Origin of the sequence: Photobacterium gaetbulicola (genome assembly GCF_003025515.1) — a bacterium.
Classification (GTDB): domain Bacteria; phylum Pseudomonadota; class Gammaproteobacteria; order Enterobacterales; family Vibrionaceae; genus Photobacterium; species Photobacterium gaetbulicola.
Map to the genome: position 1 here is coordinate 57,672 of NZ_PYME01000007.1, position 57,671 is coordinate 115,342.

Sequence of the window (57,671 nt, forward strand, 5' to 3'; positions counted from 1 at the left end):
CATCCGCCATTTTTGCCAGAGTTGCAATGCTTGAGTGAATGGCTGTCTGTGGCGAGGCAAGGATAACTTCAGCGACTTTGCGTTCTGACTTACTGAAGTTATCAAGATTCTTTTGAATTTTCTCTAGGGTATTCATGGCGGTTACCGCTCGTTACTGAATTTCGTTACTGGCTTACTTATCATATAAAGTGCTTAAAGCCATTTTGATGAAACTATACTACTTTTCATGGATCTGCTCCTAGTAAATCCATGAATATCGCTTTCTCTTTTTATTATAGTTTGACAGGGATCGAGTTTTTTCTTTCAGAACTGAAAAGATTTTTACTCAAAATTACGGTTTGGAGGGCTAATATCGTATTTTTCTGTAGCTAATTTTCAAATGGCAGGAATTAATTTACAGGTTGAAATAAATCCAGCGACGGATTTGTGCTGCCAAGTGAAAATGGTTTTCATGCAGCGGTAACGAAGGGAGAGGTTATGACACAGAGCAAAATGAGTAAGGTCAGCATATGTGGTTGTGGGTGGCTCGGTCTGCCCTTGGCCAAGCACTTCGTCCAGTTGGGGATAGAAACATGGGGAAGCAAGCAGGCGGTAGGGCCAGCGTTGGAGCTGGCGGAGTACGGAATCCACGGTGTGGCACTCTCTCTTCCCCTGTCATTGGAGTTGCCAGCCCTTTCTCCGCCTATCACATCATTTTTTGATACCGATTTGCTCGTCATCAATATTCCGCCCGGTCGTTACGCAGGAGCTGTGGAGGAGTGGGTCGCTAAAGTGAAGCGGTTATCCGCGATGGCTAAGCAGGTTGGCTGTCGCAAGGTCATTTTTATCAGCACCACGGCGGTTTATGGTGAATGTCAGGGAACCGTTGATGAATGGACGGAACCTCGCCCTAATACGCTGTCGGGAAAGGCCCATTTAGCTGTCGAACAATATTTGCGAACTGAATGGGGGAATGAGGTGGTGATCCTGCGGCTTGCAGGGCTTATTGGTCCAAGACGGCATCCGGTTCGGTATCTATCGGGCCGCCAAGGGATCGAAAACGGTAAAGACAGAGTGAACCTCATTCACCAAGAGGACTGTATCGCTGCCATTTCGCAGATGGCTGTCCGCTGGCCCCATCATCCGGTCATGCATTTAGCCGCTCCGCAGCATCCAAGCCGAGAAGACTATTACCAACAGATGGCCCAATTGGCAGGTTTGCCGCTGCCGGAGTTCATTAATTCGCCGGAGCGTAACAGTAAGGTCATTGATGCTGGCAAAACCTGCGAATGGTTGTCGTTGCGAATCCGGCATGCCGATTTGCTTTCTGAGAGGCCTGACATATAGCGCGTACAGCCCGTGCAGGGGAGGTGGGTGAGTTGGTGGTCGAGCTGTTAATTTAAATAATAGTCAACGCTGTATGGTATTTTGGGCTAGGGCTTGTTTATTGCCCATAATTATATGATTACGAATAAAAAAAAGCCCACTAAAAATCAGTGGGCGAAGCTCTATATACAATTAGGAGTTAAGCAGCAGTGGCATTACATATTAAAGAAGGGATATACCCATTGTTTTTCATGAACCGCGTCATGAACCACATCTTTAATCTGAATCATGTATAGTCAGACTGGTAAGTTTTCGAATAGTTCAAAAAAAATTAATTTTCTTCAGATAAAAAAAACCCACTGATAGTCAGTGGGCGAAAGCTCTATATACACAATTAGGAGTTTAGCAGCAGTGGCATCATAAATTAAAGCAGCGGAATGAGTAGGAAATTAATCTGCTTACCGCGGCTTTAATGTGAATGTCACTATATATGACTGGCCCAAATTCAAATGGTTCAAAAAATTATTCTTTTTTTTTGAAAAAAGAAGTGCGGTTGGAAAATGGGCTATGGGCTATGGGCTATGGGCTATGGGCTATGGGCTATGGGCTAAAGAAAGTCATGGTGGAGCTTAAGCAGGAAGTACCGGGCGACCACTGAGCGAGAAGAGATCTCAGGGGAATGCTTTGCGGAAAAAAAAAGCCCACTTCAATTGAGTGGGCAACACATCATAAAACAATTAGGAGTTTAGCAGCAGTGGCATTGTGGGATTAAAGAGTAAATGCAAGTTGCGGCCAGCAATTTGTGAAAAGTCTTTAATCTGAATGTCATTATATATGACTGGCTATTTTCAAGATGGTTCAAGAAAAATGAAAAAAAAGTACTTTTTTTCTAACTGTTTGATTTTAGGCTTTAGTAAAGGAAAGTGGATTAAGCGGGAAATAAAGAAAACCCGTCTCCAGTGGCGGGGACGGGTTTCGAAGAATGTCTTCTAAGAAAAAGCAGTGGCAATAGTTATGACCCACAGATGTCGACTTTGTTCCAATTTTTTTTCACTTTCTCAGGTTTTTTTTGTTTGGTTAAATCTCAAGCCGTTTTCACGAGACAGGATTGAGACGTTTTTCACCCGGTTGGAGTTACGAGAGCTGCGAAGGAAAGATTGATCATCTTCACGACTTTTATATTAAACAGCGAAAATATCAATATGTTACAACATGGGGTATATTTGTGACTTGTTAAAAATGTTTCTTGAATGTAAAGTTTAAACAAGTGTTTAATACGGGTGAATGAATATGGCTGGAAAGGGAGAAACCAAGGCACGTATCCTGGATGCTGCCGAGCTACTCTTTGCCGAACACGGCTTCAAAGACACATCACTGCGCACCATCACCAGCAAAGCTGGGGTGAACTTGGCGTCCGTCAATTATCACTATGGCGACAAGAAAACCTTGGTCAGGGCAGTGCTTGGTCGCTATCTCGAGGCATTCATGCCCTCCCTACAATCAGAACTGGAAGTGCTGCTGACGCGCGACGATTTTTCCATGGAAGATGTCTTTCGCTGTCTTAAAGATCCGCTGTTATCACTTAATGAATACCGTGCCAACGGGGCAACCGTGTTCATGTCGCTGATTGGCAGGGGGTATACCGATGTTCAGGGGCATTTGCGTTGGTTCATCATGACTCGCTATGAGCAAGTATTAACTCTATTTACCACCGCGGTATGCCGTGCCAATCCATCTTTAGATCCTGAAACCTTATTTTGGCGCTTGCATTTCACGCTTGGGGCATCGGTTTTCACCATGGCCTCGTCTACCGCGCTGTGTGAGATTGCGGCGAATGACTTCTCCCGCCAGGTTAAACCTGAAGATTTGATCGAACGTTTGGTGCCTTATTTGGCAGCGGGCGTTGCTGCACCGATAGAACAATCGCTTTCGCTAATTAGCGAACAGTCAACAGGAACAAGATAGATATACCCAAAAAACCAATAACGATAAAAGTGACAAAAGGACCTGAAACATGAGTACGTTAACCAAACTAAGAAAACGCTATCTCAGTGATCCCGCATTCAAAATGTTCAAGAAAGTGCTGCCGCCACTTTCCGACACCGAGCGAGAGGCCATGGAGGCCGGCAGTGTCTGGTGGGATGGTGAGCTGTTCGGCGGGAACCCTAACTGGAATACCTTGTTGACCTACCCGCAGCCTAAATTGAGTGACGAGGAGCAGGCGTTCATCGACAACAAGCTAGAGCCGCTGTTGGATATGCTGAACGACTATCAGATTGTCCAGGAAGATAAAGATCTGTCGCCGGAGGTGTGGGAGTATCTGCGCAAAGAGAAATTCTTCTCGCTGATTATCGGTAAAGAGTATGGCGGTTTGGACTTTTCCGCCCACGCCAATTCAACCATCGTTACCCGGATTGCCACCAAGAGTCTGAGTGCCGCGGTATCGGTCATGGTGCCAAACTCGCTGGGCCCGGGTGAGCTTCTGACTCACTATGGTACCCAGGAGCAGAAAGATTATTGGCTGCCGCGCTTGGCCCACGGTGAAGATATTCCTTGTTTCGCCCTTACCGGCCCTGAAGCGGGGTCGGATGCCGGTGGTATCCCTGATTTGGGCGTGGTGTGCTACGACGAGTACCAAGGCGAGCAAGTGCTGGGGATCCGCGTGAGCTGGAACAAGCGTTATATCACCCTGGCACCGGTAGCCACCGTGCTGGGGTTGGCCTTCAAACTGCATGATCCTGATGGTTTGATTGGCGACAACAAAGAGCTCGGCATTACTTGTGCCTTGATCCCGGCAGATCACCCGGGCGTTGAAATTGGTGAGCGCCATGATCCGCTGAACCTTGCCTTCATGAACGGCCCGACCCGCGGTAACGATGTCTTTATCCCGATGGATTGGGTGATTGGTGGTCAGGATTATGTCGGCCGTGGCTGGCGTATGCTGGTGGAATGTTTGTCGGCAGGCCGTGGTATTTCCCTTCCGGCACTGGGGACTGCCGTTGGTCATTTAACGGCAAGAACCACAGGCGCTTATGCCTATGTCCGAAAGCAGTTCGGGATGTCTATCGGTAACTTCGAAGGTGTTGCGCAGGCGATGGGGCGTATTGGTGGTTTCACTTATATGTTAGAAGCATCACGAACTCTGACGACGACGTCTCTTGATATGGATGAAACTCCGGGGATCGTCACGGCCATTGCCAAATACCATATGACAGAAATGGCTCGGACCATCCTCAATGATGCGATGGATGTCCACGCCGGGCGCGCGATTCAGCTCGGGCCAATGAACTATATCGGCCACCATTATTTCGGCATGCCGGTCGCCATTACGGTAGAAGGGGCGAATATCCTAACCCGAAATCTGATGATTTTCGGTCAGGGGGCCACGCGTTGCCACCCGTACGTGCTTAGCGAGATGGAGGCGGCGGCAAACCCAGACAGTCGCGAAGGGGCGAAAGCGTTCGATAAGTTGCTGGCTAGCCACATCAGTTTTGCGGTAGGGAATGTAAGCAAATCTTTGCTCAACGCCTTCAGTGGCTCGTACTTCAACAGCTCGCCGGTCAGTGGAGAAACGGCTAAATACTACAAGCAGTTGTCTCGTATGAGTCGTGCGTTGGCTGTGGCCGCTGATTTTGCCATGCTGAGTCTTGGCGGTGAGCTGAAACGTCGTGAAATGGTTTCTGCCCGCTTGGGCGATATACTAAGCCATTTGTACCTGGCTTCTGCGGTACTCAAACGTTACGAGGACGAGGGGCGCCAGCAGCAAGACCTGCCATTTGTCCATTACGGTTTGCAGCATTGTTTGCACCAGTGTGGGGTTGCGTTCGATGAAGTGTTAGCCAATTTCCCACGCAAGGGGGTTGGTCGTTTGCTACGTACCTTGTTGTTCCCGCTCGGCATTCACTATGCAGCACCAAAAGATGAGGTGGCGGTGAAGATTGCCGAGCTTCTGATGCGGCCGGGCAAGCAGCGTGATAGGCTGACCCACCTTTGCTATGTCGGTAAACAAGAGGACGATCCGGTTGGGTTGATGGAACGCGCGTTTATTGCCATGTACGAAGTAAAAGATCTCGAGCGTAAAATTGCCAAGGCGGTTAAAGCGGGTACGATCCCACGCAAGGCTTCTTTAACAGAAAAGCTACAAATTGCTCTTGATGAGGGGATCGTCACAGACGCCGACGTGAAAAAAATGCAAAATGCCGATCAGTTAAGACAGAGGGCGATTCAGGTGGATCACTTCTCTGCTGCCCACTTCAAAAAAGGCGGCTTGCAACCGGGGAAAGCAGCCTAAGGCGTACGCCTTGTGAACAATAAACCTGGTGTCTCCCATGTGCCACGCAATTGCGTGGCACTTTTTTGCGCTAAATCTGTGATTTTCCGCGCGGAACACCTCCAACCACTGCCAAATTTAGCGTTTTCGCTCATAAATTTAATGCGAATTTGTCATTTACCTTTTATCCTACTGTCAATTGTGTAAGGGAAGTTGAAAATGATCATCAAACCTAGAATTCGTGGATTTATTTGTACTACGACTCACCCTGTGGGTTGTGAGGAAAACGTCAAAGAGCAGATTGCATACACTAAGGCACAGGGTCCTATTGCCAATGCCCCTAAGCGTGTACTGGTTGTTGGTTCATCAAGCGGTTACGGTCTGTCTTCGCGTATTGCCGCTGCATTTGGTGGCGGTGCTGCAACTATTGGTGTGTTCTTCGAAAAGCCGGGTACTGAAAAGAAACCGGGTACAGCAGGCTGGTACAACTCTGCCGCATTCGACAAGTTTGCCAAAGAAGAAGGCCTATACTCCAAGAGCTTGAATGGTGATGCTTTCTCTCACGAAGCAAAACAGAAAGTGATTGACCTGATCAAAGAAGATCTGGGTCAGGTAGACATGGTGGTGTACTCGCTGGCCTCTCCAGTGCGTAAAATGCCAGATACAGGCGAAGTGGTTCGCTCGACGCTTAAGCCAATGGGCGAAACCTACACCGCAACCGCAGTTGATACCAACAAAGACGTATTGATTGAGGCAAGCATTGAGCCGGCTACTGAGCAAGAAGTGGCTGATACTGTTACCGTTATGGGTGGACAGGATTGGGAACTGTGGATCAATGCGCTGTCTGAGGCTGGTGTGCTGGCTGATGGCTGCAAGACCGTTGCTTACAGCTACATCGGTACCGAGATCACTTGGCCAATCTACTGGCACGGTGCTCTGGGCCAGGCGAAAATGGACCTTGACCGCGCAGCTACTGAGCTGAACGAGAAACTGGTTGCGACGGGTGGCTCGGCCAACGTTGCCGTACTGAAGAGTGTGGTTACTCAGGCGAGCTCGGCCATTCCGGTTATGCCTCTATACATCGCCATGGTGTTCAAGAAGATGCGTGAGGAAGGGGTTCACGAAGGGTGTATGGAGCAAATCCACCGCATGTTCACCCAGCGCCTGTTCAAAGAGGACGGCAGTGCACCTGAGGTAGACAGCAAAAACCGTCTGCGTCTTGATGACTGGGAACTACGTGAAGATATCCAGAAGCACTGTCGTGATCTATGGCCGAACGTAACCAACGAGAACCTGTTTGAAGTGGCTGACTACCAGCAGTACAAAGATGAGTTCTTGAAACTGTTTGGTTTTGGTATCGAATCGGTGGACTACGACGCAGATGTGAACCCAGCTGTTGAGTTTGATGTTCAAGATATCTAACTTCACGCAGAAAGCGTAAATAAAAAAACCGCCGGCTACGGCGGTTTTTTTGTGCTAGTGGTTTTTGTAATTGCTGAAGGCCGGGTTTAATGCTTCGGCAATTCAATCACAAAGGCCGCGCCTTCAATCGATGCCGACTCAACATGAATTGTGCCCTTGTAACTCATCACTATCTCGTGGCAAACCGACAGGCCAATCCCTTGTCCAGGGTTGAGCTGATCTGCTCGGACGCCGCGTTGGAATATCGCTTCACGCATCTCTTCCGGCACGCCTGGGCCATCATCCTCAATAACGATGATAAACCGGTCAGGTTTTTCCTTTACAGTGACCCGAACCTCGGTAATACAGAACCGGTAGGCGTTTTCCAGCAGGTTACCGAGTAGCTCCATTAAGTCACTTCGGTTGACCGGCAGCGTCAGTTTGTCGTTGAAGAAGCAACGCAGTGAGACGTTTTTCTCTGTATACACTTTACTTAGCAAGCGGCTGAAGCTGTCCGTCAGTGGCTTTAGCTCGGTTTTGTCTTTCTGCAGCCCCTGCTGACCCATCATGGCACGCTTTAGTTGGTATTGGACAAGTTCGTCCATTTGGCTGATCTGCTCCATCACCCGCTGGTTCAATTCGAAGCGGGGAATGTCCTTGTCATCCAGCAGCGCGTTGGTTGCAGCCAAGCGTGTTTTCAGGCTATGCGCCAAGTCATCCATAGCATGGCGGTATCGGCCTTTCTGGGCGTTGCTGATTTCAATCAGGCGGTTGAGTGCCAAGGTCACATCTTGCAGCTCCATAGGGAAATCATCATCAAGCTTGTCACGCTTTGAATCGGTCATCTGATCCAACTGCGATGCCATCTTGCGCAGTGGCTGGAAACTCCAGTGGAATGCGGCAATCAAGAATGCAATTGCGATAAGGACAAACAGACCGAGATAGAAAGTGGTCCGTTTGTGCAGCTGATTGAGCGAGGACACATAGGAATCACCGGAACGGAGTACCACCAACTGGTAGACACTTCCTCCTTCCCGTTCCTGGCTCATGTTATAGGCGATATAATTCTCACCCTCCTGGGTTTCAACAAGGGTAGGCACAGGGATACTGTCGGGGAGCTCGCTACATATATTGCCAATATTGGCTTCCTTGGCTTCTTCGGAAAGCCAAATAGTGTGGTCGGTTTTGTCACAGACCACCGACATGTAGTCAGTATCAGACGGGTCGACCGAGTCTATCCATTTGTCGACATCTTTGATCAGGCCGGCACGGTTGAGCTGGGCAACGACCATCGGCATTTGGGCGACTAGTTCGGAAGAGTACGCGGCCATATAGCTTTGGCTATAAAGCTGGTTAATCACCCCAGCCAGTGCTGAGGTGATCAGAACAATGATCGCGACGGAGGTGACAAGAACTCGGCGGCGCAGCCGCGGTTGGATAATTCTCTTCATTACTGGGCTTGAAGTTCGAAAATATAGCCTTGACCGCGGATGGTGGAGATTGGGTTTTCCTGGCCATTATTGGTGAACTTCTTGCGCAGCCGGCTGATCATCACTTCGATTGTGTTCGGATCGCCTTCCTGATCTTCGTACAGCACATCCAGCAGGCGCTGTTTAGAGACGACCTGACGGCTGTGGCGCATCAGGTATTCCAGTAAGTCGTACTCAAACGCGGTAAGCTCGAGCAGGTTATCCTGAATAAACACTTGCTTGGCCAGCAGATCGACACGGATGTCTCCGGCCGTCATCTCGGGTTTGACAAAGCCAGCACTGCGGCGGACCAACGCACTGAGTCGTGCCACCATTTCTTCTTTTTGGAACGGCTTGACCAGATAGTCATCGGCGCCCGCCTCAAGCCCGGTGACCTTGTCTTGCCAGTTGGAACGGGCTGTCAAAATCAGGATAGGCAAGCGCAGTCCTTTTTCGCGCATATCTTTGATCAGGCTGATGCCATCACGATCAGGCAGGCCGATATCAACGATTGCCACATCGTTAGGGTAATCCTGAGCAAAGAATAGGCCCTCTTCTGCTGTGCCCGCGCACTGAACCTGGTGGCCCATTTCACTTAGCTGGGATTTTAGGTGGTGACTGAGGATCGGATCGTCTTCAACAATAAGGATACGCATAGTTTTGATTACCAATAGTTTTTCTACCTATTCAGTCAATATACTGAATAGCGTGTGAAGTGGCGAATATTTCCTAGCAATTTGTGGTGCTAATCAGGGATATACGGTGAATTTTAACTCTTTATAGCTTAGATGAAATGGACTGAATCTGTGCTGACTCGACAGTGCTGTGTTAAGCAAAAAAATGCCCCCTGTTTATCTAGGGGGCATGTGGTTGAGTCGGGTAGGCTTGCTGCCGTTAGCTGAGGATCACATACAGGGTGCCGGCAATTGTCAGCAGCACGTTGGCAATGGCATAGGTACCGGCGTAACCCAGGGCTGGGATCGTACTGCGGGCGTGTTCGTTGATCATATCCATCGCCGGCGCGCAAGTACGGGCGCCGATGATGGCCCCGAACAGCAGGGCACGGTTCATTTTCAGGACGTAGGCTCCGAACAGGTAGGCCAGCACTACAGGGATCACGCTTACCATTAAACTTGCCGAGAACACGGCCAGGCCAACTTGTGACAGCGAATCAAACAGGTTGGAACCAGCACTCAAGCCGATACCGACCATAAAGACCATCAGCCCGAGATCCTTAGTCATGTTCAGCGCTCCTTGCGGCACGTAGCCGAAGGTCGGGTGGTTGGCCCGCAGGAAACCCAGCGTAATGCCTGCCACCAACAAACCGGCCGCGCTACCCAGACCAAAAGCAATCTGGCCGAAGGTCATGGTGATGGTACCGACCAGCAAGCCAATGATGAAGAAGCAGCAGAACGCCAGCAGGTCGGCAATTTGGCTGTGGACCGAGATGAAACCAATGCGCTCGGCCAGTCCCAGAACGCGGCTTTTCTCACCACTGACCTGAAGGATGTCCCCCTTGCTCAGCAGGATGTTGTGATCCATCGGCATTTCGATCTGGGCGCGGACGACCCGGTTGAGGAAACAGCCGTATTCTGACAGGTTCAGCTCGGATAGACGTTTGCCGGCAATGCTGTCGTTCTTGACCACAATCTCTTCTTCAACAATACGCAAGTCCAGCAGATCGCGGTCGAAGACTTCTTTACCATTGCGGAAGCTGGGATCAAGCCGGGCATGGCTGTCAGGGTAGCCTACCAAAGCGATCTCATCCCCTTCCTGCAAAATGGCGTCACCGTCGGGGTTGGCCAGAATGCCGTTTCGGCGAATGCGCTCAATGTAGCAGCCGGTTTGGCGGTAAATACCCAGTTCACGCAGGTTGCGGCCATCAATCCAGTTGATCAGTTCTGGACCAACCCGGTAGGCACGGATGATTGGCAGGTATACCTTTCGCTGGGCACTCTCACCGATGCCTCGTTCACGGGCGATTTGCTGCGATGATTCGGCAAGATTATGTTTTTGCAATTTGGGCATCAGCTTGGCCAGCACGATAACACTGACGAGGCCAATGAGATAAGACATGGCATAGCCGACACTGATACTGTCGATAATTTGCTGGATGCTGTCTGGATCGGTAATGTTGGACAAGCCACTGGCCAAGGCATCTTTTGCCCCAACCAGTACCGGTGTCGCCGTTAGTGAGCCAGCCATGAGTCCGGTGCTCAACCCAAGCCCGAGGCCGAGGTAGTTACTCATGGTGACCGTGATGAAAATCGCCGACAGGATCACGACCAGTGCCAACAGCAAATAGTGTTTACCATCGCGGAAAAAGATCCCGAAGAAGTTAGGCCCGGCCTCAATCCCGACACAGAAGATAAACAGCATAAAGCCGATGTTCAGCGCGTCGGCGTCAAAGGTAAAGCCGGCATTGCCAAACAGGAGGGCAGTAATGAGAACTCCGATGGAGTTTCCCAGTTGCATGTTGGCAATGCGAATTTTACCGGCCGAAAGGCCTACAGCAAGTACAACAAAGAGCAACAGAATATCATTCTGATGTAGGAGGGCGGCGACATCGATATTCACAACAGTTTTTTCCGCGAAGAGAGACCAGCAACAAAGTGGGGAAATTCTAGCTGATTTTATGTTTATGGCATACCGAAAATCATCGTTATTAACAGAAAAATTTCGGATTGATTTGCTGAGAAATAGACCAGAAGCTAATAAAAAAGGCTGATATTTCAGCCTTTTTAAGAAAATGTTACTAAACGGGTTGCTCTGCGCTTACTGGAACAGGCCTAGGTTTTCTTTGGCGTATGCTTCGAAGTCTGTGCAGCCGCCGATATGTTCTTGGTCGATAAAGATCTGAGGTACAGTTTCGACTGGTTTACCCACTGTCTTTTCTAGGTCAGCTTTGCTGATGCCTTCTGCGTGGATATCGACATAACGGTAGTTAAAATCTTCGCGCTCTTCTTTTAGTTTGTCGGCAAGATCTTTTGCACGGACACAGAACGGGCAGCCCGGGCGGCCAAAAATAACAACGAACATAGCATCTCTCCTTAAATTTGATGGGTTTACTATATCGTGACTGGCAGGGATGAGAAAGAGGGATTTATCTCTTGCTGTGATAGACAAAACCGATTGCAGGAAAATGCAGCGATGCTTTTGGGCGCGAAGGCGAGAGGCTGGATGGGATGTATCAGCCGTCTGGAATGAAATGTGACTGCTCGCAGGTTCTCGTGTCGACAGTTTTATTCAATGGTGAAAAGTTGCTCAGAATCAAAAACAGGAATCAGCATCGGGGCACACTCGATAATAATTAATTATAAAATACGGAATGGAGTGCCTATGTTTCAGTTTATGACGGCCACTCGGATAATCTTCGGGGAAGGCGCACTGAGTAATTCATTGTCGACATTAAACCAGTTCGGCTACAGCGTGCTACTGGTGACAGGCCGGGACAGTTCCCGAGCCCAGCCATTGATCAGTTACTTCAAGCAGCAGGGAATGCGCTATCAGCAAGTGGCCATTCACGACGAGCCGCTCATTGCGATGGTGGAGGAGATGGCGGCAATGGGGCGGAAATTCCGCCCTGACATGGTACTGGCCATCGGTGGCGGCAGTGTGCTCGATGCGGGTAAGGCGCTGTCTGCTCTGATCCCTAATCAGGGCAGTGTATACGACTATGTCGAGGTCGTAGGGCGCAATGTGCCGTTGCAAGCCAAACCGATCCCTTTTATCGCCGTTCCTACTACAGCAGGGACTGGCTCGGAGGTTAGCAAGAGTGCAGTACTGCGCTCGGCACAGGAAAATGTCAAAGTCGGGCTGCGAAGCCCCGATATGCTGCCGGACCTGGCCATTGTCGACCCGACCCTTACCTACGGTATGGATCCCGTCATGTCTGGCTGCTGCGGTATGGACGCCTTTACCCATCTTATGGAGTCGTATGTCTGTGGCGAACCCAACCCGTTGACCGACATGGTCTGTGAAGAAGGACTGAGGCGCTTGTCCGGGGCCATTCTTGCCGCGTGCGAGGACGATGACCCACGGGCCCGTTCTGATATGGCCTTTGCCGCCATGCTGGGGGGGATGGCGCTGGCCAATGCCAAGCTTGGTGCCGCTCATGGCCTCGCCTCCTCCCTAGGTGGTAGGCTTCAAGCTCCACACGGGCTCATCACTGCCCAGTTAGCCCCTTATGTGATGCAGGAAAATGTCTTGGCCGCGCGGGAGGCGGGGAGGGCCGATGTACTCAACCGTTATCGTCAGCTAGCGTGCATTTTGACTGGCCGGATGAATGCCGAGATTATTGATGGTATCGCTTGGACCAAGCGGACATTAAAGCGACTGAGCCTGCCGCCGCTTACAGACTATGGGTTCTGCAATGTGATGTTTGATGAAGTGGCGGAAGATGCCTTGCTATCGAACTCGATCAAGGGAAACCCGCTGCCGCTGAATAAGGATCGGCTGCTGAGCATCCTCGAGCAAATATGCCAAGGTCAGGTTGCCAGTTCTACCTCAGAAGATGGTTTGTACAGCGAGGAAAATTAGCGGACGGGCAATATTTCTCGATGCCATATAACAGTGGGTCAACCCGGACGCCTGTGCTAGAGTGACTTATACCCAAGCTACCTCAAGAGGCAGGTTCAGCGAGAATTTATAAGCTTATAGACAAGGCATTGTTTTGAAGATCTAGTGGCTCTAAATCAAGAAACAATAACGCCGTATATGAGCTTAGAAAACTCGCCCTTCGGGAGGGTGTCAGCCCATTCACTCCTTTGTTGAAGATTTTTGAAAGGGAATGCCATTCCTGCAAATCTTCGCCTTGTATTGAATGCGCTGACAACCCTCTGAATCCTGCACCTTGAGGTAACTTGGGTATATATTTAGGCTCACTGTTATAGGGAAATGTATGAACCAGACGATTGATACCATTTTGCACCATCGCTCAATTCGTAAGTTTACCGCTGAGCCGATAAGTGAAAATTTGCGCACTACTATTCTGGACTGTGCTATTGCGGCGTCATCGTCAAGTTTTATCCAGTGTGTCAGTATTATTCGGGTTACCGATTGCGAGAAGCGGTTGCTATTGGCCGAGTATGCCGGCGGGCAGGAGTACGTTGCCAGTGCCGCGGAGTTTTTTGTATTTTGTGCTGATTACAATCGCCATCAACAAATTTATCCTGACGCAAAGCTGGGATTTACTGAGCAGACCTTGATCGGTGCTGTTGACGCAGCGTTAATGGCACAAAATGCCTTGCTGGCGGCTGAGTCCCTGGGGCTGGGTGGGGTATATATCGGTGGCCTGAGGAACAACCCCGACAAAGTCGCGGCCTTGCTGTCATTGCCTTTGCATGTGCTGCCGTTATTTGGTCTCTGTCTTGGCTATCCAGCACAGTCGCCCGAGGCAAAGCCCCGTCTTCCGCGTTCTGCGGTGGTTCATGAAAACAACTATACCCCACTAGATATGGATACGCTGGCTCGCTATGACCAGCATGTACGGCAATACTACTTGAACCGTACCGGGGGAAATAAAGATATGTCCTGGAGTGAGCAAATTTCTGGCACCTTGAATAAAGAAGCGCGTCCATTTATGAAAAAATTTATCGAAGGGCAAGGTTTCAGCTTGAAATAACGGAAGGTGGCAGCAAAACTTCATTATGGAACGGACGCTTTCTGACTTAAATTGACGGAAAAAAGGGCGAAAAAATAGACCTTTTGTCAAGTTTTGTTCAAAATACGGCAAAAGTTACCGATGAACTTTTTATAAAACTGTGAGTCAGATAGAATATCGTTAGACAAGACAATAATAATCGGCCTGAAAATATTCCCTCTGGCCGGAAAGAGAATCGGAACATATATATGAAGTATGTTGGGAAAGTTGCCAGTATGGTTGTATTGGCGACTTTGCTCGCGGGTTGTGCCGGCACACCAGACAGTAACAACGAATTATCCACAGAAGTGAATGTTGAGAGCGTACTTCATTCTGCCAATAAAGTTCATCGCCATTGGCGCAACACCCTCGTCGATGCCGGGGGTTTAAAGCTCTATGCGCCCGATAAATATGCCACCATGATGGAAAGCTGGCAGCGTGCTGATAATCTTTTCAAAGACATTCAGTCGACGCCGGATCTCGCCACGCAAAGTTATTCGCTTTTCTCTTCGGTGACCTACCTCGACCGTTTTTACAATGATATCGAGGTGGTCGAGAGCAACCATGCGGAATTGATGGGGCTAAAGAAAATTGCTGATAAGGTCCTGGAACCTGCCATGACCCAGTTGGCCTACCTCAACTCGATTGATGCTAATGCTCACTACCGCAGTGAATTTGTTCGGCTCAACCGCTTTTATAGCAACTTGTTCGCGTTTGTGGCCCGCGGCGATCTCAACCGGGCCCGCGAAGAGCAGACCGAATTCCTTTCCCGCGCGCACAGTTTGGAAGTGAGGGTGATCAAGCGTATTTATATCACCCCGCAGGAAGAAGCCCTGCGCCAGTTACGTCGTGAAGACGTGCGCTATTATGCGCCACTCAGCTATACCAAGGTTGAAGAGGAAATCAAGGCTGGTAAGACGTTGATAGATAATTCTCCCCGGGCCTTTGATGCGATCAACCAAGTGGTGTCAGCCATAGAGTTTGAGCTTGCCCACGCGGCGCATATTGCCGAAGAGGTGAAATACCTGCGTGACCGTAACCGTGATGAATACGAAAGCTATATTCTTACCATTGAAGCGAAGTTGCTCAGCATCTCCCAGGCGCTGAATGATTCAGATTTGCGCGACCAGCCATTGGCTGAGCAGGCCAAGCAATTAAGCTCGCAGGTGGCAGGTACGCGTCAGCAGCTTCAGTTGGCCAGTCGCCAGACCCAGCCTACCCAGCAGCAGGTCCAGCTAGATACGCTCAAGGGGTTGCTCAAAGAGCAGAACCGCCAAATCGCTAAACTCCAAGCACAGCTGTTGAGGATGGCTCCGGCACCTGAAGCGCAGATCCCTGCGGATGAACAGCAGGCCGGTGAGACGCCGTTACCCAATATCATCGAAGACATGCCGGCCCAGCAGGAGCTAGCCGCCGATGAGGTAGAGCCGATCAATAGCGCCGTGTCCATGGCCGGAGATGAAGCGGGGGATGAAGCGGGGGATGGACAGGAAATTTGATTGCCGGTCTGGTTATATAAAACAATCATGAATAAAAAAGCAGCATATATGCTGCTTTTTTTACATCTGTACCCCAGAGCTAGCCGCAAGCTGGGCCAATAAGAGTTAAAAACGACTTGTGAAAACTTATGACAATAAAGGTGGTTAGTGCTTGTGGTTAAGTTGTTGTTTTGTATCGGTATTTTATTTTTCGTTATGTTCTGGAGTCTTTGGTTGATTACATTTGCTAACAGTTCACCACGCTTTGAGGAAAAAATTTGCTTTACATGTCGGTGCTAAATTACAACTTTTTTTGAGTTTGGTTAAGTTTTGTGCGGGTTTTGGCTTGATTTGCCTGTCAGCGTCCTTTAGAATTCGCCGCGCATTGATTGATGCACCCAAATTTTAATCTTTATCATTTTTGTTGAATTACTCCTATTTGAGGAAAACATGTCTACGAAACTAGCTAACCCAGCACCACTAGGTCTTATGGGCTTTGGTATGACTACCATCCTTCTGAACATCCACAATGCGGGCTTCTTCCCAATTGATTCGATGATCCTAGCTATGGGTATTTTTTACGGTGGCTTGAGCCAGGTTATCGTAGGCATGATGTGCTTCAAGCGTGGTGACACGTTTGGTACGACTGCATTTACTTCTTACGGTCTGTTCTGGCTGACGCTTGTTGGTCTAATCGTAATGCCTTACATGGGTCTGCCTGCAAGCCCTGCAAGCTTCATGGGTTGGTACCTACTACTATGGGGTATCTTCACCGGCTTCATGTTCATTGGTTCGCTATGCTACCCTCGCGCCAAGCAGTTCGTATTCGGCTCTCTAACTGTACTGTTCTTCCTATTGGCAGCGCGTGACTTCACTGGCAGCGCACTAATCGGCACTATCGCTGGATTCGAAGGCATCATCTGTGGTGCAAGTGCTATCTACTTTGCAATGGCACAAGTACTTAACAACGAGTACGGTCGTACCATCCTGCCTGTAGGCGAACTGAAGAAAGCAAAAGCATTTAAAGCGGCTGCTTAATTAAAGCCCATCGCTGATTGTTTACTATAACCCGCCTTAATGGCGGGTTTTTTTATTCTTGTTCAGCCAGTTCGCGGGAATGGGTATAAGCTTATTTCATCGTTTGAGATCGTGAAAGGACAAGACAATGGCACAACGTTATGCAGCCCTGATGGGGGCGCTGGTGGCCGATGCTGCCAGTATGGGGACCCATTGGATCTATTCCCCGGAGCGTATCCGGACCCTCCAATCTCTTCCGCATTTTCCTTTTATCGAACCGGATGCCCATCATTATGAAGGGGTAGAAGGTTACTATGCCCATGACAAGCTCACGGCAGGGGAGCTGACCATTTATGGTGAATGGCTAGCCCTGTATATTCGGCTGCTCAGTGAACCCGATGTCGAGACTCATCGTTTGCAGCAGGAAATCTTGGATTACTTCGGCCCCGGCGGCGAGTTCATCGGCTATGTCGATAGTCCGACCAAAGCCTTGCTGCTGTCTCTGTTTTCCCTGTTACCAGAAGATTGGCCGGAAGACTCTGGCTGTGATGACGACCAGACCCCTGCCTTGTGTGCGGTACCGGCATTGGTGGCGCTGAAAATGCCTTCGGAGAAACTGGAAAGCGAAATTGACCGTATTGTCGGGGTGACTCATCAAAATGAATTGGCATTAGCTTGCGCCAAGGCGTTTGCCAGCGCTCTCAACGAAGCCTTGCGCTCACGTCGCATGGAGCCGGTGCTTAATGTGCTGAAGGTCAAATGCCCTGAGTTGGTACAGGAGAAAATCGAGCAGGTCAGGGTGCTCAGTGGTGATGTTAATGATCTTTCCCATGTGCTGTCGATTGCAAATAGTGCCTGCCACCTTGCCGATAGCCTACCGATGGCGGCATGGATCCTACAGAACAGCTCAAGCTATACCGAGGCGATACTCACCAATATTGCGGTAGGTGGTGACAGCTGCGGCCGGGGAATAGTGGTCGGGGCGATCGCCGGGGCCTGCTATGGTTTTGGTGATACCCGGGGGATCCCTATTTCGTGGATCACCACCTTGCAGTGCGGCGAGGCGCTGGCGGAAGACATTGAGCAGCTGCTGCACAATGCGGGTGGGGCATTCTAAGCAATGGCCCTGCAGGCGACGGGCATAAAAAAAGCTACCCGAGTGGGTAGCTTTTCTATTACTTACTGGGCAATTAGCAAATTACTTTGATTGCCAGGCCACCCTGTGAGGTTTCACGGTATTTTGCGTTCATGTCTTTACCGGTTTCAAGCATCGTCTCGATAACTTTGTCCAGTGATACGCGAGGCTCAGAAGAGCGGCGAAGTGCCATACGTGAAGCATTGATAGCTTTAACCGCTGCGATACCGTTACGTTCGATGCAAGGAACCTGTACCTGGCCAGCAACAGGGTCACAGGTTAGGCCCAGGTTGTGTTCCATCGCGATTTCAGCAGCCATACATACTTGCTCAGGGCTACCGCCCATAAGCTCAGCAAGGCCAGCCGCTGCCATTGAACATGCCACACCAACTTCACCCTGACAGCCAACTTCCGCACCAGAGATAGACGCGTTACGCTTGTAAAGGCCGCCGATAGCGCCAGAAGCGGCGAAGTAACGGGTGTACTCTTTCGGGCCAACTGGCTGGATGAACTTGTCGTAGTAAGCCAGAACCGCAGGAATGATACCGCAAGCACCGTTAGTTGGTGCGGTAACCACACGGCCACCGGCTGCGTTCTCTTCGTTCACCGCGAAAGCGTACATGTTAACCCAGTCAACAACGGTCATTGGGTCGTTGCTCAGCTTTTCGGTTGTCATTAGCTGCTGGCGCAGAGCCGCTGCACGGCGAGGAACGCGTAGAGGACCCGGAAGGATACCTTCTTCGCTCATGCCACGCTCCATACATTCGCGCATGGTACGCCAGATGTTGGCAAAGTAAGTGCTGATTTCGTCTTCCGCGTTCATTGCGCGTTCGTTAGACATAACCAGTGAGCTTACTGACAGGCCGTTTTCCTTACACTGGTTTACTAGCTCTTCTGCGGTAGTAAACATGTAAGGCACTTTTACCGATGATTCGCTTGATTTGCCGAAGTTCTCTTCGTCAACGATGAAACCACCACCGATAGAGTAGTAAGTCTTGGCGTATGCTTCTTCCTCGCCGATGAAAGCGTGAATAGTCATACCGTTTTCGTGAAGAGGAAGGTTAGTAGTATGGAAGTTCATACCGCCTTCACGAGGGAAATCGACAGTGTGGCAGTGCATGCCAACTGGTAGGCGCTCTGTTTCTTCAACGCGGGCGATAAAGCCAGGGATGCTGTCGATGTCAACATGCTCAGGGCTGTTACCAGCCAGGCCCATAATAATTGCGATATCAGTGTGGTGACCTTTACCGGTTAGAGAAAGCGAACCGTAAACATCCACGGTAATTTTAGTCACGTCACGAAGCTTGCCCATGGCACGCAGGTCATCGATGAACTCTTTACCTGCTTTCATTGGGCCGACAGTGTGCGAACTGGAAGGACCCACACCGATTTTATAGATATCAAAAACACTGATCATTGCTAATACCTCAGTCAGGGTAACTATCTAGTTACCGTGAGACTGTATAGTTTTTATCATTCTCGCCCCTTCCTTGGCGAGATAATCAAAACAAAAGAGCAGGGGCAAACGCGTCCTGCTCTTTAGTGGCTCTATTTTACGGAATTTGAGTCAGAAGACTATGCGTAGTAGCACATTTTCTTACAAATTCACTTAGCGCTGGTGAATTATCACTAAGTCAGTGATAAATCGCCTTATAGTGCACCGTAGATTACAGAAGTAATCGCGGCAATACCACATAGTGCTGTGAAAATCTGAGCAGGAGCTGAAGTTTTGTACTTAGCCATTGCTGGTACTTTCTGCATTGCAAAGATTGGCATGATGAATAGGATAGCGGCAATCATTGGTGCGCCCATTGTTTCAATCATACCTAGGATGCTTGGGTTTACGACTGCAACAACCCAAGTTGTTACTACGATGAATGCTAGAGAGATTTTCTCGATCTTGCTCTTTGGCATGTCAGAGCGAGACTTAACCAGACCTACTAGACCTTCGTGGGCACCTAGGAAGTGGCCGAAGTAGCTAGAAGTAATCGCAGCGAAAGCAACCATAGGGCCCATCAGGGAAATCATTGGAGACTCGTGGATGTTTGCTAGGTAAGACAGTACAGAAATGTTTTGTGCTTGTGCATCAGCTAGCTGCTCTGGAGATAGAGACAGTACTACAGAGAATACAAAGAACATTACAAAGCCCATCAGCATCATTGCTGCGCCACCAGTGATCATGTCAGTTTTCTGTACTGCGTTTTCACCGTATACACGACGCTGCTCTTTAGAGAACTGAGAGATAATTGGGCTGTGGTTGAACGAGAATACGATGATTGGGATTGCTAGCCAGATAACAGAAGGCATTGCGCTCCAGTCTGGGCTTACAGACATCATTGAGCCGTTCCAATCTGGGATCAGGTACACAGAAAGTGCTAGTAGAACGAATACTAGAGGGTAAACCATTGCTGAAGTTGCTTTCAGCATCAGTTCTTTACCGAATACTACACCTGCAGTCATCGCCATGATCAGGCCACCAGACAGGATCCAGCGTGGAAGTGATTCCATGCCTAGCTGGTTAACCATGAAAGAGTCAACAGTATTGGTAATACCTACACCGTAGATAAGAACGATTGGGTAGATGGCGAAGAAGTAAGCAAAAGTGATGATGTTTGCGCCAGCTTTACCGAAGTGTTCTTCAACAGTATCAGTAATATCTGCTTCTGGGTTTTTAGCAGAAAGAACGAAACGAGCCAAGCTCTTGTGAGCAAACCAAGTCATTGGAAGAGCAAGCAGGGCTAGAATAACAAGAGGCCAGAAACCGCCAGCACCCGCTTTGATAGGCAGGAACAATACGCCCGCGCCAACAGCAGTACCGAATAGAGATAGTGCCCATGTTACGTCTTTATACGTCCATCCTGCTTTTGCAGCACTAGTTGCTACGGTGCTTGTAGATGTTTGCATGATTATATATCCAAAGTTAATTACGGAACGGAAATTAGGAACGGGGCGCATTTTCGTGATTTATTGCAGGAAAACCTTGATCGAGATCTCGTTATGTAACGGGGCGAAATTGCAATACAATTTAGTGTGACATGGATCACGCTAAAGTCTGAGGTAATATTAGGGAAATTATCGTGTCAGATTAGTTTTGCTCATACCACAGCTGATCAGAGAGCACTTTGAGCATTTGGGCGGTGGCACCCCAGATTGAATATTTGCTGAATGGAACTGAATAAATATTGTGTGTTTTCCCTTTAAGGGTAACTTTTTGTATCCGTATATTCATCGGGTTTAATACGTGTTCGATTGGGGCTTCGAACAATTCATCAACCTCGTTTGGATCCAGCTCTGGCCTGTAATCCGGCGAGATCACCGACAAGTACGGGGTGACGATATACCCACTGATAGTAGGCAAGCTTGGCAGCTGTCCAATAATGCTATCACGGTTGCATAAAATACCAGTCTCTTCATGGGTTTCACGCAGTGCGGTATCAATTAAATCAATATCTTGAGGCTCAAATCGGCCGCCGGGAAATGAAACTTGTCCCGGGTGGTGTTTGAGGTGTTGCGCCCGGCGGGTAAAAATCATACTGAATGAGTCGTGGCGGGGAACGAGCGGGATAAGCACAGCGGCAGGTTTGAGCTGATAGCCGTCACGGATGTACTGCCTAACTCGGGTAGTATGGCTCTTATCGTAGCTGGCTTGCGGGGCAAGCAAGAAGCGGGTGATGATCTGTTGCTGGCAATTCATAAACCTTCCGTGGTGCTGCTATGACGGCATACTAATAACTATAGATGTTGAAACAGCAACTTAGCGAATTGATTTCATGAGTTGCGGGTTCGATGCCGCGGATCCGTGCAGCAATGGGTCATAAGATTATAAATAAATCCCAACAATTACAAACCCAAAAACCAACCCAACACGGTGTTGGGCTGGATTTCTGGGGTATATGTCTCCAGAGGCTAGTTTCCCAGCACTGGCAGAATGCGGCTCAGCTTATCCAGTGTTTCTTGGTACTCACTGTCAGCCTGGCTGTCGGCCACAATGCCGCCGCCAGCCCAAACATGGAGTGTCTGCTCGTTGGCAACCAGGGTCCGGATGGTGATGCTGGTATCCATTTGGCCGCAACGGCTGATGTAGCCGATACTGCCGCAATAGGCACTGCGACGATTTGGCTCTAGTTCTTCGATAATTGCCATCGCCCTGACCTTCGGTGCCCCGGTAATGGAACCGCCCGGGAAGCAGGCACGAAGCAGGTCGGTAGCCGTGTACTGCGTATCCAGCTCTGCGGTGACGGTGCTGACTAAATGGTGCACGGCAGGAAAACTCTCAATATCAAACAGCTTTGGTACCTTTACCGTGCCCGGCTTGGCCACCCGACCGATATCGTTTCTCAGCAAATCGACGATCATCAGGTTTTCTGAGCGGTCTTTCTCTGTCGTACGCAACTCTTCAGCCAGAGCAGCATCACGGGCGGCGTCGGTATCTCGAGGTCGGGTACCTTTGATGGGTTTGGTCTCAACCTCACCATGGCGATGCTGCAGAAACCTCTCCGGTGATAGCGAGAGAATCGCACTGTCTCCAGTGCGGAGAAAGGCGGAAAATGGGGCGCCATTGCGCTCTTCCAGTAATCGGTATGCCTGCCATTCGTCACCTTGGTAATCAGCTGAAAAGCGTTGGGTCAGGTTGATTTGGTAACAGTCACCCGATAGCAGATACTGCTGGATACGATCGAACTTACTGCGATATTCGTCTATATCCATATTCGCCTGCCACGGCGATGTTAATGAAAAGAGCGGCGGGTGTTGCGAATTAGTAGCCGGGGCCGCGATCTGTGCCTTTTTATGGTGCTGTTGCAGCCATTGCTTGCGATCGCCGCCTGATGGGGACACCAAATACAGCTGCTCGGTGTGGTGATCGGCGAGCAACGCCCAGTCGTAAATTCCCACCGCCATGTCGGCAGTGGCAATATCGTGCTTGGCGGTGTTGGCCACTTTTTCGATCCTGCGTCCCAGATCGTAGCTGAACAAACCGACAGCACCGCCGATAAAAGGCACATCTTTCAGAGGGGTTGTTGACGGAAGCAGCTGTTGCTGTACCGACTTGATCAGTGCGAACGGATCATCGTTGCTCGACTTTTCATCACCATTTGAAAATTTAATATGAGTTGTTTCACCATATGTCTCTAAAGTGGCTAAAGGATCAGCAACTAAAATGTCGAATCGATTATCTGGATGATCCGAAGCTGCGGAGCGTAATATCATAGCCCAAGGCAGACCCGCAAACGATTCAAACCACGTTAGCGAGGCGTCTTTGTGGTAGTCGAGTTGTTCAATACTCAGTTCTGGATGTGATTTACAAATCATTTTCTTTTTTGTGACAGGTGTACGTTTGGCGCATGGCGCGAAATTATCCGCAAGAGTATCATAAACACAGAATTTAATCCGACGCCCAAGGACGTCCTGAAGGCATTATTTTTAGCAGGTAGCAACGAAATAGGCTGGATGGAGAAACGCCATGAGGATCATGGCCGCGTGGTTGCATTTTTTCTACAGAGAATGTGAATCACACCCTACACTGGAAGCAAAAAAATCGGGCGCCAGGGAATGATAAAAAATCAACGAGGGCAGATATGACCGTCATCCGGAAACAAGATGTAATTAGTAGTGTGGCTGATGCGCTACAGTACATTTCTTACTACCACCCGCTCGACTTTGTTCAAGCTTTGGAAAAAGCCTACCACAAAGAGCAGAGCCAAGCTGCGAAAGATGCGATTGCTCAGATCCTGATCAACTCGCGTATGTCAGCTGAAGGTCGCCGCCCAATCTGTCAGGATACCGGCATCGTGACCTGTTTCGTTAAAATCGGTATGAACGTGCAGTGGGACAGTGATCTGACCGTGCAGGAAATGATCGATGAAGGCGTACGTCAGGCTTACACCAACCCGGATAATCCGCTACGAGCCTCTGTCGTAGCTGATCCTGCGGGCAGCCGCAAGAATACCAAAGACAATGCCCCTGCCGTTGTCCATATCGACATGGTACCGGGCGACAAAGTTGAAATCCAGGTAGCGGCCAAAGGCGGCGGCTCTGAGAACAAAACCAAAATGGTGATGCTCAACCCATCCGACGATGTGGCTGAGTGGGTCGAGAAAACCGTGCCATTGATGGGCGCGGGCTGGTGTCCTCCGGGCATGCTGGGTATTGGTATTGGCGGCACCGCCGAGAAAGCGGCAGTGTTGGCGAAAGAATCCTTGATGGAGTCTGTTGATATCCATGAGTTGCAGGCGCGCGGTGCGCAAAATGCCGAAGAAGAATTGCGTCTTGATATCTACAATCGGGTGAATAAGCTCGGTATTGGTGCCCAGGGCCTTGGCGGTCTGACAACGGTACTGGATGTCAAAATCAAAACGGCACCGACACACGCAGCGTCTAAGCCGGTTTGCATGATCCCGAACTGTGCAGCGACCCGCCACGTTCACTTTACCCTGGACGGTTCAGGCCCGGCAGATCTAAAGCCGCCGAAGCTTGAGGATTGGCCGGAAGTGACCTGGGAAGTCGGTGACAATGTCCGCCGCGTTAACCTTGATGAAGTGACCAAGGCTGATGTCCAAGAGTGGCGTTCTGGCGAGACCCTATTGCTGTCAGGCAAGATTTTGACTGGCCGCGATGCCGCGCACAAGCGCATTCAGGACATGCTGGCGAAAGGTGAAGATTTCCCGGTTGATTTCACTAACCGCTTCATTTACTACGTCGGCCCTGTCGATGCAGTGGGCGATGAGGTTGTTGGCCCTGCTGGCCCAACGACGTCTACGCGTATGGACAAGTTCACCGACATGATGCTCGAGCAAGCCGGCCTGACCGGTATGATCGGCAAGGCAGAACGTGGTCCGGCAGCGATTGAGTCAATCAAACAGCACAAAGCGGTGTACTTGATGGCAGTCGGCGGAGCCGCCTACTTGGTTGCCAAAGCCATCAAAAAAGCGCGTGTGGTGGCGTTCGAAGACTTGGGCATGGAGGCAATCTATGAGTTTGAAGTCGAAGATATGCCAGTTACGGTTGCCGTTGATGCCGAAGGGGTGAATGCCCACCAAACGGGGCCAGATACCTGGAAAGTGAAAATTGCTGAGCTTGAAGGCTAAGCATTCTGGTTATTAACCGTCAAAAAGGAGCCATATGGCTCCTTTTTTTATTGCTAAAAGCCAGGCCGGAACACGCGGCTATTGAGCGATGTGAAAATAGCTAAATCTACCTCAAAAAATCACCTTATCATTTCACGCATTTAGCGGGGTGGCGATTTCTTTATCTGATAATTACTGACTTCTGCTGATTTCTCGTTGTTGCCTATCGTTGTTATATCTGAGCTTTGATAACGTCATTGTCTTACTTAATAACCTGTTTTTTGTTGGTTTTTTGTTATTGGTTTCATTAATGCAGCAATAAATGAACTATAGTATTAACAAGCGTTTTAGTGTCACATCTTCGCGCCACGTGCGCTTGGTAGCTGAAATAAATACAACAAAAATTAAGAATTACAGAGGATTTTATGGGACGCGTGTTGTGGGCCCCGGCCTTGTTAGCATTGTTGGTGCAAGGTTGCGGGGATAAAGAAGTCACCATTCCTGAGCCCGATTCCAGGCCTGTCAAGTTAGAAGCCGTATCGGTAGGCAGTAGCGAAAGTTATCGAACATTTCCAGCTGTTGTTGAGGCTGGTGATAAAGCAGTCTTGGCTTTTCGGGTGTCTGGACAGCTTGACAAGGTCAATGGCAAGCCCGGTGATATCGTCAAGCGAGGGCAGGTTCTCGCCCACCTCAATACTGATGAACTCAGCCTGTTGCTTGAGCAGGCAAAGGCCGACTATGAGCTGGCTTTTGTGCAGTACAAGCGAGATAAAGAGCTGCTCAAAACCAAGGTGGTATCAGAGCTGGATTTCGACCGTTCGGAGGCTGAACTCAACCAAGCCAAAGCGGATTTGGACAAAGCTCAGGCAAATCTCAATTATGCCAGCTTGGTTGCGCCTTACGATGGCACACTGTCTTTGTCGTTGGTCGAAAACTATGAATACGTCGCGGCCAAGCAGCCCGTTATGCATATTCAAAGTGCTGGTTTGATCAATGTGACCTTTCAGTTACCGGATCAGCTGTTTGCTCGTTTCCAGCATCGCAACGATTTTGATCGGGAGCCAACGGTTACCTTCGATACCATCCCTAACCAGACCTTCTCCGCCGAGTTCAAGGAAATCGATACCGAGGCCGATGCAAAAACGTCGAGTTACAAAGTGACGCTCTTTATGGAACGCCCTGAAGGGTTCAATTTGCTTCCCGGTATGGCTGGGCATGTACGTGTGGCGATCCCTCAGAGCTCCAGCGGTTCCATTCCATCTCGTGCCATCTTAACCGAAGGGGACACCACCTTTGTCTGGCGGGTTGACGAGCAAGGCATAGTCAGCAAGGTATCCGTTCAGCTCGATGATAAACGCAGAGTCGTGAATGGGTTGAACGATGGAGACCTGATAGCCACCTCCGGAGTTCAGGAGTTGCAAGAGGGCCAGAGGGTGCGCGAATGGATAAAAGAGCGGGGACTGTAGGATGAATAAATTAACCCTAATTCCCTTGGTGCTTGGGGGAGTGACTTTCCTGTACGGGTGTGATAAAGCGCCTGTCGAGCCACGTTCCATCGTTGCCCCCGTATCGGTGGTTGAAGTGAAAATCGCACAATCAGCGCCACAGCTGACTTTTCCTGCGGTTGCCGCAGCAGCCGATAAGTCAAGTTTGTCATTTCGGGTACAGGGCGAAGTCATCCACATTGCCGTGCGCCCTGGCGATCAAGTCAAGAAAGGACAACTACTTGCCCGTCTCGATCCAACCGATTACAAGCTGGAAGTCGATGACGCCCAGGCCAAGTACAACGTTACCGATAGTCAGTACCGCCGTTCGGCGAAGTTGGTCAAACAGGGCTTCCTGCCCCAGTCGCAGTTTGATGAGCTGAAAGCGCAGCGCCGGATTGCCAAGGCCCGCCTCGATTTGGCCAAGCTCAACCTGACGTTCACGGAACTCAAGGCCCCGTTTTCGGGGGTGATCTCAAGGGTGCCAGTTGAGCAGTTCGAGAATGTTCAGGTTGGTCAGCTGGTGATGAACCTGCACCTGGCGGATCAGGTAGACATCCTTATCCAAGCTCCGGATATGATCTATTCCCAAAGTACGGCGGTTGAATTGGAGGAATCCAAACCGGGGGCGAGGGTGTTGCTAGAGGGCGGTGCTGAATACCGGGCTTTCCTCAAGGAATTCACCACCGAACCTGATCCTGATTTGGGGTCATTTTTAGTCACTCTCACCATGCCCATGCCCGAGGATCGCTTTATCCTCGATGGTATGGCGGTAGAAGTGAGAGCCGATGCCCAGAAGCTTAAGGTCTATCGGCGGGATGAATCGGTGATCCCGCTCGAGGCCATCATTAACGAAGATGGTGATGATCTTGCCATGGAGAACAAGTTTGTTTGGGTCGTTAACGATGACAGCACGGTGACCAAGCGCAGGGTGGTCACCGATAAGGTGGTGCCAGAAGGAATTCGATTACTTGAGGGGTTGGAAGCGGGCGAGCATATCGTGGTTGAAGGGGCAAATAGATTACGCGAAGGCCAGTCGGTCACCATCGTCGATAAGGAGGCAGGCTGATTATGAAGCAGGATATTGCAAGCTATTTCATTCGCAACAAAGTGATCAGTTGGATGTTGACCCTGATCTTTTTGATCGGCGGTACCATGGCCTTCTTCGGCTTGGGGCGTCTTGAAGATCCGGCGTTCACAATCAAAGATGCCATGGTGATCACCGCATATCCCGGTGCGACACCTCTGCAAGTTGAAGAGGAAGTGACTTATCCGATAGAGAAGGCGATCCAGCAGCTGATCTATGTTGATGAGGTGAACTCGGTCTCTAGCCGTGGGCTGTCTCAGATCACCGTCACCATGAAGAACAACTACGGCCCCGATGATCTGCCGCAAATTTGGGATGAAATGCGGCGCAAGGTCAATGATCTCAAGCCGTCGTTGCCGCCGGGGGTGCATGAGCCTTCGGTTGTCGACGATTTTGGTGATGTGTTCGGGATGTTGCTGGCGATAACCGGTAAGGGGTACAGCTACAAGGAGCTCAGCGACTATGTGGATTATCTGCGCCGTGAAATCGAGCTTGTCGACGGCGTCGGAAAAGTATCGGTGACGGGGACCCAGCAAGAGCAGGTGTTTATCGAAATCTCGATGCAACGCCTGAGCAGCTTGGGGATCTCGCCGCAGACCATCTATAGCACGCTCGAAACCCAGAACCTGGTCACCAGTGCCGGTGCCGTCCGCATCGGCAATGAGTATATCCGCGTCCACCCGACCGGTGAGTTCCAGAGCGTTGATGAGCTAGGCGACTTGATCATCACCGAGAGCGGGGCAGAAGGGCTTATCTACCTGAAGGATGTGGCTGACATTAAGCGTGATTTCCAAGAAGTGCCGAGTAATTTGATCAGCTACAACGGCAGGCAAGCGCTGCATGTTGGGATCTCGGCAGTTGAAGGTGTCAACGTTGTCGAGGTTGGCAAGCGTGTGGAAACGCGGCTTCGAGAGCTTAAAGAGCAGCAACCCGTCGGTATCGACATCGGGGTGGTGTATAGCCAGCCGACCGAGGTCGACAAATCGGTCAGTGGGTTTGTGATCAGCCTGGGCCAGGCAGTGGCAATTGTTATTATTGTCCTGCTGTTTTTCATGGGGCTGCGATCCGGCCTGTTGATTGGTTTGATCCTGCTGCTTACTGTGTTGGGCACCTTTGTCTTCATGAGCTGGCTGGCGATCGACTTGCAGCGGATTTCTCTTGGGGCGCTGGTTATCGCACTGGGTATGTTGGTGGATAATGCGATAGTGGTGGTTGAAGGGGTGCTGATCGGGATGCAGAAGGGCCGGACCCGGATGCAGGCGGCCTCTGACATTGTGACCCAAACCAAGTGGCCATTGTTGGGGGCGACGGTGATTGCGGTTATGGCATTCGCGCCGATAGGCCTGTCGCAGGACTCGACCGGCGAGTATTGTCGGACGCTGTTTACCGTGCTGCTGATCTCCTTGATGCTCAGCTGGTTTACTGCTATCTCCTTGACGCCGTTCTTCAGTGACTTGTTCTTCAAGAGTGTCAAAACCGGTAGCCAGGATCCGGATGCGGACCCTTATGCCGGCAAGATTTTTGTTTGGTACAAGACATTCCTTGAGTTCTGCATGCGCCGTGCCTGGATGACAGTGATTGTGCTGGTGGTTATGCTGGGGGCCAGCTTGTATGGCTTTACCCTACTCAAGCAGTCCTTCTTCCCGTCGTCGACGACACCGATGTTTATGGTTGATATCTGGCTGCCGGAAGGGACGGACATCCGGGCAACTAATGCGACCTTGAAAGAGCTGGAAGGTATCGTGAGGCAGGACGAGCGGGTCGAGTATGTCAATACCAGTGCCGGCAAGGGCTCGCAGCGCTTCATGCTGACCTATTCGCCGGAGAAGAGTTATTCCTCCTATGGCGAATTGATTATCCGGGTTAACAGTTTCGAGGATGTGATGCCGGTCATGGGCAAGCTCGGTGAGGTGCTGGACACGCGCCACCCCGAGCTGGAATACAAGCTCAAGCAGATCATGCTTGGTCCATCATCAGGATCGAAAATCGAAGCCCGTTTGGTTGGTCCGGATCCGACAGTGCTGCGGACGTTGGCCAAGCAGGTGGTGGATATCATGAATGCCGATCCGGGGGCGTTCAATATCCGCCATGACTGGCGTGAGCGTAATAAGGTGATCGAGCCTGTGTTCAACGAGAGTCAGGCCCGCCGTTACGGCATCACCAAAAAAGATGTCGACGATCTGTTGCAGATGTCCTTCTCCGGCCTGACTGTCGGGATATATCGTGACGGAACCAACTTGATGCCCATCGTCGCCCGCTTGCCAGAACAGGAGCGCGTGGATGTCAGTACGATTGAAGGGATGAAAATCTGGAGTCCGGCAACGCAAGGCTATATTCCGTTGCAGCAGGTGATCAATGGCGTCAATATGATTTGGGAAGACCCGTTGATTGCGAGAAAAGATCGCAAGCGGATGCTAACTGTGATGGCCGATCCGGATCCGTTGGGTGATGAAACGGCGGCGACGGTGCAGGCGCGGATCCAGCCCCTTATCGAAGGGCTGGACTACCCGCCGGGCTATTCGCTGGAATGGGGGGGAGAATATGAGTCTTCGGCTGATGCCAAAGCCTCGCTGTTCCAGACCATGCCGATGGGATACTTGGTAATGTTCCTCATTACTATTTTCCTGTTCAACAAAGTGAAAGAAGCCTTGATTGTCTGGGCGACAGTCCCACTGGCGGTGATTGGTGTGACCACCGGGCTGCTTTTGCTCGATACGCCGTTTGGCTTTATGGCTCTGCTTGGTTTTCTCAGCCTGTCGGGGATGTTGGTGAAGAACGGTATTGTCCTGCTGGATCAGATCGAGATCGAAATTGCCAGTGGCAAGGAGAAGTACCGGGCGGTGGTTGATGCGGCGGTGAGTCGTGTCAGGCCGGTGTGTATGGCGGCAATTACCACCGTTTTGGGGATGGTGCCTTTGCTGCCGGATGTGTTCTTCAAGCCGATGGCGGTGACCATTATGTTCGGGTTAGGCTTTGCAACTGTACTGACCCTCATTGTGGTGCCTGTACTGTATCGCTTGTTCCACCATGTCGCACTGCCAGGCAGCAGCTCTGTGGCACCGGAGCCTGTGCACAGCTAATCTTTGCTGAATAATCGCTAAGAAAAACAAAAGGGGCGCAATATGCGCCCCTTTTTTGTTCTGATGAAAGTCAATGACTGATTAAGCCGTTACTTTCCAAGTCATCTCTTCGCCAGCACGGATGGGTACCACAACATCGTTACCAAACGCCATGGTTTCAGGCACAGCCCAGTTTTCTTTGGTTAGGGTAATGGTATCTGCGTTGCGTGGCAGACCGTAGAAGTCGGGACCGTTGAAGCTTGCGAATGCTTCTAGCTTATCCAGTGCACCTGCTTGCTCGAATACCTCCGCGTAAAGTTCGATGGCTGCGTGTGCGGTGTATGAGCCGGCACAACCGCAAGCGGACTCTTTACGCCCTTGGGCGTGCGGAGCTGAGTCGGTACCCAGGAAGAACTTCGGGCTACCGCTGGTTGCTGCTGCCACCAACGCCTGCTGGTGGGTGTTACGCTTGAGGATTGGCAGGCAGTAGAAGTGTGGGCGGATCCCGCCAACCAGCATGTGGTTGCGGTTGAACATCAGGTGGTGTGCCGTGATGGTTGCGGCCACATTAGGGCCGGCGTTGCTGACAAACTCGACGGCATCTTTGGTGGTGATGTGCTCGACCACGATTTTCAGGTTTGGCATTTTCTCGACGATAGGGCCCAGTACGGTGTCGAGGAATTGTTTCTCGCGATCGAAGATATCTACTTCGTGGGTTGTTACCTCACCGTGGATCAGAAGCAGCATCCCTTCTTCCTGCATCGCTTCCAGCGTCGGGATCAACTTGTCGATAGACGTCACTCCCGAGTCGGAATTGGTGGTTGCACCTGCAGGGTAAAGTTTGGCGGCAAAGATATGGCCAGTGGCTTTAGCTTTGCGAATTTCGTCAGGGGTGGTGTTGTCGGTCAGGTAGAGGGTCATAAGAGGAGAGAAATTGCCTTGAGGCTTTTCGGCAAGGATACGGTCGCGGTAGGCCAGTGCAGCTTCTGTATCGGTGACCGGTGGGATCAAGTTCGGCATGATGATAGCTCGACCCATGTAGCGGCTGATATCGCGAACGGTATCTGTCAACACATCACCATCGCGCAAATGGGTGTGCCAGTCATCAGGACGTGTGATCGTAATAGTCGTCATTGTTGCTTCCCTCCCAAAAAAAATCGACCGATTCTAAAACCTCCGCCAGAGCTTGTAAAGCGGGTTGTTCAAACTATTGAATTAATTGATGCCGTTCGTGGCAAACGATTGCTTCTGGGGCGAGTTTTTGCCTCTTTGAAAGGGAGCGGATTAAAAAGCCAGCCGCAGGGGCTGGCTAACAATAGATTAGCTGCAAGGTAGGCGTCGCAATAAGGTATCCATCACAGTGTGAACCGGTGGACCAGATCGTTCTGCTGATGAGCGAGCCTATCGAGCTTGCCGCTGGCTTCGGCCACTTCCTCCATCGCGCTATAGTTGGAGTCTGCAATATGGCTGATATCTTCCAGCGAGCGGGCGATAGAGCCCGTGGTGCTGCGCTGCTCTTCCGCCGCCTGCGCAATTTGGGTGCTCATCTGGCTGATTTCAAGAATAATGGCTTGGATTTCTTCCATCGCACTGTTGGCCTCTGAAGCCTGGGTAATACTGTTTTCCATTTCGCTGACACAGCTCTGCATGACGTCAACAGCCTGCCCCGAGCTGGATTGCAGGCGCTGGATCATCTGCTCGATTTCAGACGTCGAGTCGGTGGTTCGCTTGGCCAGTACCCGGACTTCGTCAGCCACCACGGCAAAGCCGCGTCCCTGCTCGCCGGCCCGTGCCGCTTCGATGGCCGCATTGAGTGCGAGCAGGTTGGTCTGGTCGGCAATGTTCCTGATCACATCCAGGATTGAGCCGATATTGCTGCTCATTTCCTGCAACTCCGACACGGCATGGACTGACTTGTCTAAGCGCGTCGACAGTTGGTGTGCCGTATTGATATTGCGGCTCATGACCTCCCGGCCCGTGCTCGATGCTTGCTCGACTTCATGGACTCGTTCCATGGTGCTTTGGGCACTGTGGGACACGTCCGTAACAGACTGCTCCATCTCGGTCATGGCGGTGGCGACAGAGGCCGTTTGCTGGCGTTGCTCGTTGAGCCGGTGCTTCGCTTCGGTGGTGGTCGACTGATTCACTTCGGCGACCGAGGTGAGATCGCTGGAGGCCTGGCTCAGTTTGCCAAGGATTTCCTGCAGGTTATCGGCAAGGGTATTGATGTAGCTGCCCAACTTGCTGAACTCGGCAAACTGGTTGACCTGGCTACGCTTGGTCATGTCTCCCTTGGCTAAGGCTTCAAGCGTAGCCAGGGTTGCGTTCAGGGGTTTGCGGACACTTTGGGCGATATACCAACCAATGAACAGGGCAAACAGGGTTGTCCCGATCCCAAGGATGGTCGCATTGCGGTAGCCCTGGTTGTAGGTGCGGTCGGCGTTGGTGATCGCCGTATTCATTTGGGTCGTCGCCTGGGCGCTGAAGCTAGCAAGCAGTTCCGTTGCCTGATCGATTTCATTAGCGAGGGTGGCGATGTTGTCGTAGAGCCGGTTGCGGGCCTCGATATACTGGAAGTGGGCATCCAAGACCCCGCCGGATTGACCGATATCGACGGTGTACTGGGCAATCGACTTGTCGAAGATTGGCTTGAGCTCCGGCATGATAGCCAGCAGTGAACGATAGGCATTGTTGAGGTGGTTGATGTTTCGCCGGTTGCTTTTGATGGCGTTGTCAATGGTGTTGATATCTTCCGTTGCGAGGGCATCGGAAGTGACGACCTCGGTTTCCTGCAGTTTGACGAAGTAGTTCTTGGCAATCATCTTGAGCGAAATACTCTCTTGATCATCCACATAGTCTTTCATCCTGCTATTGAGGCTGCCATGCAACTGCTGGAAGCGCCGGGTGGACTGTTGACGTTCGGCCTGGGCAAGCAGCTGGGTTCGGTAGTTGTCCATCGCGTTGTGCGCTTCGCGGAAATAACGGTTTTCCAGTGCGATCAGGGCTTCTAGCTGGCCACTCAGCGCCGCATTGTTTTGTGAGGCGCTCGCTAATTGTTCGAAAGCCATCAGAAATTGCTGGTGGGCCAGGCCAAATTGCTCTTCGTAGCCATCCATACGCTCAAGGTTCTGGCTGGTAAGGAAGTCCTTATAGATTTTATCTGCAGCCAGCAGCCTTACGCTGACTTGGTTTGAGAGTGACACCAAAGGCATCGACTGGGTAGTGACGATCTGAAGCTGTTGGTGGATCCGGTTGGTTCCATCAAGCATCATCACCAGGGTGGCAACAAATAGCATTACCATGACGGTGATAGCGGTATACATACGTCGTATGACAGAGGTCTGTTTCGTTGTCTTCATAATATCCCTAAACAATACAAGCAAGCGACAGCAGAACTTACTTATGGCAATGTAATACGAAGTTAGAATTATGGTTTTGGTCTTCGTACAAAATGTGACGGCTCAAATTTTAGTAGCAAAAAAAGCGAACAAAATTGCGTCATTATCGACTCACCCAACCCATAAATTCCGCTTATGGGTCGAGTGCATCATGCCAAATAGTAATTGATTTGGCTTCATACATTCTTTGACGGCTGCATCAAAAAATAACTTTGTTATTCCATGAATTTATTCACCTTATCCGGCGGCGTTGGTGAGCGCTTTCGTGCTATTGGCTTGCGATAATTTGGGGGGATGGGGCAAAAAGAGCTGGAAAAGAGATTAAAAACAATGTTCAATATTGCTCTTATCAACGTAGTCGAGCATACTGCAAGTGTAGATTCGATAACGATAAATGGAGCAAGACATGGCTGAAGAAACCATTTTCAGTAAGATTATTCGCAAGGAAATTCCTGCCGACATTCTTTATCAGGACGATTTGGTGACGGCTTTCCGCGATATTAACCCGCGTGCGCCAAGCCACATCCTGATCATTCCGAATAAGCTGCTGCCGACTGTTAACGATGTGGAAGCTGAGGACGAATTGATGATGGGGCGCTTGTTTACGGTTGCCCGTAAGCTCGCTGAGCAGGAAGGGATTGCTGAAGACGGTTACCGTTTGATCATGAACTGTAACCCGCATGGGGGCCAGGAGGTGTACCACATTCATATGCACCTGTTGGGTGGTCGCCCACTGGGGCCAATGCTTGTTGGTTAGTGTAAGACTCGGCAGGCCAGTTATTGGGTAGTCGAGAGCAAGTGAACTTCTGTTCCAAATTGAAGTCTGAGTGGCGAGTATTTACGGCGTGTTTGCTGATGATAGATGGCACTCAGGCTTTGTTTTAGGATTGGCAAAAGATGTTGAAACATGCCGTCGTAGCGGTGTTGTCGTTTGGGTTGGTTGCATGCGCAAATTTATCCACCCAGAGTTTATTTAGTCACTATAGTGCGGCCAACAGCAAGGCCCATCAGGCAATGCAGCAGGGCTTGTACCAACAGGCAATGGACGTATTGCCTGATGCGCCTGCCGGTGAAATTCTGGATGGCATGGAAAGGGGGCGGGTCGGCTTCGTCGCTGGTCACTACCCGCAGAGCTTCGGTGCACTGCAGGCGGCTGACAGTGCGGTCAAAGAGCAGCAGCGCCAGGCCCGTATTCAGGTGTCGGAAGGGTTCAATCAGGTGGGGTCATTGTTGACCAATGATAATATGATCACCTACCGCCCTGCGGACTACGAGCTGGGCTTTTTACATCTATACCTGGCTCTCAATTACCTCCAACAGCGCAACCTCGAAGGGGCGCTGGTGGAAGTGCGCCGTGCCAACCAAGTGCAGGAAGCGGCAAAGAGGCAGCGGGAGGACGAATTGGCCAAGGCGGCGAAGGAAGCCCGCCGAAAGGGGTTGGATCAAAACCTGGGGGCCGTCTTGGCGCGTTATCCGGATGTGGGAAGTGCGCTGGGCAATATCCAGAACGGCTACCTGTTTTTCCTGTCCGGCGTGCTCTACGAGGCCGATGGTGATCTCAACAGCGCTTATATTGACTACAAACGGGCTTTGGCGGTCGCACCTGATAACCCGTTTGTCGCCGAGACGGTGCTGCGTCTGGCGACACGCATGCGGATGGACAATGACCTGCCTGCGCTACAGGCGCGCTACGGCAAATACCAGCCGCCCTCCGCTAGCACAGGCCGGGTCATCGTGTTTGACGAGCAGGGCGTGGTATCGGCAAGGGATGACTGGCGTTTGCCTATCTGGCTAACGGACAGCCGAGGCGATGGGGTCATATATAATCTGACCCTGCCTTATTATCGCACCCCGTCCAACAACGCTTTTACGCCGCTGCAGCTCAATGGCAAGCCGTTGGTTGATAGTACCGTGGCCGATGTCGATGGCATGGCACGCTACAGCCTTCAGGAAGATCTGCCGATGATTGTACTGCGGCAGGCTTTGCGGGTGGCGGCAAAGAACGAAGTGCGCAAAACCGCGGCCAGAGAAGCCAATGATGTAGGTAATGTATTGACCAATATCTTCAATACGCTTACCGAGCAACCAGATACTCGAAGCTGGCAGACCTTGCCGGCGTCGGTGTCGATCGCCCAGCAAGATGTGGCGGCAGGGCACTATGATTTGGCCTGGAATGGCCATCAGATAGACGTAGATGTCCAGGCGGGAAGAACAACAATGGTGTGGGTATCACGTCAGGGAAATCAGCTGACCGGTTGGTCAGTCTTATTGGGGGGTAACTAATGAGAATTTTACTTGTATTGGGTCTGGTCCTGGGGTTGACCGCGTGTTCTAACACCACCTCTGGGATCAGTATTGAGAGCAGTAACCAAAGCGTGGTGATCGGTAACCCCAACTTGGCCAGCCGACTTTCGATTGAGCAGGCCCATATTTCCGAGGTTAACGGCTTGCTCAAGGCAGGGGTGCCGGTGACCAGCCAGATTGACTCCGATCTGAACTTGCAATACCGCTTTTACTGGTATGACGCTCAAGGACTGGAAGTGAGCGGAAGCGATAGCCCTTGGCGGCAGGTCGTGCTTCATGGCAAAGATACAATGACACTACAAGCCGTTGCCAGAAGCCCTCAGGCGAGGCAATACCGGATTTATATCCGCAAAGCTGATTATTAATTGTGGGATTGGCACTGTAGCGAGTGCTGTTTGACTGATAAAGGTAAAACGATGAAAAAAAGCGTAATCGCATTAATGGGGGTAGCTGCGCTGATGGGCGGGTGTGCTCAGAAGGTAAGCTATGGCGATGCCCAGCAGGCTGAAACAACCACTATTGAATTTGGTTCGACGGACTTGCAGAAGATTGCTGAAGAGATGACTGACAGCATGCTGACATCAGGCTCGGTCGCTTACATTACCGGGAATGGCCAGCGCCCAATCATTGTTGTTGATAGCATCAAGAACAAAACCAGCGAGCATATTGATACCGAGTCGATCACCGATTCGGTCAGCACACGCCTGCTTAACTCGGGTAAGTTCCGTTTTGTCGACATGACCCGTGTGGAAGACGTGCGCAAGCAGCTCAACTTCCAGAATAATGACGAGCTAGTCAACCAGAGTACAGCGATTCAGTTCGGTAAAATGGTCGGGGCTGAGTACATGCTCTACGGTAACCTGTCGAGCATAGTGAAATCCGCCGGCAGCGACAAAGATGTCTACTACAAGATGACCATGCGCCTGATGGATTTGGAGACTGGCCTGATTGAATGGGCTGACGAAACCGAGATCCGTAAGCAGCAATCGAAAAGCCTGCTGGGCTGGTAACTTTTGAATCAGGGTGTTCCGGTACAATGAGTATGGATAGCTTGCGAGCTTTGTTTGAAGCTAGGTTACCGGAATATTGCTTAGTCAGTGCCGAACCTCTCAGTGGCGGTCTCAGCAACCGCTGCTGGGTAGTGGTCATCGAGCACAGACAGAACTCTCTACGACATACCTTGGTATGGCGGCCAACCTCCTCCTCGTCACTTGCTTTTGGTGTCTCCAGGCAGCAGGAGCACAACGTACTCCGTGCCATTTCCTCGTCTTCCCTGCATGAGATTGCGCCATGCCCCTTTGCCTTGTTTCCTGAAGGCTTACTGGTCGAGTGGGTCGCGGGACAAACCGCTCTACAGGCGCTGCCCTGCGAGACCTTAATGGCGACTCTGGTGACCATTCATCAATTGCCGGTGCCAAGCCATCGCCTTGACTGCCGACAACGAACTGCGCACTACTGGCGGAATATCGGCGGGGCTACTGATGACCCTCAGCTGAGACGTATTCATGCGTACTTTCAGGCCCGGCCGATCACGGCGTGGTTTGCCGATACTTGCTGCCACCATGACCTGGGGGGATACAACATCATCACCGCCCCCAACGGCCGATACTCCGTGATTGACTGGGAATATGCCTCCGCCGGTGATCCGTCGCTGGACTTGGCGCTGACGATTGCGGCTAACCAGCTGGATCTTAAGGCCGCCGTTGCCCAGTATTGTCAAAGTCGTGGGATCAAGGATGTCGCCTGTCAGGCCCGCTGGCAGGCGGCAGTCGCCTATTGGCAACCGTGGTGTGACTACATGGCGATGCTCTGGTTCTATGTCGGGGCCCAACTCTTTTCTACTTTACAACAGCCCGATGACGATTATCTTAATCAGGCCCTGGCGTTGAAGGAAAAGCTATGGGGCGGGGGGCAGTTTACTGATTAATAGGCAGTTAATTTTTCCTCTCGACTACAATTGAGGTGGCCCTTTCCCGTTTGTGCGAAATACGTTTTTATCGGTTCTGTATACTGTAGAAATGATCTCTTGGCTGGGGTTTACGCGTAATTTGGAGGGAAGAGATGAGGAAAAGAGCATGATTAAGAGGCACCTCAAGAGGGTCTTGCTCTGCATGGCCGTGGTATTGGTGGTAGGCTGCGCCACCCGATTAGCCTACAACAATCTTGACGTATGGCTGAGCTATCGCTTTTCTTCCTATGTGAGCCTGGATTCCTCCCAGGACTCGGCGTTCGACCGGGGACTTGACCGTGCGCTGGCTATCCATCGTAGGCAGGAGCTTCCCAAAATCCATCGCACCATCGATGACCTGCAGGCTGACTTGCTTACGCCTATGACCTTTAGTCAGATGCAGGAATACTATACGGTGTTTACTCGGCTGGGGCAGGACTCCGCGGCAATTCTGGCTGATCCGCTTGCCGATCTCTTGGTCTCGCTCAACGAGGCTCAAGTAGCACAGTTAGAGGGGCACTTACGTCAGCGCTTTGCTGAATATGATCAGAAACGGGCCAAGCTAAGTCAGCCTGAAAAGTTGGCGAAACGAGCGGAGCGCTTGCAGGATTTTACCCAAGATTGGCTGGGATCACTGACTAGCCGGCAAGAGGAGTTGCTCACCGAACTGGCGGGCTACCAGTTGGAAATGTCGCCAGTCTTCCGCTCGCTGCGCAACGGCTATTTTGAGCGTTTGAAGCAGCTGATGGAAAACCGCACTTCGCCCGCCTTCAAGGCCCAGTTTACTCAGCTGATGCGCGATATGGTCGCCTTGAACAGTCCCAAATACCAAGCAGAGATACGTTTCTACCTCAATCGGCGCTTTGAGCTGATGCGCCGGCTCAACCATACGATGTCACCACAGCAGAAAGCGTTTCTCAACCGCAAGCTAGTAAACTTGCGTAAGGATGTGGCGTTGCTGATTAATCAATAAGTCGATCTGATTCTCATCTGGTTGTGAAAGTAATGTCAACAAACCCCACAAAACGTGTTAGATTGATTTTACTGATAATCACAATAGGGAATAAAAATGATTATTTATCTGCATGGCTTTGACTCAACAAGCCCGGGTAACCATGAAAAAGTATTGCAGCTTCAGTTCATTGATCCTGATGTGCGTTTTGTGAATTACAGTACCCTACACCCTAAGCATGATATGCAGCATTTATTAAAAGAAGTGCATAAGCTAAAGGAAGAGTCTGCGGATGAGCACCCGTTGATCTGTGGCGTCGGGCTGGGTGGATATTGGTCTGAGCGGATTGGTTTTTTATGTGGTATTAAGCAAGTTATTTTTAATCCAAACCTGTATCCAGAGCGCAATATGGAAGGCCGTATCGACCGCCCTGAAGAGTATGCTGATATTTCCACCAAATGCGTAACAGATTTTAGGCGAAAAAATGCAGGTAATTGCCTGTGCATCCTTTCCACTAAGGATGAAGTCCTAGACAACAGTCATACCAAAGATGTGCTTAGCGATTATTATGATGTTATCTGGGATGAAAACGAAACGCACAAATTCAAGAAAATCTCTCAACACTTACAAACGATTAAAGCATTCAAAGAAGCCTCCTAACCCGCGATTCAAGCAGGCGGTACAATTATGCTGCCTGCTGCGGCCAGTCCGGGTATTGGCTATTCGTAATTTCCACTCCCCATCTCGACTATGGCCTAGACCGAACCTCAAAAACAGCCTTCTCACGGCTGAGCATTGATCTTAATCAATTATTTCTTGCCTTGAAATAATATTGGCTTATAATGCAAATCTTAACTTTTTTTGAGGTAAATCAAAAAAAGTTGAGTTAATTAAATGAAGAAGATGTCGTAAGCATCCCTCGAGGTTCTAAAGTTAAGCTGTTGAATAAAAAGAATTATGCTGGTTGGAGTTAGCTCGGGCCAGGTTAGATTTCTAAATTTTAAAATTCTAAATTTGTGGAAGGAGTGTTGTGATGACTCGAATTATTGTTGTTGGCGGTGGCGCCGGCGGTTTGGAGTTAGCAACCAAGCTGGGTCGTACATTGGGTCGTAAAGGTCGTGCTAAGGTTACCTTGGTTGACCGCAAGGCAAGTCACCTGTGGAAGCCTTTGCTGCACGAGGTGGCAACCGGTTCGATGGATGCGGGTGTCGATGCACTGAGTTACCGCGCCCATGCTAAAAACCACTCGTTCGATTTCCAAATGGGTAGCCTGAAAGACATCGACCGCGAACGCAAGGTGATCACTCTCGCGCCATTACATGACAAAAATAATGAACTGTTGATGCCAGAGCGCGAGCTTGAATACGACATTCTGGTGATGGCAATCGGCTCGACGTCGAATGATTTCAACACGCCGGGAGTGAGCGAAAACTGTATTTTCCTCGATAGCCCTGAACAAGCGCACCGTTTCCGTACACAAATGAACAACCAGTTCCTGAAACTGCATGCGAACAAAGAACAGAAAACAGTTGATATCGCCATTGTCGGTGCTGGAGCAACGGGCGTTGAACTCTCAGCTGAGCTGCATAATGCGGTGAAAGAGCTACAGAACTACGGCTTTGGTGATCTGGATAGCTCTCGCCTGAACGTCAACCTGGTTGAAGCTGGTGAGCGTATTCTTCCTGCTCTACCGCCGCGTATCTCTTCAGCCGCCCACAGTGAGCTGACCAAGCTGGGGGTAAATGTGCGCACTGCGACCATGGTTACCAAGGCAGACGAAACCGGCCTGACAACCAAAGACGGCGACCATATCCCGGCGCAGATCATGGTCTGGGCTGCAGGTATCAAGGCACCGGATTTCATCAAGGATATCGCTGGTCTTGAGACTAACCGAATCAACCAGTTGGTGGTTAAGCCGACGCTGCAAACCACGCGTGATGACGATATCTATGTCATTGGTGATTTGGCATCTTGTGCCCAGGAAGACGGTAGCTTTGTACCACCTCGCGCCCAGGCCGCACACCAGATGGCAAGCCGTTGCTTCTCAAACATCGTAGCGAAAATGACTGACCGCGATCAGAAGCCATACGTCTACAGCGATCATGGCTCGTTGGTGTCACTGAGCCGTTTCTCAACCGTGGGTAGCCTGATGGGCAACCTGACCAAAGGCTCGATGATGGTGGAAGGCCGTATTGCCCGTGTGGTATACATTTCCCTTTACCGCATGCACCAGATTGCGTTGCACGGTGTGGTGAAAACCAGCCTGATGATGCTGGTAGGCCGTATTAACCGCGTACTGCGCCCTAACTTGAAGCTTCACTAAGCCACAGCTCGATACGGGTCAATAAAGAAGAACAATGATGTTCCTGCTGTTTGATGTGTTTGGTACCAAGATGTCCGTCGTTGCTGATCCTGCTAGCTAAAGCTATGTCGTCAAATCATAAAAAACCGCCAGAAACGGCGGTTTTTTTGATCTTGTGAAGTGCTGAGTGCTAATAACAATCAGTTGATTTTAAACAGCTCAACATCAAAGATCAGTACCGAGCCTGGCGGGATCGCACCAATCGAGCGGTTGCCGTAGGCCAGTTCGGCCGGAATGAAGAAGCGTGTTTTTTCGCCTTCGACCATCAACTGCAGCCCTTCAGTCCAGCCTTTGATCACTTGGTTAAGGCCAAACTGGATAGTCTCGCCACGATCGACTGAGCTATCGAACACTGTGCCGTTTAGCAGGGTACCGTGGTAATGGACGGTAACTTTATCACTGGGTTTCGGGTGTACAGTACCTGTACCTTGTTGCAACACCAAGTACTGTAGGCCAGATGCAGTGGTTTGCACCCCTTCTTTTTCCTTGTTCTCAGCCAGGAAGGTTTCACCCGCCTTGATATTTTCAACAGCAGCTTGCTTGTTGCCTTGAGAGCGTTGCATAAAGAAGATAATGAGCGCTACAAGGGCGATACCCAGAATAATTTTAAACACGTAAGTTCCTCATATCGTGCTGAATATGTTCGATGATAGTAGCAAAGCTAATTGTTTGGCGAAAGGTCGGGAGGGGGAAGATAACGAGCAATATCACTGGGGATGAGCGAGAACAGTAAACCATCGATTGGGCCAGCCTGGGTAATGATCCGGTTTCGGGCGGTACACTCGAAACGCGCCTTGGTCGCAAGGGCTGTACGCTGGCTGGCAAGATTGCCGGTATGGGTCACGATTTCGATCCGTGTCAGGCCGACTGTCTCAAAGGCAAACTGGGCGATGGCTTGGCAAGCTTCTTTTGCATATCCTTGCCGTTGGGCGCTTGAACGGATCCAGTAACCCAGCTCGGCCGAGTTGGCGAGTTCGGATAAATTGCTCAGGGAAGTACTACCAAGAAATGCCTCCGTGCTGCGCTCGAAGATGGCAAATTCATAACTGATGTCGTATACCCAGTTCTGCTGGCTGGCATGAATCCATTCATGAGCATCATGTTGGCTGTATTGGGCGTGGCACCAAGGAAGCCAAGGGGTAAGGCTTTGCTGCGAATGGCGGATTGCATCGAGCAAATCCAGCAGATCGGCATTTTTGTAAGGGCGGAGCAGCAAGCGCTCGCTGGTGAGTTGGTAGTCTGTCTTCATCCTGTCCACAGTCTCCATCGGTACATGTTGTTAGCATAAACCGGAGTGCGGTAAATGTCGTGGATGGTGTAAGAGCAAGGCGGGAAAGTGTGAAAAGGGCTGCGTTTGCAGCCCTTGGTAATGTGCGGGTGTTAACCGTCGATGCGGCGAATTTGGATCACCATACCCATCAGAGGGTGGTCAAGGTAGTGAGTTTCGCCACTGCGCATCTTGCGTTGCTGCTGGAACTGATACGTTTTGAGGAACTCTTCAACTTTCACCTGTTTTTTGACTTCCTGCAGGTGACCGATCTGGACACTGCCTGCCGGCTCAAGGCTACCTTCTATTGGGGCGAGCGGTTCAGCACCGATAATCACTTCACGGCGGCTTGGCTCGCGCAGGGCAAAGTTGGCTTCGGTGAATAGGAAGTGCTGGACATAAACGCGCAGGGTGCCGTCTAGCTCGCGTAGGGAGCTGGTTTCTTCTTGCGCTGAAATCAGTGATTCTTCGTTGAAGCCTTCATCCATTTGTCCGTCTGCAGGCTCGGTCGGTTGTGCTGATTTCACCGTACCATCAGCGGAAAACTGGGCGGAAAAGTCTTTACCGGCTGTGAAATGGATGCGAGGCGCTGCGGCACGACTCAAATCCCCTTGGCGCCAACCGAAGTGGGCTAGAGGGGTAAAGCCAGCATGCTGCTGGAGCTTATTGTATTGGCCGTTGAGCTCAAACTGCGAGGAGGGCATCGGGGTGAGCCCTCGCGCTTGCAGGCGAGCCGTGTCACCGAAGTCAATGGTGCCATTGAGATCGACGGGCTTTTGGTTATCCGGCCAAGACTCACTCACTTGCTCAGGCGCAATGTTACGCTTGAACAGGATCACTTCGATATCAAACTGTCGGGCTGCAAGGCTTGGCCAACTAATGGCAAACAGCAGCAAATAAATGATATTTTTCAAGATAATACTCCGCACTTAAGTGCTATCTATTATAGAGCGTTTTCGGCCAACTTTGTTAGGAGACCGTCAACATACTTTATTCTGTCTTTTCTGTCACTCATCGGGGCCATGACTTTCAGTTTGGTCGGCCCTTCCATCCGGAAATGCTGCGGCTGGGACTGTAGCAGGCCAACCAGTAACCCTGGGTCGATGTTGGCATTGGGGGTGAACTCAATGAAGCCGCCTTTCTCGCCAGCTTCAATCTTGCGCACACCAATACCTGCAGCTTTGAGCTTGATTTTGTTGAGAACCAACAGGTTGGTGGTTGGATCCGGCAGCAGGCCGAAGCGGTCAATCAGTTCGACCTTGAGCTCATCGAGCGCTTTTTCGCTGTTGGCACTGGCAATGCGTTTGTACAGCGACAGGCGGGTGTTGATGTCCGGAATGAAGTCTTCCGGTAGCAATGCTGGCAGGCGCAGTTCCACCTCGGTTTGTTGACGCAGCAGGTCGTCAAGCGAAGGTTCCTTACCTTCTTTAAGGGCTTCGACGGCTTGCTCGAGCATCTCCATATAGAGGGTGAAACCAACGGATTGGATCTGGCCGCTTTGCTCGTCGCCGAGCAGCTCACCGGCACCCCGGATTTCAAGGTCATGGGTGGCCAGGGTAAAGCCTGCCCCCAAGTCTTCCAGTGACGAAATTGCTTCGAGTCGTTTGACGGCATCTTTGGTCATGCGCTTAGGATGCGGCGTAAGCAGGTAGGCGTAGGCTTGGTGATGCGAGCGACCGACACGGCCACGCAGCTGGTGCAGCTGGGCCAGACCAAGGTGATCGGCACGGTTGATCACTATGGTATTGGCGGTCGGTACGTCGATCCCGGTTTCGATAATGGTGGTACAGACCAGCAGGTTAAAGCGCTGGTGGTAGAAGTCACTCATGATTTTTTCGAGTTCACGTTCGCGCATCTGGCCATGGGCGAAGGTGATCCGCGCTTCGGGGATCAGCTTGGCCAGATCCTCGGCGGTTTTCTCGATCGAGTCGACGTCATTGTGCAGGAAGTAGACCTGGCCGCCGCGCATGATCTCACGCAGCACGGCTTCTCTGACCAGGGCATCGTCGGATTCGCGGACGAAGGTCTTGATGGCCAGGCGGCGGGCCGGCGGCGTTGCGATGATCGACAGATCACGCATACCGCTCATGGCCATATTCAGCGTTCTTGGGATCGGGGTGGCCGTCAGGGTCAGGATATCGACATCGGCGCGGATCGCCTTGAGCTTTTCTTTCTGGCGGACACCGAAGCGGTGCTCCTCGTCAACAATCAGCAAGCCAAGATCATGGTAATCCACCGAGGCATTGAGCAGCTTGTGGGTCCCGATCAGAATGTCAATCTTGCCCTCGGCCATGTCGGCCAGGATCTGCTTCTGCTCCTTGGCGGTCTTGAAGCGGGAAAGCACCTCCACCCTGACCGGAGTATTGGCAAAGCGGTCGCGGAAGTTCTCGAAGTGCTGCTGGGCCAGCAGGGTCGTTGGTACCAGCACGGTCACCTGCTTGCTGTTGTCGACGGCGACAAAGGCAGCACGCATTGCTACCTCGGTCTTGCCAAAGCCCACATCACCGCAGACCAAGCGGTCCATCGCCTTGGCCTGACACATATCAGACAGCACGGCATTGATCGCCAGCGCCTGATCATGGGTTTCCTCGAACGGGAAGCCGGTGCAGAAATCGGCATAGGCTTCACGGTCAAGCTTGAATTTGTGACCCGGCTTCAGCTCGCGCTTGGCGTACACATCCAGCAGTTCGGCGGCGACATCACGGACTTTTTCCGCGGCTTTCTTGCGCGCTTTGACCCACGCCTCGCCGCCCAGTTTGTGGATAGGGGCGGTGTCTTCCGCCCCGCCGGAGTAACGGCTGATCAGGTGCAGCGAGGCGACAGGCACGTAGAGCTTGGCCCCGCCTTGGTATTCCAAGGTGACATATTCGGTTTTCATGCCGCCGGCTTCCAAGGTCTGGAGGCCCTGGTAGCGGCCGATACCGTGGTCGATGTGCACCACCGGCTGGCCCACTTTGAGCTCGGCGAGGTTGCGGATAATGGTATCGGCGTTGACCGATTTCTTTTCGTCGCGGCGGCGGCGCTGGACCACTCGTTCACCCAGCAGATCACTTTCACAGATCAGGGCAACTTCGGGCTTTTCCAGCACAAAGCCTTGCTCCGCGGCACCGATCACCAAGCTGAACTTGCCCGGTGTGGCCAAGGCTTCAGTCAGCGTCGGGGCGACAACAGGGCGGAGCTTGATCCGGGCCAGGAGGTCGAGCAGTGCTTCACGGCGGCCCTCCGAGGCGACCGAGAAGACAATTTTACCCGGGTAGCTTTCGGCGAAGCGGCGAAGCTCGGCCAGCGGCTCTTTTAGTTGGTGGTTGATCGTCAGCTTGGGGATAGCCTGCAGAGGGAGGTTATAGCGTCCTGCTTTCTCAGGTTCATTATCCGGACGGATACGTACCTGTGGCAGTGTTTTGAAATGGCTGAACATTTCATCTTTGGTCAGCCACAGCTCCTTGGGCTCGAGTAACGGGCGCAGAGGGTCGACCCGGCGCTGTTCAAAACGGTACTCAGCATCGGCCAGGAATTGGTCGACAGCAGGCTCGAGGGTCCCGATGGTGATGAGCAGGCTATTGTCCGGCAAGTAGTCGAAAAGGGTCTCGGTTTGCTCGAAGAACAGCGGCTGCCAATACTCGATACCTGCCGGCCATGTACGCTTGCTGACCTGCTGGTAGATAGACTCCGGCTCGCGGCGCGCTTCGAAGCGCTCGCGCCAGCGCATCCGGAAGTTCTCGATAGCGATTTCATCGGTCGGGAATTCGTGGGCCGGCAGCAGGCGGATGTGTTCAATTTCGCCGGTCGAGCGTTGGTTTTCCGGGTCGAACTGGCGGATTGAGTCAACTTCATCATCAAAGAAGTCAATCCGGTATGGCTGGTTGCTGCCCATCGGGAACAAGTCAATCAGTGAGCCGCGGCTGGCGTATTCACCGTGCTCGATAACCTGATCGACATGGCGGTAGCCAGAGGCCTCGAGCTGCAAGCGCAGTTTCTCCAGCGACAGCTTATCGCCGTTGCGTACCATCAGCGCGTGCTGGTGAATGAAGGCGCGAGGTGTCAGGCGTTGCAGCAGGGTGCTGATCGGCACCAGCACGACCCCATTGGCCTGCTGGGGGAGGGAGTATAAGCGGGTCAGTCTATCTGAAATGATATCTTGGTGCGGCGAAAAATTATCATACGGCAGGGTTTCCCAGTCGGGGAAAACGCTGACTTCCTGTGCGGAAAACTGGCTGATTTCCGGCTGCAGGCGTAACGCGGTCTGGGTGTCGGGTACCACGGCCAGGATCGGGCCTTGATGATCGTGGGCCAGTTCGGCAACAGAGAGTGCCAGCGCTGCACCGGACACATTACCGATAAATCGGCTGTCACCGGTTTTGGACGGTAATGGAAGAGAGAGAATAGACTGATCTTTCATGGTTAACTTTTATTATCTGATCGCTGTTGAGCGCGTTGGCGCAGAATTTTTTGTTGGAAATACAGGGCGGCTCGGATCAGCAGATCCCTGTCGTCCTCCATTAAGCATACATACCTCAAGGTAATCTCATGACTGCCGTTTTGCTGTGGCAGGCACTGGGTTACTTCAGCATAGGCGTAAACCGCCGCAGCGGGGTTGTCGAGAAACAGCTTGAGCCTGACGTGGTCGCCTTCGCTAAGTGCAACAGGTGAGAAGTAGGAGAGCTGGCTGGCACCAAAGGTATGGGTGATGAAGCGCAGCTCGGCATCATCTTGTTGGGCAAGGACGAAAGAAAGCAACAAGTTGATTTTATTGTTCTGTGCCGTTAAGTAGTTAGCGAGCGCTTTGAACTCTTCTTTATTGAGCTGGGATAAGGAGTGCTCCAAGCCTTCATCCAGGCTGCTGCATTCACTGGCGATACGAAACAGAGGCGGGATTTCTTGCTGGAAAGCCAGCATCTCGGGAATACCTGCACCGGGAGGGAGCGGTTCTACATTGATGGTCAATCCGGCATGGACTGAAAAATACTCGTCCTGATTCATGTCGCACTCGATATAAATTAACTATCCTACGATTATCACTCAGCTATTGCCAAGGGACAAGTAAACAGGCCCTAGAGTGGTGGTTTTACCCGCTGTTTTTACATTACTTTTACTGCGCTTCATGGTAATCAGACGCGGCAACAGGTATGCTTTCGAACAGTTTTTATAAGGATGGTATCTTCTCAATCTATGTTTCATCCCGTATCGTTTTTTATCGGGCTGCGCTATCTCAGGGGACGCTCTGGTGACAGGTTCAGCCGTTTTGTTTCTTACATGTCGACCGCGGGGATTACCGTCGGGGTCCTGTCCCTTGTCACAGTATTGTCTGTGATGAATGGCTTTGAGCAACAGCTCAAGGAGCGGATCCTTGGGGTGATGCCGCAAGCCGTTATATCTACCTCAGAGGGTTACCTCCCCCGGACAGAGCAACCTCCGGCACAAGTTTCTGCTATTGCCCATGTTGATATGGTGTCGCCGCTCACCCGCAGCGAAGCTATTTTGCAAAGTGCCAAGTCATTGGCGGCGGGGATGATGGTGGGGGTGGACCCAGAGGCCTTTGAGCCTGTCGGCTATTACATCAATCAAGGCGACATCATGGATCTGGAAGCGGGCAGCTACAGGGTGATCCTGGGACAGGTGCTGGCAAACCAGCTCGGGGTGAAAGTCGGTGACAAGGTGCGCCTGATGGTAACCAGCGCCAGCCAGTATACACCGCTTGGTCGTATTCCCAGCCAGCGCAACTTTGAAGTGGTCGGCTTGTACAATACGGGCTCAGATGTCGACGGCCAGCTGATCTTGACCCATATCGACGATGCGGGACGCTTGCTGAGGCTCAAACCCGGCCAAATGACAGGGTGGCGTTTGTTTGTCGATGATCCATTTGTCGTCGCAGAGCTTGCCAACCGGCCGTTACCCGAAGGGATGACCTGGTCGGACTGGCGCGAGCAGCGCGGCGAGCTATTCCAGGCCGTGAAAATGGAAAAGAATATGATGGGCCTGATGCTGGGACTGATCATCGGTGTGGCGGCCTTCAACATTATCTCGGCGTTGATCATGGTGGTGATGGAGAAGCAAGCCGAGGTAGCCATCCTGAAAACCCAAGGTATGACGAGTCGTCAGGTCTTGCTGGTATTCATGGTACAGGGTGCCAGCAGCGGCGTGATCGGCGCCATTATGGGCGGCTTGCTGGGGGCTTTGCTGGCGCTTAACCTCAACGGCTTGCTGTCGGTTCTCGGGGTGAATTTGATCACCGCCGGTGGCCAGTTGCCTGTGGTGATCTCACCGCTCCAGGTTGTTTTAGTTATTGTCGGTGCAATTATTCTAAGTTTGCTGGCAACTGTTTTTCCTTCCTACCGGGCGGCATCGGTTCGTCCTGCTGAGGCACTTCGTTATGAGTAATGCATTATTGGTTTGTCAGGGCCTAAGAAAAGTCTACCGTGAAGCCCAACTTGAAACAGAGGTGCTAAAAGGGGTCGGTTTCCACCTCGATGCTGGTGAGCTGGTTGGTATCGTCGGGGCGTCAGGTTCTGGCAAGAGTACACTTTTACATTTGCTCGGGGCTTTGGATGACCCGAGCGAAGGAGAGGTGTTCTTCAAGGGGCAGAAACTCAATGCCATGAGCGCCAACAAACAGGCTAAGCTACGCAACCAGGAAATTGGTTTTGTGTATCAGTTCCACCACCTTCTGGCCGATTTCAGCGCGGTGGAAAACGTGGCGATGCCCCTGCTTATCGGTGGGGTAGCGGCAACTAAGGCACGCGCCCAGGCTCATAGTATTTTGGAGTTGGTGGGGCTCGGCCACAGGTTGGAGCACCGTCCTTCGGAGTTGAGCGGGGGGGAACGCCAGCGTGTTGCGATTGCTCGGGCGCTGGTGAACAAGCCGTCACTGGTGTTGGCCGATGAGCCAACGGGTAACCTGGACCACAAGACCGCGTTGGAGATTTATGATCTGATGCGCAAGCTCAACAAGGAGTCGGGCACCGCCTTTCTTGTCGTGACCCATGACAACGAGCTGGCGGGTAAACTGGATCGCTGTATGCACATGCAGGACGGCGAATTGCAGCAGGTAGAGGTGGCCTGATGTTTCGACCGCTCTCTCTTTTTATCGGTAGCCGCTTTAGCCGTGCCAAGCAAAGAAACCGGATGGTTTCGTTTATTTCGATTTCATCGACGTTGGGGATCGCTGTCGGTGTGGCGGTGATCATTATTGGTCTGTCGGCGATGAACGGTTTTGAGCGCGAGCTGCAGAACCGCGTGCTGTCGGTGATCCCACATGGCGAACTGGAGGCGGTGACTCCGCCTTTCGAAGACTGGCAGCCTGTGCTCGACGTGGTCGAACAGCACCCGCGGGTGACTGCCGCGGCACCCTATATCCAGTTCACGGCGCTGCTTGAAAAAGGCAATAGCCTCAAGGCGGTGGAAGTGCGCGGCGTTGATCCTGAGAAGCAAAAAGAAGTCAGTGTGCTGCCGCAATTTGTCAAGGACAATGCCTGGGACAGTCTGGAAGCGGGCAAGCAGCAGGTTATTCTGGGCCAAGGGGTGGCCGACACCTTGGGGATCGGTGTGGGCGATTGGATCACCGCGATGATCCCTAACCCGGACCCTAGCTTGAGGCTTAAGGCACCGCACCGAATCCGGCTGCAGGTGACCGGTCTGCTGGCGCTGGCCGGGCAAATCGACCATAACTTTGCGTTGGTACCAATTGAGGATGCACAAGGCTACCTATCCATGGAGGCGGGTATCACCGGGATCGAGCTGAACGTGGACAACGTGTTGGATGCCCAGAGTATTGTGCGTGAGGTTGGCTTTACCTTACCGGTTTATGTCTACCTCAAGAGCTGGAACCAAAAATACGGTTACCTTTATCGGGATATCCAAATGGTACGCACCATTATGTACCTGGTCATGGTGCTGGTCATTGGGGTGGCTTGCTTCAATATTGTCTCGACCTTGATGATGGCGGTAAAAGACCGTGCAGCGGATATTGCGATTTTGCGCACCATGGGGGCTCCGGACAGGCTGATCCGCTCCATTTTCGTCTGGCACGGCGTGCTGTCGGGGGTTGTTGGCAGCTTGGTGGGCTCGCTGCTCGGCTCATTGGTGGCGGTCAACCTCACGAATTTGATTAAGGGGCTAGAGGGCTTGATCGGACACCAGTTTTTGTCGGGCGATATTTACTTTGTCGACTTCCTTCCCACGTCCTTGTCGCTGCACGATGTACTGTTGGTGACCACCACGGCGGTGGCATTGAGCTTCTTGGCAACCTGGTATCCAGCGAAAAGGGCAGGCGCGCTGCAGCCAGCAATAGTACTGAGCGCAAAATAATAGCGAACGAGGCCCTCAAGGTGTGTTGTGGTGATGGCTGATGCTGATGCAAACGTGTTTTGAGGGAGCGGTCGGCAAATGAGATAAAACGTGTTTAGTGATTTTCAGTGCTCTGCCAACTGCTTCGCTTTTTTGTTAGAAATATTTGAGTTTGCCTTACTGAGTGCTATTTAATCTAAGCAATAAAAAAACCTCGCATCTGCGAGGTTTTTTTTATTGCTTGGCGCTTAATCCTTGTGGAGGCTCAGGACGCGGAACCGACGTTTTTGCCAGCTTCGCACAACGGAGTAGCGCCATAGGCCGCGGATACCGAAGTAGCCAAGGGCAGAGAACAGGATAGAACAAACTGCGCACCCCAATAGGAAAGGAGGCCCAATTTGGTTCATCTGGTGCAACAGGAATTCCCAGGACAGCTCGAAGTGGAAGGCTTGGTGCGGGGTATCCATCAACCACGCCCCGACTTTATAGGCCCCATAAAACATCACCGGCATAGTGATAGGGTTGCTGATCCATACCAAACAGACAGAAAGCGGCAGGTTGACGCTAAAGATAATGGCGGCGCCGGCAGCCATGATCATCTGGCTGGGAAGAGGTACAAACGCCATAAACAAACCGACCGCAAAAGCTCCAGACGCCGAACGGCGGTTGAGGCACCACAAGTTGGGGTTGTAAAGCACGTTGCCAAATATCTTCAACGCTTTTTGGCGCTTGATGACATCATGGCTTGGCATTATTCGTTTAATTACTTGTCTTGGCATTGTAATTCTTTTTTTCACAGGCAGGCTTGAGATGAACAAAAGCGCTGCCGGGGTTGCACTTGGACTGCTATCGCTTCATTTTTGGCTGGCGTTGCCAACCTATCATGGGTTTATTACAACCTTAATGATAGGCAGTGTAGTGTGTTTCTTTTTCCGCTGGCGACTATTGATCTATATCGGCATCGGCGCTTGTTTGGCGAATCTCGCCGCAACATCCTATCTAAAAAACGTCCAACTGGCTTTTATTGAGCCGAGGAATATTACCATAGTTGGGGAAGTTAGCAGCCTATTAAATCATAAGAAACCAGATACTTTGTTTGATTTTGTAACCTCAGAAATGCGCTCGTCAGATATTCGTGCAAGCAAAACATTGCGTGTTAGGCTGGGTTGGTCCGAGCAAGTCAACATCCCGGAGATGAAACAAGGTGAGCGCTGGCAGTTGCAAGTTCGGCTGCGGCCGCCACATGGCCGGGTCAATAGCGCCGGTTATGACCGCGAGCGGCAGTATGTCGGCCAGGGGATCCACGCGACGGGGGTAGTGCTAAGTGGTATTCGCCTGGCACCGAGTCAGCATACGCTGTCAGGCTTGCGCCAATCGATTTTCGATGCCGCGGTGGACTATACCGAGGGACTGAGCCACCGAGGATATCTGCTGGCACTGGGGTTTGGCTTTCGCGGGGCACTGGACGCCAAAGATTGGGGGATACTGCGCGATAGCGGCTTGGCCCATCTGATGGCGATTTCCGGATTGCATATCGGTCTGGCGATTATGCTGGGATGGTGGAGTGGGGGCATATTGCGCAATCTTGTCGGTGATTGGCCGTATGCAATCTGGCTGCCGCTTTGGCTGGGACTGGCCATCGGAGCCCTGTACGCATGGCTCGCTGGCTTTACCCTGCCGACCCAGCGGGCATTGCTGATGAGCATGGTGGCACTGGTTTTGCTGCGGTTTCGGATCATCTGGCCGGGATGGCAAATCCTGCTGTTGGTATTCGCAGTCAGTCTCGCGTTGGATCCGCTGGCGTCATACCGGGCGGGCTTCTGGTTATCTTTTGCGGCGGTGACGGTTATCGCCTTGGCCTATGCCGGCGGAGTGAGATTCGAGGGGCATGCCGGGCTAGGGGTCTATCAACGCTGGTATGGCAAATGGCAGGCGCTTATTTTACTCCAGCTTTCTCTGCTAGTGCTGATGCTGCCTGTCCAATGGCTGTGGTTTGGTGGGTTTTCGCCCTGGGCGCCGTTGATCAATTTGCTGGCGGTGCCCTGGGTGAGTGTGACTACGGTGCCCTTGGTTCTGGCGGCGATTGTCTTCTCGCCTATTGAGCAGATGGCCATGGTGTGCTGGCAACTGGCCAATACCGCATTGACACCGGTGCTATGGTTGGCGCAGTGGACGCAGGGGGGCTGGTGGACACTCGCCGATAGCCAAGGCAACTGGGTGGTCGGCGTGGTTGTCATGGCTGTGCTGCTGTGGATGCTGCCGGTTAGGCGATTTATCGGACTGTTGGTGACCCTGTCAATCGTAGTCCTACTGTGGAACAAACCGCTCTTCCTGTTCAGTGACCCCAAGGCTGAACTTAGTGGTCGCTCCCCGGCGGCTGACCGCTGGCAAGTTGATCTGCTCGATGTCGGACACGGTCTGGCTGTTTTGATATCTACTCGAAATCGCAGCGTGCTCTATGATACCGGTAATCAATGGCCAGGGGGCTCCATAGCCAGTGCCGTGATCGAGCCGGTCCTGAAGCAGCGGGGCCAGGCTACGCTTGATGGCCTGATATTGAGCCATGCCGATAGCGATCATGCCGCAGGGGCTGACTATCTGGAGGTGGCTTTTGACCCCGAGTGGAAGCGCAGCAGCGATTTTCGCGCGGGTTATCAGGCGTGCATCCGGGGTGAACAGTGGCAGTGGCACAGCTTGAGTTTTCGAGTGCTGTGGCCGCCGAAACAAGTCGCGAGGGCGGCTAATCCCCATTCGTGTGTGATCGAAGTAAGGCAGTTTTCCGGGATGAATGAAGGTACGGGGGTATCTTTGCTCCTGACCGGGGATATCGATGCGGTGTCCGAGTTGTTGCTAGCCAGGCTGGAGCCGGGGCTATCGCCGGATATCTTGCTGGTTCCGCACCATGGCAGCCGGAGTTCGTCGACGGCGACCTGGCTAGAACAGATGGGCTGGCTCGGCAATATGTCACCCAAATATGCGCTGGTGTCGGTGGCGCGCTTCAACCCTTGGCAACTGCCGTCGGGCGAGGTGCGCCAGCGGTATTTGGACAAAGGCATCGAATGGCTCTCTACGGCTGAATCGGGTCAGGTGACACTGGCCATTGAGGGGGGAGAGATCGAGGTGGTACGTTATCGCCAAGACAGAAAAGCAGCGTGGTTTAGGCCGGCAATACCGCCGCCTTAACGGGAATAGGTCGTGGTGGTGAGGTTGGCTGTTTGAAAAACAAGCAGTTTTACAGCCGGGGGAATGAACTTATTTGGTCTCCGGCCTTTATGCGAGTAGAATGGAAAAATTGACTTAAAGAAAAAATGGTTTCCATGACTACTTCGAACGATCAAACCACTTGGGAGACGTTTAAGCGACTGTGGCCTTCGATTAGCCTGTATAAAGCCGGTTTGGCTGTCGCTGTTGTTGCATTGATTATCAACGCCGCAAGTGATGCATTGATGCTCTCGATGATAAAGCCGCTAATGGATGAGAGCTTTGGCGGGCTTGACGGAATTGAATCGAATTTCCTGGCAATGATGCCTATCTACCTGATGGGGCTGATGATCCTACGCGGGGTCAGTGGCTTCGTTTCTACTTACTGCCTGGCATGGGTTTCGGGCAATGTGGTGATGAGCATGCGTCGCCAGATGTTCAACCACTTCATGAAAATGCCGGTCGGCTTTTTCGATAAAGAATCGTCGGGCAAACTGCTCTCGCGCATTACCTACGACTCGGAGCAGGTGGCCGCAGCAACCAGCAATGCCATGGTCAGCCTGGTGCGCGAAGGAGCCAGTATCATCGCCCTGATGGCTATCATGTTCTATAACAGCTGGCAGCTGTCGGCTATTTTGCTTGTCATTGCGCCTGTGGTTGCCGTCAGCATTCGCGTGGTCTCCAAGCGATTCCGCCGGATTTCCAAGAATATGCAGGACGCGATGGGCTCAGTCACCTCGTCGGCAGAGCAAATGCTCAAGGGCCACAAAGTGGTGCTGAGCTACGGTGGCCAGCAGGTCGAGCAGGATCGCTTCGAGCAAGTGAGTAACCGGATGCGTCAGCAGACCATGAAGCTGGTCTCGGCCCAGGCTATTGCCAACCCGGTTATTCAAGTGATTGCTTCTATGGCACTGGTTGTGGTGCTGATCCTCGCTAACACCGAAGCGTTGCGCGAGTCGCTGACGCCGGGTACCTTTGCGCTGATCTTCGGTTCCATGTTTGGCCTGATGCGCCCGCTTAAGGCGCTGACTAACGTGACCTCCCAGTTCCAGCGTGGTATGGCGGCATGCCAGACGCTGTTTGGCCTGATGGAGCTTGAGACGGAAAAAGACAACGGTAACCATGAAGCTAAGCGCGTGAACGGGGATATCCAGGTGAAGGATGTGACTTTCACTTACCCAACCAAGGATGCGCCGGCGCTGAGAAACGTCAGTTTTGATTTGCCCGCCGGGCAGACACTCGCCTTGGTCGGCCGATCGGGCTCGGGCAAGAGTACCATTGCCAACCTGCTTACCCGCTTCTACGACATCGACTCGGGCAGTATCACCATTGATGGCCATGACATTTGTGACTACAAGCTGGCTAACCTGCGCGAGCAGGTGGCGGTTGTGTCGCAGAATGTCCACCTGTTCAACGACACGATTGCCAACAACATCGCCTATGCAAGCGGTGATAACTACAGCCGGGCGGATATCGAAAAAGCCGCAGAGCTTGCCTATGCCATGGACTTTATCAAAGAGATGGACAATGGCTTGGATACCATCATCGGCGAGAACGGTGTCAGCCTTTCCGGTGGCCAGCGCCAGCGTATTGCGATTGCCCGAGCCCTGTTGCGCAATGCTCCTGTACTGATCCTCGATGAGGCGACGTCGGCCCTGGATACCGAATCAGAGCGGGCCATTCAGTCTGCACTGGACGAGCTGCAAAAAGACCGAACCGTGCTGGTAATTGCCCACCGCTTGTCGACCATTGAAAACGCCGACCAGATCCTGGTAGTCGATGACGGGGAAATTATCGAACGTGGCGTGCATGCCGAGCTGTTGGCCCAAGAAGGAGCCTATGCCCAGCTGCACCGTATCCAGTTTGGTGAATAATGGCTTCCGTTATCGAAAAAATATGGTTTGAGCACCATCCGGCTGGGGTGGTGCTCAAACCGCTGCTGTGGCCGTTGAGCAAACTATTTGGCGCGGTGAGCCGTCATCGCCGCCAGCAATACCAAACCGGTCGGAAAGCCGCTTACCGCCCGTCGGTGCCGGTCGTGGTGGTGGGCAATATTACCGCTGGCGGTAATGGCAAGACGCCGGTGGTGGTCTGGCTGGTTGAGCAGCTCAAGGCCGCAGGGCTCAAGCCCGGGGTGGTTTCCCGCGGCTATGGGGCCAAGGCACCGCATTATCCCTACCGGATCAGTGACCAGAGTACGACCGCCGAAGCAGGTGATGAGCCGGTGTTGATATTTCGCCGCACAGGCGTCCCTGTTGCGGTCTCGCCCAAGCGTGCCGAGGCGGTGCAGCTGATTGAGTCCGACGTCGATGTCATCATCACCGATGACGGTCTGCAGCACTATGCGCTGGCAAGGGATATCGAAATTGTGGTGATTGACGGCCAGCGCCGTTTTGGCAACCAGCAGCTGATCCCGATGGGGCCGCTGCGCGAAGGCTGTGAGCGCCTGCAAGAAGTGGATTTTCTCATTTGCAACGGCGGCAATGCCGAACGCAATGAAATCCCGATGCAACTGGTGCCTGCAGACTTGGTCAACCTCTGCACTGGCGAGCGCTGCGAGGCTGCCAAGCTGCAGGGTGACATTGTTGCCATGGCCGGTATCGGCCATCCCCCGCGTTTTTTTAGTACATTGCAGCAGCTCGGTATCACCCCGGTGAAGTGTCAGCCATTCGCGGATCACCAGGCGTTTGCCGAGCAAGAATTAAAACAGCTGTCCGCGCAAGGCCAGCACTTAGTCATGACAGAGAAAGATGCGGTGAAATGCCACGCTTTCGCCCAGCCTAACTGGTGGTATTTGCCGGTCGATGCCGCGATGCCCGCCGAGCAGGCTGAAAGCTTGATTAACCGGATTATTAAGGTAAAGGAAGAGTATGGATCATCGTCTGCTTGAAATCGTTGCATGCCCAGTATGCAAGGGTAAATTGAACTTCGACAAAGACAAAAATGAGCTGATCTGCAAATTTGATCGTCTGGCATATCCGATTAAAGATGGTATTCCAGTACTACTGGAGCCAGAGGCGCGCACTCTGAGTTCGGAAGAGGTGAAATAATGTCTTTTACCGTGATTATTCCGGCCCGCTACCAGTCTTCACGCCTGCCGGGTAAGCCGCTGGCAGATATTGCCGGCAAGCCGATGATCCAGTGGGTTTATGAGCAGGCGAGCAAAGCCGGTGCCGAGCAGGTTATTGTGGCGACGGACGATCAGCGGATCGCCGACGTGGTCAAGGCATTTGGCGGCGAAGTCTGCATGACCCGTGCCGATCATGAGTCGGGAACCGAGCGCCTGGCGGAAGTGGTCGAGAAATACCAATTGGCTGATGACCAAATTGTGGTCAACGTTCAGGGTGACGAGCCGCTGATCCCAGACAGCATCATCCGCCAGGTAGCGACCAACCTAGCTGGTAGCAAAGCGCCGATGGCAACACTGGCTGTCGAGATTGACCACGCCGATGAAGTGTTTAATCCTAATGCGGTGAAAGTGGTGACCGACAAAGACGGCTACGCACTTTACTTCAGCCGCGCCTCCATTCCATGGGATCGCGATAA

47 protein-coding genes (2 of these 47 cut by a window edge) are annotated in these 57,671 nt (G+C 51.8%); 30 read left to right on the plus strand and 17 right to left on the minus strand.

Going from position 1 to position 57,671, the window contains the following annotated elements; all coding sequences use genetic code 11:
• Positions 1–136, minus strand: partial view of a MurR/RpiR family transcriptional regulator gene (locus tag C9J03_RS08035; protein ID WP_039457491.1) — the 5' end (the start) only. Its footprint begins 719 nt before the window's first position; only the first 136 of its 855 coding nucleotides appear in the window; it begins with the start codon at positions 134–136; the stop codon falls past the left edge of the window.
• Between the two features lie 341 nt (positions 137–477).
• Between C9J03_RS08035 and C9J03_RS08040 the strand changes: the two genes are divergently transcribed.
• The 5 genes from C9J03_RS08040 to fabV all read left to right on the plus strand — a co-directional run bounded on the left by C9J03_RS08040 (position 478) and on the right by fabV (position 6,997).
• Positions 478–1,326, plus strand: a complete 849-nt coding sequence (locus C9J03_RS08040; RefSeq protein WP_231580712.1) for an NAD-dependent epimerase/dehydratase family protein — start codon at positions 478–480, stop codon at positions 1,324–1,326.
• A 469-nt stretch (positions 1,327–1,795) separates the two neighbouring features.
• On the plus strand, positions 1,796–1,963 hold the full coding sequence (locus C9J03_RS26880) for a hypothetical protein (RefSeq protein ID WP_211300770.1): 168 nt from the start codon (positions 1,796–1,798) through the stop codon (positions 1,961–1,963).
• Between the two features lie 632 nt (positions 1,964–2,595).
• On the plus strand, positions 2,596–3,270 hold the full coding sequence (psrA, locus tag C9J03_RS08050; protein WP_044624415.1) for a TetR family transcriptional repressor PsrA: 675 nt from the start codon (positions 2,596–2,598) through the stop codon (positions 3,268–3,270).
• A 49-nt stretch (positions 3,271–3,319) separates the two neighbouring features.
• Complete coding sequence (locus C9J03_RS08055) at positions 3,320–5,596, plus strand: acyl-CoA dehydrogenase (RefSeq protein ID WP_044622919.1); 2,277 nt, start codon at positions 3,320–3,322, stop codon at positions 5,594–5,596.
• Positions 5,597–5,794: 198 nt separating this feature from the next.
• Positions 5,795–6,997, plus strand: a complete 1,203-nt coding sequence (gene fabV, locus C9J03_RS08060) for an enoyl-ACP reductase FabV (RefSeq protein ID WP_044622920.1) — start codon at positions 5,795–5,797, stop codon at positions 6,995–6,997.
• 86 nt (positions 6,998–7,083) lie between these two features.
• Here the strand turns inward: fabV and C9J03_RS08065 are convergent, their stop codons facing one another.
• The 4 genes from C9J03_RS08065 to C9J03_RS08080 form a co-directional block, all read right to left on the minus strand.
• Complete coding sequence (locus C9J03_RS08065) at positions 7,084–8,427, minus strand: ATP-binding protein (RefSeq protein WP_044622921.1); 1,344 nt, start codon at positions 8,425–8,427, stop codon at positions 7,084–7,086.
• On the minus strand, positions 8,427–9,101 hold the full coding sequence (locus C9J03_RS08070) for a response regulator (RefSeq protein WP_039457473.1): 675 nt from the start codon (positions 9,099–9,101) through the stop codon (positions 8,427–8,429). Before C9J03_RS08070 ends, C9J03_RS08065 begins: the two co-directional genes overlap by 1 nt.
• A gap of 238 nt (positions 9,102–9,339) precedes the next feature.
• Positions 9,340–11,022 carry an aspartate:alanine antiporter gene (locus C9J03_RS08075; protein ID WP_039457470.1) on the minus strand — a complete coding sequence of 561 codons (1,683 nt, stop codon included), beginning with the start codon at positions 11,020–11,022 and terminating at the stop codon, positions 9,340–9,342.
• Between the two features lie 198 nt (positions 11,023–11,220).
• Positions 11,221–11,484: a GrxA family glutaredoxin gene (locus C9J03_RS08080; protein WP_039457468.1), complete on the minus strand. Its 264-nt coding sequence runs from the start codon at positions 11,482–11,484 to the stop codon at positions 11,221–11,223.
• Between the two features lie 300 nt (positions 11,485–11,784).
• Between C9J03_RS08080 and C9J03_RS08085 the strand changes: the two genes are divergently transcribed.
• The 5 genes from C9J03_RS08085 to C9J03_RS08105 all read left to right on the plus strand — a co-directional run bounded on the left by C9J03_RS08085 (position 11,785) and on the right by C9J03_RS08105 (position 17,698).
• Positions 11,785–12,984 (plus strand): iron-containing alcohol dehydrogenase, encoded by a 1,200-nt coding sequence (locus tag C9J03_RS08085; RefSeq protein WP_044622922.1) that lies wholly within the window; start codon positions 11,785–11,787, stop codon positions 12,982–12,984.
• 361 nt (positions 12,985–13,345) lie between these two features.
• Complete coding sequence (nfsA, locus tag C9J03_RS08090; RefSeq protein ID WP_044622923.1) at positions 13,346–14,068, plus strand: oxygen-insensitive NADPH nitroreductase; 723 nt, start codon at positions 13,346–13,348, stop codon at positions 14,066–14,068.
• A 227-nt stretch (positions 14,069–14,295) separates the two neighbouring features.
• Positions 14,296–15,585, plus strand: a complete 1,290-nt coding sequence (locus tag C9J03_RS08095) for a hypothetical protein (RefSeq protein ID WP_107291686.1) — start codon at positions 14,296–14,298, stop codon at positions 15,583–15,585.
• A gap of 429 nt (positions 15,586–16,014) precedes the next feature.
• Positions 16,015–16,602, plus strand: coding sequence for an acetate uptake transporter (locus C9J03_RS08100; RefSeq protein WP_044622924.1), 588 nt, complete (start codon positions 16,015–16,017; stop codon positions 16,600–16,602).
• 127 nt (positions 16,603–16,729) lie between these two features.
• Positions 16,730–17,698: an ADP-ribosylglycohydrolase family protein gene (locus C9J03_RS08105; RefSeq protein WP_044622925.1), complete on the plus strand. Its 969-nt coding sequence runs from the start codon at positions 16,730–16,732 to the stop codon at positions 17,696–17,698.
• Between the two features lie 73 nt (positions 17,699–17,771).
• Here C9J03_RS08105 and C9J03_RS08110 read toward each other — a convergent pair whose 3' ends face one another.
• From C9J03_RS08110 to pabB, 4 genes are all read right to left on the minus strand, one after another.
• The gene (locus C9J03_RS08110; RefSeq protein WP_044622926.1) at positions 17,772–19,133 is read right to left on the minus strand and encodes an L-serine ammonia-lyase; all 1,362 of its coding nucleotides are present in this window, start codon (positions 19,131–19,133) and stop codon (positions 17,772–17,774) included.
• A gap of 233 nt (positions 19,134–19,366) precedes the next feature.
• Positions 19,367–20,620 carry an aromatic amino acid transport family protein gene (locus tag C9J03_RS08115; protein ID WP_044622927.1) on the minus strand — a complete coding sequence of 418 codons (1,254 nt, stop codon included), beginning with the start codon at positions 20,618–20,620 and terminating at the stop codon, positions 19,367–19,369.
• 181 nt (positions 20,621–20,801) lie between these two features.
• The gene (locus C9J03_RS08120) at positions 20,802–21,410 is read right to left on the minus strand and encodes a CoA pyrophosphatase (RefSeq protein ID WP_044622928.1); all 609 of its coding nucleotides are present in this window, start codon (positions 21,408–21,410) and stop codon (positions 20,802–20,804) included.
• Positions 21,411–21,622: 212 nt separating this feature from the next.
• On the minus strand, positions 21,623–23,026 hold the full coding sequence (gene pabB, locus C9J03_RS08125) for an aminodeoxychorismate synthase component I (RefSeq protein WP_044622929.1): 1,404 nt from the start codon (positions 23,024–23,026) through the stop codon (positions 21,623–21,625).
• Between the two features lie 266 nt (positions 23,027–23,292).
• Between pabB and C9J03_RS08130 the strand changes: the two genes are divergently transcribed.
• The 4 genes from C9J03_RS08130 to C9J03_RS08145 all read left to right on the plus strand — a co-directional run bounded on the left by C9J03_RS08130 (position 23,293) and on the right by C9J03_RS08145 (position 30,431).
• The gene (locus C9J03_RS08130; RefSeq protein ID WP_044622930.1) at positions 23,293–24,801 is read left to right on the plus strand and encodes a fumarate hydratase; all 1,509 of its coding nucleotides are present in this window, start codon (positions 23,293–23,295) and stop codon (positions 24,799–24,801) included.
• Positions 24,802–25,205: 404 nt separating this feature from the next.
• Complete coding sequence (locus tag C9J03_RS08135) at positions 25,206–26,246, plus strand: efflux RND transporter periplasmic adaptor subunit (protein ID WP_044622931.1); 1,041 nt, start codon at positions 25,206–25,208, stop codon at positions 26,244–26,246.
• Between the two features lies 1 nt (position 26,247).
• Entirely contained in the window at positions 26,248–27,333 is a 1,086-nt protein-coding gene (locus tag C9J03_RS08140) for an efflux RND transporter periplasmic adaptor subunit (protein ID WP_044622932.1), read from the plus strand.
• Positions 27,334–27,335: 2 nt separating this feature from the next.
• Positions 27,336–30,431 carry an efflux RND transporter permease subunit gene (locus tag C9J03_RS08145; protein WP_044622933.1) on the plus strand — a complete coding sequence of 1,032 codons (3,096 nt, stop codon included), beginning with the start codon at positions 27,336–27,338 and terminating at the stop codon, positions 30,429–30,431.
• An 81-nt stretch (positions 30,432–30,512) separates the two neighbouring features.
• Here the strand turns inward: C9J03_RS08145 and pyrC are convergent, their stop codons facing one another.
• Both pyrC and C9J03_RS08155 read right to left on the minus strand, forming a co-directional pair.
• Entirely contained in the window at positions 30,513–31,544 is a 1,032-nt protein-coding gene (gene pyrC, locus C9J03_RS08150) for a dihydroorotase (RefSeq protein WP_044622934.1), read from the minus strand.
• Between the two features lie 221 nt (positions 31,545–31,765).
• Complete coding sequence (locus C9J03_RS08155) at positions 31,766–33,769, minus strand: methyl-accepting chemotaxis protein (protein WP_044622935.1); 2,004 nt, start codon at positions 33,767–33,769, stop codon at positions 31,766–31,768.
• A gap of 445 nt (positions 33,770–34,214) precedes the next feature.
• Between C9J03_RS08155 and hinT the strand changes: the two genes are divergently transcribed.
• From hinT to C9J03_RS08195, 8 genes are all read left to right on the plus strand, one after another.
• Positions 34,215–34,565: a purine nucleoside phosphoramidase gene (gene hinT, locus C9J03_RS08160; RefSeq protein ID WP_039458155.1), complete on the plus strand. Its 351-nt coding sequence runs from the start codon at positions 34,215–34,217 to the stop codon at positions 34,563–34,565.
• 140 nt (positions 34,566–34,705) lie between these two features.
• Positions 34,706–36,091 (plus strand): COG3014 family protein, encoded by a 1,386-nt coding sequence (locus C9J03_RS08165; protein ID WP_044622936.1) that lies wholly within the window; start codon positions 34,706–34,708, stop codon positions 36,089–36,091.
• A complete protein-coding gene (locus C9J03_RS08170) occupies positions 36,091–36,477 on the plus strand; it encodes a YcfL family putative periplasmic lipoprotein (protein WP_039458151.1) in 387 nt (128 codons plus the stop codon). Before C9J03_RS08165 ends, C9J03_RS08170 begins: the two co-directional genes overlap by 1 nt.
• A 51-nt stretch (positions 36,478–36,528) precedes the next feature.
• The gene (lpoB, locus tag C9J03_RS08175) at positions 36,529–37,122 is read left to right on the plus strand and encodes a penicillin-binding protein activator LpoB (protein WP_039458149.1); all 594 of its coding nucleotides are present in this window, start codon (positions 36,529–36,531) and stop codon (positions 37,120–37,122) included.
• Between the two features lie 26 nt (positions 37,123–37,148).
• Positions 37,149–38,039, plus strand: coding sequence for a phosphotransferase (locus tag C9J03_RS08180; protein WP_231580713.1), 891 nt, complete (start codon positions 37,149–37,151; stop codon positions 38,037–38,039).
• Positions 38,040–38,187: 148 nt separating this feature from the next.
• On the plus strand, positions 38,188–39,033 hold the full coding sequence (locus tag C9J03_RS08185; protein WP_044622938.1) for a DUF6279 family lipoprotein: 846 nt from the start codon (positions 38,188–38,190) through the stop codon (positions 39,031–39,033).
• 96 nt (positions 39,034–39,129) lie between these two features.
• Positions 39,130–39,672: an alpha/beta hydrolase YcfP gene (ycfP, locus tag C9J03_RS08190; protein ID WP_044622939.1), complete on the plus strand. Its 543-nt coding sequence runs from the start codon at positions 39,130–39,132 to the stop codon at positions 39,670–39,672.
• 373 nt (positions 39,673–40,045) lie between these two features.
• Complete coding sequence (locus C9J03_RS08195; RefSeq protein WP_044622940.1) at positions 40,046–41,335, plus strand: NAD(P)/FAD-dependent oxidoreductase; 1,290 nt, start codon at positions 40,046–40,048, stop codon at positions 41,333–41,335.
• Positions 41,336–41,514: 179 nt separating this feature from the next.
• Here the strand turns inward: C9J03_RS08195 and C9J03_RS08200 are convergent, their stop codons facing one another.
• The 5 genes from C9J03_RS08200 to C9J03_RS08220 all read right to left on the minus strand — a co-directional run bounded on the left by C9J03_RS08200 (position 41,515) and on the right by C9J03_RS08220 (position 47,621).
• Positions 41,515–41,988, minus strand: a complete 474-nt coding sequence (locus tag C9J03_RS08200) for a BamJ family beta-barrel-assembly machinery protein (protein ID WP_044622941.1) — start codon at positions 41,986–41,988, stop codon at positions 41,515–41,517.
• 47 nt (positions 41,989–42,035) lie between these two features.
• Positions 42,036–42,623, minus strand: a complete 588-nt coding sequence (locus tag C9J03_RS08205; RefSeq protein ID WP_044622942.1) for a GNAT family N-acetyltransferase — start codon at positions 42,621–42,623, stop codon at positions 42,036–42,038.
• 131 nt (positions 42,624–42,754) lie between these two features.
• The gene (locus C9J03_RS08210; RefSeq protein WP_044622943.1) at positions 42,755–43,555 is read right to left on the minus strand and encodes a peptidoglycan binding protein CsiV; all 801 of its coding nucleotides are present in this window, start codon (positions 43,553–43,555) and stop codon (positions 42,755–42,757) included.
• A gap of 29 nt (positions 43,556–43,584) precedes the next feature.
• Positions 43,585–47,040 carry a transcription-repair coupling factor gene (mfd, locus tag C9J03_RS08215; RefSeq protein ID WP_044622944.1) on the minus strand — a complete coding sequence of 1,152 codons (3,456 nt, stop codon included), beginning with the start codon at positions 47,038–47,040 and terminating at the stop codon, positions 43,585–43,587.
• 2 nt (positions 47,041–47,042) lie between these two features.
• Complete coding sequence (locus C9J03_RS08220) at positions 47,043–47,621, minus strand: hypothetical protein (protein WP_044622945.1); 579 nt, start codon at positions 47,619–47,621, stop codon at positions 47,043–47,045.
• Positions 47,622–47,810: 189 nt separating this feature from the next.
• On the opposite strand from C9J03_RS08220, the gene lolC reads away from it, so the two are divergent.
• Genes lolC through lolE form a run of 3 tightly spaced genes read left to right on the plus strand, consistent with a single transcriptional unit; the run spans position 47,811 to position 50,945 of the window.
• Positions 47,811–49,019 (plus strand): lipoprotein-releasing ABC transporter permease subunit LolC, encoded by a 1,209-nt coding sequence (lolC, locus tag C9J03_RS08225; protein WP_044622946.1) that lies wholly within the window; start codon positions 47,811–47,813, stop codon positions 49,017–49,019.
• Positions 49,012–49,701 carry a lipoprotein-releasing ABC transporter ATP-binding protein LolD gene (gene lolD, locus C9J03_RS08230; protein WP_039468727.1) on the plus strand — a complete coding sequence of 230 codons (690 nt, stop codon included), beginning with the start codon at positions 49,012–49,014 and terminating at the stop codon, positions 49,699–49,701. Before lolC ends, lolD begins: the two co-directional genes overlap by 8 nt.
• On the plus strand, positions 49,701–50,945 hold the full coding sequence (gene lolE, locus C9J03_RS08235; RefSeq protein ID WP_044622947.1) for a lipoprotein-releasing ABC transporter permease subunit LolE: 1,245 nt from the start codon (positions 49,701–49,703) through the stop codon (positions 50,943–50,945). The genes lolD and lolE overlap by 1 nt, the downstream gene beginning before the upstream one ends.
• Before the next feature lie 227 nt (positions 50,946–51,172).
• Here the strand turns inward: lolE and C9J03_RS08240 are convergent, their stop codons facing one another.
• The gene (locus tag C9J03_RS08240) at positions 51,173–51,703 is read right to left on the minus strand and encodes a DUF2062 domain-containing protein (protein ID WP_044622948.1); all 531 of its coding nucleotides are present in this window, start codon (positions 51,701–51,703) and stop codon (positions 51,173–51,175) included.
• A gap of 31 nt (positions 51,704–51,734) precedes the next feature.
• Here C9J03_RS08240 and C9J03_RS08245 point away from each other — a divergent pair, with 31 nt between their 5' ends.
• From C9J03_RS08245 to kdsB, 5 genes are all read left to right on the plus strand, one after another.
• The gene (locus C9J03_RS08245; protein WP_044622949.1) at positions 51,735–54,107 is read left to right on the plus strand and encodes a DNA internalization-related competence protein ComEC/Rec2; all 2,373 of its coding nucleotides are present in this window, start codon (positions 51,735–51,737) and stop codon (positions 54,105–54,107) included.
• A 134-nt stretch (positions 54,108–54,241) separates the two neighbouring features.
• Positions 54,242–55,999: a lipid A ABC transporter ATP-binding protein/permease MsbA gene (msbA, locus tag C9J03_RS08250; RefSeq protein ID WP_044622950.1), complete on the plus strand. Its 1,758-nt coding sequence runs from the start codon at positions 54,242–54,244 to the stop codon at positions 55,997–55,999.
• Positions 55,999–57,015 carry a tetraacyldisaccharide 4'-kinase gene (gene lpxK, locus C9J03_RS08255; protein ID WP_044622951.1) on the plus strand — a complete coding sequence of 339 codons (1,017 nt, stop codon included), beginning with the start codon at positions 55,999–56,001 and terminating at the stop codon, positions 57,013–57,015. The genes msbA and lpxK overlap by 1 nt, the downstream gene beginning before the upstream one ends.
• Positions 56,996–57,175 carry a Trm112 family protein gene (locus tag C9J03_RS08260; protein WP_039468742.1) on the plus strand — a complete coding sequence of 60 codons (180 nt, stop codon included), beginning with the start codon at positions 56,996–56,998 and terminating at the stop codon, positions 57,173–57,175. The genes lpxK and C9J03_RS08260 overlap by 20 nt, the downstream gene beginning before the upstream one ends.
• On the plus strand, positions 57,175–57,671 hold the 5' portion of the coding sequence (gene kdsB / locus C9J03_RS08265) for a 3-deoxy-manno-octulosonate cytidylyltransferase (RefSeq protein WP_039468745.1). 250 nt of this gene lie beyond the right edge of the window; only the first 497 of its 747 coding nucleotides appear in the window; its start codon is at positions 57,175–57,177; its stop codon lies beyond the right edge, outside the window. Before C9J03_RS08260 ends, kdsB begins: the two co-directional genes overlap by 1 nt.

Excerpts from the sequence above, each read along its gene's own strand:
- C9J03_RS08040 (WP_231580712.1), top strand. The coding sequence starts at position 478 with ATGACACAGAGCAAAATGAGTAAGGTCAGCATATGTGGTTGTGGGTGG.
- C9J03_RS26880 (WP_211300770.1), top strand. The coding sequence starts at position 1,796 with ATGACTGGCCCAAATTCAAATGGTTCAAAAAATTATTCTTTTTTTTTG.
- psrA (WP_044624415.1), top strand. The coding sequence starts at position 2,596 with ATGGCTGGAAAGGGAGAAACCAAGGCACGTATCCTGGATGCTGCCGAG.
- C9J03_RS08055 (WP_044622919.1), top strand. The coding sequence starts at position 3,320 with ATGAGTACGTTAACCAAACTAAGAAAACGCTATCTCAGTGATCCCGCA.
- fabV (WP_044622920.1), top strand. The coding sequence starts at position 5,795 with ATGATCATCAAACCTAGAATTCGTGGATTTATTTGTACTACGACTCAC.
- C9J03_RS08065 (WP_044622921.1), bottom strand. The coding sequence starts at position 8,427 with ATGAAGAGAATTATCCAACCGCGGCTGCGCCGCCGAGTTCTTGTCACC.
- C9J03_RS08070 (WP_039457473.1), bottom strand. The coding sequence starts at position 9,101 with ATGCGTATCCTTATTGTTGAAGACGATCCGATCCTCAGTCACCACCTA.
- C9J03_RS08080 (WP_039457468.1), bottom strand. The coding sequence starts at position 11,484 with ATGTTCGTTGTTATTTTTGGCCGCCCGGGCTGCCCGTTCTGTGTCCGT.
- C9J03_RS08085 (WP_044622922.1), top strand. The coding sequence starts at position 11,785 with ATGTTTCAGTTTATGACGGCCACTCGGATAATCTTCGGGGAAGGCGCA.
- nfsA (WP_044622923.1), top strand. The coding sequence starts at position 13,346 with ATGAACCAGACGATTGATACCATTTTGCACCATCGCTCAATTCGTAAG.
- C9J03_RS08095 (WP_107291686.1), top strand. The coding sequence starts at position 14,296 with ATGAAGTATGTTGGGAAAGTTGCCAGTATGGTTGTATTGGCGACTTTG.
- C9J03_RS08100 (WP_044622924.1), top strand. The coding sequence starts at position 16,015 with ATGTCTACGAAACTAGCTAACCCAGCACCACTAGGTCTTATGGGCTTT.
- C9J03_RS08105 (WP_044622925.1), top strand. The coding sequence starts at position 16,730 with ATGGCACAACGTTATGCAGCCCTGATGGGGGCGCTGGTGGCCGATGCT.
- C9J03_RS08110 (WP_044622926.1), bottom strand. The coding sequence starts at position 19,133 with ATGATCAGTGTTTTTGATATCTATAAAATCGGTGTGGGTCCTTCCAGT.
- C9J03_RS08115 (WP_044622927.1), bottom strand. The coding sequence starts at position 20,620 with ATGCAAACATCTACAAGCACCGTAGCAACTAGTGCTGCAAAAGCAGGA.
- C9J03_RS08120 (WP_044622928.1), bottom strand. The coding sequence starts at position 21,410 with ATGAATTGCCAGCAACAGATCATCACCCGCTTCTTGCTTGCCCCGCAA.
- pabB (WP_044622929.1), bottom strand. The coding sequence starts at position 23,026 with ATGATTTGTAAATCACATCCAGAACTGAGTATTGAACAACTCGACTAC.
- C9J03_RS08130 (WP_044622930.1), top strand. The coding sequence starts at position 23,293 with ATGACCGTCATCCGGAAACAAGATGTAATTAGTAGTGTGGCTGATGCG.
- C9J03_RS08135 (WP_044622931.1), top strand. The coding sequence starts at position 25,206 with ATGGGACGCGTGTTGTGGGCCCCGGCCTTGTTAGCATTGTTGGTGCAA.
- C9J03_RS08140 (WP_044622932.1), top strand. The coding sequence starts at position 26,248 with ATGAATAAATTAACCCTAATTCCCTTGGTGCTTGGGGGAGTGACTTTC.
- C9J03_RS08145 (WP_044622933.1), top strand. The coding sequence starts at position 27,336 with ATGAAGCAGGATATTGCAAGCTATTTCATTCGCAACAAAGTGATCAGT.
- pyrC (WP_044622934.1), bottom strand. The coding sequence starts at position 31,544 with ATGACGACTATTACGATCACACGTCCTGATGACTGGCACACCCATTTG.
- C9J03_RS08155 (WP_044622935.1), bottom strand. The coding sequence starts at position 33,769 with ATGAAGACAACGAAACAGACCTCTGTCATACGACGTATGTATACCGCT.
- hinT (WP_039458155.1), top strand. The coding sequence starts at position 34,215 with ATGGCTGAAGAAACCATTTTCAGTAAGATTATTCGCAAGGAAATTCCT.
- C9J03_RS08165 (WP_044622936.1), top strand. The coding sequence starts at position 34,706 with ATGTTGAAACATGCCGTCGTAGCGGTGTTGTCGTTTGGGTTGGTTGCA.
- C9J03_RS08170 (WP_039458151.1), top strand. The coding sequence starts at position 36,091 with ATGAGAATTTTACTTGTATTGGGTCTGGTCCTGGGGTTGACCGCGTGT.
- lpoB (WP_039458149.1), top strand. The coding sequence starts at position 36,529 with ATGAAAAAAAGCGTAATCGCATTAATGGGGGTAGCTGCGCTGATGGGC.
- C9J03_RS08180 (WP_231580713.1), top strand. The coding sequence starts at position 37,149 with ATGAGTATGGATAGCTTGCGAGCTTTGTTTGAAGCTAGGTTACCGGAA.
- C9J03_RS08185 (WP_044622938.1), top strand. The coding sequence starts at position 38,188 with ATGATTAAGAGGCACCTCAAGAGGGTCTTGCTCTGCATGGCCGTGGTA.
- ycfP (WP_044622939.1), top strand. The coding sequence starts at position 39,130 with ATGATTATTTATCTGCATGGCTTTGACTCAACAAGCCCGGGTAACCAT.
- C9J03_RS08195 (WP_044622940.1), top strand. The coding sequence starts at position 40,046 with ATGACTCGAATTATTGTTGTTGGCGGTGGCGCCGGCGGTTTGGAGTTA.
- C9J03_RS08205 (WP_044622942.1), bottom strand. The coding sequence starts at position 42,623 with ATGAAGACAGACTACCAACTCACCAGCGAGCGCTTGCTGCTCCGCCCT.
- mfd (WP_044622944.1), bottom strand. The coding sequence starts at position 47,040 with ATGAAAGATCAGTCTATTCTCTCTCTTCCATTACCGTCCAAAACCGGT.
- C9J03_RS08220 (WP_044622945.1), bottom strand. The coding sequence starts at position 47,621 with ATGAATCAGGACGAGTATTTTTCAGTCCATGCCGGATTGACCATCAAT.
- lolC (WP_044622946.1), top strand. The coding sequence starts at position 47,811 with ATGTTTCATCCCGTATCGTTTTTTATCGGGCTGCGCTATCTCAGGGGA.
- lolD (WP_039468727.1), top strand. The coding sequence starts at position 49,012 with ATGAGTAATGCATTATTGGTTTGTCAGGGCCTAAGAAAAGTCTACCGT.
- lolE (WP_044622947.1), top strand. The coding sequence starts at position 49,701 with ATGTTTCGACCGCTCTCTCTTTTTATCGGTAGCCGCTTTAGCCGTGCC.
- C9J03_RS08240 (WP_044622948.1), bottom strand. The coding sequence starts at position 51,703 with ATGCCAAGACAAGTAATTAAACGAATAATGCCAAGCCATGATGTCATC.
- C9J03_RS08245 (WP_044622949.1), top strand. The coding sequence starts at position 51,735 with ATGAACAAAAGCGCTGCCGGGGTTGCACTTGGACTGCTATCGCTTCAT.
- msbA (WP_044622950.1), top strand. The coding sequence starts at position 54,242 with ATGACTACTTCGAACGATCAAACCACTTGGGAGACGTTTAAGCGACTG.
- lpxK (WP_044622951.1), top strand. The coding sequence starts at position 55,999 with ATGGCTTCCGTTATCGAAAAAATATGGTTTGAGCACCATCCGGCTGGG.
- C9J03_RS08260 (WP_039468742.1), top strand. The coding sequence starts at position 56,996 with ATGGATCATCGTCTGCTTGAAATCGTTGCATGCCCAGTATGCAAGGGT.